The sequence below is a fragment of the Legionella sp. W10-070 genome, from assembly GCF_900640175.1.
In the GTDB taxonomy this organism is placed as follows: Bacteria; Pseudomonadota; Gammaproteobacteria; order Legionellales; family Legionellaceae; genus Tatlockia.
The window spans coordinates 57,672-115,342 of record NZ_CAAAJC010000008.1 but is presented as its reverse complement, the minus strand read 5'-3'; the positions used below and the strand labels follow the sequence as shown (position 1 = coordinate 115,342).

Sequence of the window (57,671 nt, the reverse complement as noted above, 5' to 3'; positions counted from 1 at the left end):
AAGCCTGGTTAACAAATCATCTTCTTTTATTCAAAAAATATTCGATTATAAATTAATATCCGTACAATTAAATAGAGTAGCCGATATCCTGTTACAGCACACAGAGAATGATGATAAACCCAAGCAATTAACAACAAATATTTCTGGGGATATTAAGGCTAGTCACTTGAGCTATCGTTATGATGAAAATCAAAATTGGATATTAAAAGATATTTCTTTTCACATTAAACAAGGTGAAAAAGTTGCCATTACAGGACCATCTGGCGTTGGCAAAACAACTCTTTTAAAAATTCTTTTGGGCCTATTGTCTCCTTCTTCAGGTGAAATATTTATTGATGATTTTGCTCTATCCAGCATTAGGCTTAGTCATTATCGAAATATCTGTGCGACAGTCATGCAGGACGATACACTAATCAGTGGGTCTATCATTGATAATATAACATTTATGGATACCAACATTGATATGAGTAGAGTTTATGAAGTTTCAAAAATGGCTCAGATTCATCAGGATATCTTGAAAATGCCAATGAAGTACGAGACGCTGATTGGAGATTTAGGTAGCACCTTATCTGGCGGACAAAAACAACGAGTTTTAATCGCAAGAGCACTTTATAAGAATCCAAAGATTTTATTTTTGGATGAGGCAACCAGTCACCTTGATATTGAAACTGAGATTAAAATTAATGATGTTTTAAAAAGTCTGGATGTTACCCAGGTTATTATTGCCCATCGAGAAGAGTCAATAAAAATGGCTGACAGGATAATTCAAATTTCCTCTTAAAATCATATGTAGTAGTTCAAACTTGATCTGACAGTTGCCAGTTTTTCAGAAGTGTCTGTCAGGTCAAATTCAGCCTACAAATTTTTCCTTCCAGGCTTAAATCAGCAACCAGCTGTTTCAGGCGCTTGTTTTCATCTTCCAATTGACGCAGTTTCCTAAGCTCCGAGGCACCAAGCCCCCCATATTTCTTCTTCCATATATAAAATGTCGCTTCGCTGATGCCAAGCTTCCGACACACCTCCGATACGCTTGTGCCTAGCTCGACCTGCTTTAAACCAAATAATATTTGTTCTTCTGTAAATTTACTGCGTTTCATGGTAAATACCCCGTTTTTCATTAATTCATATTTTGCCAGATTCTCTAGTTTAAAGTGGATCTATTTATAGGGAGGAGATCAACTGTTTAAAATTAGGTAACGTTATCTGGTAAAAGTCCCTTCTCCCTTGAACATTCTATTAGCCACGGTACATCATCCATCACCAAAGGGACATTATTTAATTCTGAGATGTGATTGAGGTAATACGTCTCAGCTTCATAACAGTCGCTAATTGTGTCGCCTTTATCATGCCAGAAAAATCCATGTACGATTTCTTTAAAATTGGTCACCGATTCAGAATAACAGCTCAATGGAGTAACGTCTGTTTCAACAGCATTCGCTCCAAGCTCTTCTTGCAATTCTCTGCATATCGCCTGTAACGGATGTTCACCCTCCTCGACATGACCACCAAAACAGCAGACATATCCAGGGTAGGTTCGCCAATTATCAGGTCGTTTTTGCAACAGAATTCTTTTATCAAACGTCAGAATAATGCAACTGGTTAACTGTGGCCTGTCTCCGGCATTCTCAGGTTTGACAACTCGAATATTCCTGGTACCTTTTCTCCCCATCCTTTTGTATCCTATTTATAACCAGTATCTAAAGAGAAATTGAACATGGGTTTTTTTCCTTTTGAAATTATAGACCTAACCCATACGCTAAGTACTGAGACCCCAGGCTGGGACTTAGGATGTGGGTTTGAAATAAAAAATACGCTAAATTATGAAGATTGTGATACCGATATCAAATTTAAGGTTCAACATGTGTCATTACCTGCAGGCATAGGGACCCACATTGATGCGCCAGCACACTGTAACCCAGATAGGGATACCATTGAGCAGCTCAGTATCAATAACCATCACTTGATCGCGCAAGGCATTGTCATTGATGTCAGTACAAAATCACATGAGCAATACTTCATTTCCGCCGAAGATATTTTATCATTTGAAAAACAACATGAAAAAATACCTCAAAATAGCGTTGTACTTTTCTTTACCGGTTGGGAGCAATATTGGAATAACCCTCAGCAGTATCGTAATAACCTTCAGTTTCCATCGGTCAGCTCTGATGCTGCAGAGTTATTACTTGAACGTAGTATAGCGGCTCTAGGAATAGATACCCTTTCTCCTGATACGCCCAGCTCAGGATTTCCTGTTCATCACCTGTTTTTATCAAACGGTAAGTATCTTATCGAAAATGTCGCCAATGCGCATAAACTTCCCGCAACTGGAAGTTGGATTCTTACCTTACCCATTAAAATAAGCCAAGCCACTGAAGCCCCTGCTCGTATCATTGGAATGATACCCATTTAACATCTAAGAGATATCTCACATCATATTGAGCGAATCCGCTCTTTCAAAGGCATCTCATTTTGCTATCATGAAGTAACGAGGAGAAATTGAGACCCCACCAGGGATGGTGATAAACCGAAAGGATAGTGGATCTCAATTCTACCTCGACCAATTACCTACCCACAAATTCCTCCGATGCTATAATCTAATGAACCAACTTTTGCCCCAGAAAGGATAGATGATGAAAGATGAAACCAGAAATTAAAACTCAGCGAACTATTTTACGTTTAATAACCGAAGATGACTTAGGGCATGTTTTTAAAGTTTCAGCCACAATATAATACTTACTAAAGTTAGTGCTCCCAGAAACATGGCAGCAGTTTTATCATAACGTGTAGCAATTCTCCTAAAGCTTTTGACGCGATTAAAAAAACGCTCAACATAATTACGCTCTTTGTATATATGCGTATCATGCTCTATAAGTATGATGCGATTTTTTTTGGATGGGATGACAGGGGTGGTTCCTCTGTTTTTCAACGCCTCACGAAATTCATTGCTATCATAAGCCTTATCGGCTAATAAATACTCTGATAGCTCATCTCCCAGCAATTTCTTCGCTGTTTTAATCTCACTGTCTTGTCCAGGTGTTAAAACAAAACACAAAGGCAGTCCAAAAGAATCAACCTTTACATGGAAATAGTACTGGCGGCTCTTGTCATGAGATTATCTGGCTACAAGAGGAAATAGCATTAGAGCAAGGTATGCAATTGACATAGAAGTCAGGTTAGCAAATTATAGACGATTCATATAAATTTCATCGTATTAGAAGGTAATCTGATGTTAGATCTTGTACAACTGTGGGAAAACTCGGTAAATAGCCAAAACCCAACGTCAGAACTTCGCCCTCATTCAAATGATACTAAACAGGAAGCAATTAATTTCGATACCTACACCATCCAATCAAGTTTTGAGTTTAGCAAGTCTCCGCACATTATCTTTATAAAGCAGGTTTCCTCTTTGGAGCCTGCTGATTTTTATGATGATCTGCCTGAAGTAAACCTGACCAGGGAAGAGGAAAAGTCGCGTTTAAAAGTTGTTGAAGAACAACAGAATGAAAATCCACATTTTTATGACGGTAAACAAATGATTATTACCGGCGTAATGTACGATGAAAGTTCTAATATTCTTTATTTGGAAGCCAAGCGGGTTCCCTATTCTTTCATTGTAGCCTTATGTAATAAACAATTCCCTGAAAATAGCAGTCTTTATCAACTTAACGCCTTTAAAACAGGCGTTCTTGCGCCACTAGTAACCCGCAATGGAATGTCCATGCTATTACAAAGGACCTCGCTCGGACTCTATTCTGTTCCGGGTGGTTTTCTGGAAGCTCATAATACAGAAGAAAGACTTAATTTTTATGAGGATGAGGGTAAAAACCTGGTTACTGAAACAGCACTGACTGAATTAAAAGAAGAAATAGCCGGCATTAAGGGCAGCAATACCTTGCGTTTTGAATTTTCCAAGACAAAAATTACCTCTGTTTCATTTAGAAAAACAGAGGCCAATCCAGTTGGAACAGTTGAGTTTATTGCACCCTTCTACGCAGATTGCCACAGCAGCTATCTACAACATGTTTTCCTTACAAACCAGGCTGAGGATGCTCATGAACACACCACTCAATATGAATTACTCCCTTTAGATTCCCGTGACAGGGAGGTGCTTATTAAAAAATTATTGACCGACCCAGTTGCACTTCCCGGCAGAAGTCTGTATCTCCCGGTAGCAATAAGCTTAACCCGTTTTGAGAATGAAAGCACTAGCATGATAAGTTTGCCAAGGAGCATTCCCAATAGCCCCTCCATTGCCTGGCCTTTGAGCAGTTTTAAGATAACTCCCCAAAAACCATTGCCCAAACTTGAGGTAGAATCAAATGATGAGGTACAGGAAACAGGATTCAACCTAATCTCTTAATATTGTAAAAACCCCCGATTTACAATTGCTTGCTGAAATTTTGAAATGCCCGTTAGCGACAGATTCCATAAGTTGTTTCTGGTGATTGCTCCATATTACCGTATTTATCTGAAATCCGCGTAATGAAATTATTGTAGCTAATCAAAGTGAGAAACATAATGGGGGATTAAAAGTCTAGATAGTACTCTTGTCTCAGTTCTATGTTACAAAGTGGACGCCTCTTGAGATGCTTCAGGCTTCTTAACTTAATAAGCTTGCTCACCACACCTGCAGTCCGGCTTCCTGGAATATGCTGTTAGCTGGACAAGAAATACTACCTATGTTTACAAAATATGCTATTTTACTGCTAACCACAAGTGAACAAATGTTAAATTATAGAAAAGAGAATCCTGTTAATCAGAACATATCAGCCATTACCACCCCACTGACTACTGGCCAAAGACTTGCTCAAGCTTGGCAAGCACCGCATTGACCTGGAGAAGTTTCATTGCTTCTTCACCGTGAACATGGGTTCCCCAAGGATTGTTCTCTACTCTTTTTTTAAGGATAGTCTCAACAGCCTGGGGGTAACAATCAACTGCCAAATGCTTAAAGGTATAGGGGCCTGAAACCTCGGAACTGGTTACTGCATGCAACGCAATTACCGGTGTGTTAACCGCGGCAGCCATGTGCGAAGGACCTGTATCGGGGCATAATAAGGCTTGAGCCTGGCTTATTAGCGCCAGTAACTGCTTGGGCTTGGTTTTCCCCACCAAATCAAGACAGGGAACCTGCTTTAGAATAGCATCAGCCAGCTGCCTGTCATAAACACCAGGGCCACCAGTCAAAACCACCTGCACTTGCCAGCGTTTTTTCGCTTCGTTAATGACTTCCACATAACGTTCAATCAGCCAACTTCTTTCTGGTTTACTTGCTGCAGGGTTTACCAACAAAACAGGGCCTAGGGGCAAATGGGTACGTGCCCATTGATAGTCGGCGTCGCTAATTGGCAAATCCCAACGTAAATCCCTTTTTGGCAGATCCAGGGCCTGGGCAAATTTTAAAAACCCTTCCAGCGTGTGATCCTGCCCCGGTGTAATTGTCTCGTTAATAAACCAACCATGGCCATCCTTCGCCCGAAGTGGATCATAACCAATCTTACGTACTGCTCGAATAAAAGGGTACAGTAAATTAGCGCGAAAGCTTGCCTGAGATGCCAACAAGATATCAAAACAGCGTCCCTTCATACGCTGTCTAAATCGCCAATAGTCAACCAGGCTATTGGGCTTATTAATGACAACAAACTCAACACCTTCCATGCCCTCAACAAGTTCATAGGCGGGACGCGAGATAACCCAAGTCAGCGATGCATCAGGCAGATTGCTCTGTAGCGTACGGATAAGCGGCACAAGCATTAAAACATCACCTAATGCCGACAACCGTACAATGCAAATCGATTTAATCATCTTCTAAAACAAAACAGGAACTGCAGTAAGGACAAACCTCTGTTCCGGTTTTTTCAATAGGCAAGTAAACTTTTGGATGAGCATTCCACAGGATCATCTCATCAGTAGGGCAACTTAAGGGCAGATCACGGTGATGAACCACATAACTTCTTTGGGTACTGGCTGGTATTTTCTTACTTTCAGTATTTTCAGACATCGCTTTCCTCTAAAAATCTCAAGAATTTTTACATAAATAAAACTTAGCCTAGGTTCTGTGAACCAATTTTTTCGCAAAGCCTAAAGGGTTTATGGCAGCCGCTTTATCAATTTTTACCTGCATTATCCAATATTTCCTTAACAAGCGCCACGATTTCATTTTTGATTGTCTCTGATTGACAATCAAAGAAGAGTGCTTCCTGCCAGTTCCGAAGCCAGGTTAACTGCCTTTTAGCAAGTTGTCGAGTAGCAGCAATACCTTTAAGGGACAAGGTATCATAATCATAATCCCCCGCAAGGTAATTTATGACCTGGCGATAACCAACGCTGCGCATCGAGGGAGAGGTAGGCGGTAATTGCCACTTCTGCAGTAACTGAGCCACCTCGCCAACCAAATCATTCGCCAACATTTGCTTAAAGCGTATGGCGATTCGCTGATGCAACCAGGCTCTATCCTTGGGAAACAAAATTAAATTAATAAAATGATACCTGGCAGCTCCCTTTTGCTCCGACCAGAAGAATGATAAAGGTTTCCCGGTCAAATGAAACACCTCTAAAGCACGTTGAATACGCTGGGTATCATTCGGATGAATCCGTTGGGCAGACAGCGGGTCGATTTGTTTTAGCTGCTGGTGCAAATAAGACCATCCATGACGTGCTGCCTGCTGTAATAATTCAGCACGAATAGCATCATTAGCCTGGGGTAAGGGAGATAAGCCTTGTTGCAAGGCATTAAAATACATCATGGTTCCCCCTACCAACAAGGGGAATTTTCCGCGCTTGTAAATGGCCTCAACAAGCTCTACTGCATCCTCGCAAAATTGTGCCGCAGAGTAGCTTTCATTGGGGTCGAGAATATCAATTAAATGATGAGGTGCTTCTTTCAGTTCCTCAGGACTTGGTTTTGCTGTCCCGATATTCATCTCCCTATAAACCATTGCCGAATCTACACTAACCAGTTCAAAAGGGAATAATTTCAGCAATTCGCAAGCCATGGCTGTTTTACCTGAGGCTGTTGGTCCCATTAAACAGAAAATCGTTTTAGCCATTGAACAGATCCCGACAGAATTCGCTTGACAGGCATTTGCACCATTGAACGTCCTTGTTATGATAATCCAGAGTATAGATATAAGCCACTAATACTTCTTTTTCTTCCTGGAGCATATTTTTTAGATCAACTGTTTGATGCATGCTTAATAATTCCAGTATTTTCAAATTTGAATGGAAGGATTCCTGGAATACAGCCGCCAGGAAACGCCTCAGGTCCAAATGAGGAACCGCCACAGGTAAGGAGCGGATTAAAATTGCATTTTCAGCAACCCAACTATATTGAATACCCACCTGATTTAATACCTCTTTATGTCTGTCAACCATCTCAGGCGATTTTACTGAATAACTGATTGGGACCAGTAACGGGCGGCTGGCCAGTGGCATCGGTTGTTTGGCTAACATCGATTTTAGCCAGTGACATTGAACGTATGCCACATCTACTAAATAAGGCTTGCCTTTTAAAAATAATAAGGCAAAAGCATCATTCAAAGTTAGCCAGTGCTCGATGGTTTCAGGCAAGCTATCCTGCTGTGGTGATATAGTTGCAGAAGCAGGCTCGCAAAGTTGTAATGGAACCTTGTTTGAAATCGGAGAAGGCAAATATTCTTTTACCGTGGGAGCCTGTAGGATCTGTTGAATTTGAGAAGTGATGAAATCATGAACCAGACGAGGCTGCTGAAAACGGATTTCGTGTTTAGTAGGATGCACGTTCACATCAATCTCTTCGGGAGCAATTGTCAGGTACAATAAGCAAGCAGGGTATCGCCCTGGATAAAGAATGCTTTCATAGGCTTGTTTAACGGCATGACTCAACAACTTGTCTTTAACCATGCGATTGTTAACATAAATCCATTGTTTATCGTTCTGACTACGTTGATAATTGGCATTTGCCAGCCAACCCGTTAATTTTAATCCTGAATACGCTATATCAACCTCACTCGCCTGCTCGATAAAGGCTTTTCCCAGTACTTTGCGAATACGTGCGATTCTTGTTTCATGGCAAGAAGTCGCCGGTAATTTTAATAACTGTTTCCCATTGTGGCTGAGATTAATCGCGACTTGTAAGGCACTTAATGCAAAACGCCTGACCACTGCCTCTATTGCCTGAAACTCGACCCGTTCGCTTTTTAAAAATTTTTTCCTGATCGGCGCGTTAAAAAAAATATCGCGCACATCAACGGTTGTTCCCTGCGTTCTGGCACAGGGTTGCAAATGAATACCTTGCCCATCGGTAAACAATTGCATCGCATGATCCTGTCCGGCAGGCTTAGAGCTAATCGCTAAGCGTGAAACGGAAGCAATGCTTGCCAATGCCTCCCCCCGAAACCCCATACTGGAAATTGAGTATAAATCCTTAAGCTGACTGATCTTGCTCGTAGCATGTGCAGCAACCGCCAGAGGAAGATCATCTGCCACAATGCCAATACCATTATCACTAATCCTGATCTGGTTTAATCCGCCATAATTAATATCAATATTGATTGAATCTGCCCCGGCATCCAGCGCATTTTCCAATAGCTCTTTGACGATTGAAGCCGGTCGCTCAATGACTTCCCCTGCAGCAATCTGATTGGCTATGGCTGGCGGTAATTGTCGTATTCTCATGCCAGTGATGCGGGAATAACCAGTTTTTGTCCGACTGTTAATCGGCTATCCGGTAAATGATTAGCTGCTTGCAAGGCAGTAATGCTCACATTGTATTTAGCAGCAATTTGCGGCAAGGACTCGCCTTTGCGCACCAAATGAAGATTGCTACTTCCAGTCAAGGCTTCAATCTGAGTCCCATGGGGCGGGTAATCCCAAAAGTAACGCTTCAATCCATCAAAAATAGCCTGAGTTAGCTTTCCCTGATAAGCAGCACTGCTGAGGTTGCTTTCTTCTCGGGGATTGGAAATAAAGCCTGTTTCGATCAAAATAGAGGGAATATCCGGCGATTTTAATACCATAAAACGAGCTTGCTCAACCTTGCTGTTATGCAAATTGGTAATTTTATCCAAATGACGCAACACCCTTTCCCCCATATGTAAACTGGCTCCGATTGTAGCAGTTTGCGACAGATCAATTAACACAGTCCGTACCAGGCCATTCTGATCATCCAGCTCCGATAAATTAACCCCGCCAAGCTCAGAGTAGTTTTCTTTTTCAGCAAGCCAACGTGCCGCCTCACTGGTAGCGCCTGATTGTGATAAGGCAAAAACGGAGGCACCACTGGAGTGTCTATTGATGAATGCATCAGCATGAATCGAAATAAAAATATCGGCATTATTTTTTCTTGCCATTTTTAATCGCTCACGCAGTCCGATATAATAATCGCCATGGCGGGTCAAAACTGCCCTCATTCCGGGTTGCCTGTCAATGATAGCCTTTAATTTTTGAGCTATGGCCAGGGTGATATTTTTTTCCTGGTTGCGTCTTGGGCCTATGGCCCCTGGATCCTTACCGCCATGCCCTGGATCAAGGACCACAATAACATCTCGTAACGATTTTTTCGGGAGGTGCCGGACTGCGACAGGAGTTGTCATTGCTTTCTTCGCTACAGCTTTAGTCGTTGCAGCGGATTGTTGGGATGAAGCAGGCAAGTCCTCATTTACAGACAGGCCCAGTAAAAGCCGATGCTTTTTGGCAGAGTGCATGGGTTTTGTTTGTGTCATAACCGCCTGATCAACTTCAAATACTAACCGTAACGTGCCAGGACTCGGATAGCCACTACGAATGGATTTAATCAATTCTCGGCCTGGATTGACTTGACTTAAATTAACGGTTAAATCCGTTCCCTCAAAATCAATCACAACCCGATTGGGATTGGTAAGCGTAAACACCCGATGAGTTACGGCCTTATCGAGGGTAAACAGCACTGACGGCGTACCTGCTTGCTGTTTCACTTCGACTGATAGTAACTTTGCCGCCATTACTATGGAACATCCTGCCATTAACAAACAAAATGCAAACGCTTTTATATTCATTGGTTACCTGCAAGGCATGACAAAATTTCTTCACCCGCCGGACTTGATGCTTGCACAGTCAACAACCGTCCGTCCCCATTGAGAGTGAGCTCAAAATGGATATCCACTTGCTCCAGGCTCTGGCCAGCTTTTTCTGGCCATTCAATACAGCAAACAGCGTCTTCATTAAAATAGTCTCTAAAGCCAATATACTCCAGCTCAGCTTCATCGTGAATACGGTAAAGATCAAAATGATGAATTTGCAGATGATTACATTGATAACTTTCGATAAGGGAAAATGTGGGACTTTTAATGGCTGTTGTTACTCCCAGCGCTCTTAACATTGCCCTGATAAGGGTGGTTTTCCCTGAACCAATTTCACCACTGAAGGCCAGAATCAATGGCGAAAACAAACAGCCAGCCAAGCGGTAAGCAAGTGATTCACTGCTGGCTTCATCTGCTAATCCGATCTGAATCATCATTAGTTCACCTGAAAATTGACCTGGTGACGCAACTGCGGCATTAGGTCACTGGCTAATAAGCCACGCTCTCCTGCCGCAGCCGCAGCATCACCCGCCTTGGCATGGAGCCATACTCCCAGTTTAGTGGCATCAGGAAGTGACAACCCCTGGGCCAAAAGGCCAGCAATGACCCCGCTTAAAACATCTCCCATCCCCGCACTTGCCATGCCAGGATTACCTGCATCACATAGATAAACCTTGGTTTCCTCAGTACAGACCAGTGTCCCCACACCCTTAAGAACAATATTTCCTCCATAATGATTCTGCAATGAAATAGCAGTCTGATACCTGTCCTTCTGGATATCTGTAGTTGAACAATTCAGCAGGCAAGCTGCTTCACCAGGATGCGGTGTCAAGATCCAGTTATCATCCTGTTGTGGGTTTTTTGCTAAAATACGTAAGGCAGAGGCATCAATTACAATCGGCAGCTGGGAAGCAATTGCTTTACTGAATAAGGCAGTTGCCCATTCATCATCCCCAAGACCAGGCCCAAGAACACAAACACTTGCTTTCGCAATCAACGGTGCGAGCTGGTCAACTTCTTCAATACCATAAATAATCGCTTCTGGCAGTGCAGGCAAAACATGCCCGGCATGTTCCGGCCTTGTAGCAATAGTTACCAGGCCAGCTCCAACCCTTAACGCAGCCTGGGCAGCCAAATAAACCGCACCAGGCATCCCATGACCACCACCGATAACCAGAACATGGCCAAACTGCCCCTTATGAGAATTTTTTAATCGCCGGGGCAGTAACATTCGACGTAGATTTTCATCCAATAGATAAGCTGCGGGGGAAATCGATGCTACACAGCCATCAAGTTGCAAACTACAACAAACCACATTGCCAGAATAATCAGGACCATCCAATGTCATAAGCCCTAACTTGTGAGCGATGAAGGTTACTGTTGCAGCGGCATGAACACAGCATCCCATTACCTGCCCTGTGTCAGCATTTAAACCGGAAGGCACATCAAGCGCCAGAACAGGCAGGCCACTGTCATTCATCTGGCTAATTGCTGATACCAATGGTCCACGAACCGCTCCAAGCATACCGATTCCCAACAGGGCATCTACAATCAATTCTGCTTCGGAATCAATGGGCTCATCCAAGTCCTGGCAGTCAACTCCTGCTGCAATAGCCGCTAAAGCTGCATGACGAGCCGCTGGTGGCAGATCGTCAGCAGCTTTATATTGATTAACGACGACAGTATAACCCTTCTCATGGGCAAGCCGGGCAAGAACATAACCATCGCCAGCATTATTCCCCCCGCCACAGAAGATAACGATGTTTCGTATAGCAGGGTATAATTTAATGAGGCTGGAAAATGCCTCCGAGCCAGCACGTTCCATTAACTCTTCTTCAGATAATCCTAAATCATTGAGGGCCAACTGTTCACAGAGACGAATCTGTCTGGCTTGATAAAGAGGAATCTTTTCAATCGTCATCGCCTCACTTCTCCATTCCAGTAAACCGGATTTTTATTCTTTATCCTTTTTCACCAGAGTTAATGCCGGTTTGCGTCCTTTTGTTTCTTTTTCTGATTTAGATGGGAGCGGCGGTTCGGCATGGCCATCTTCTCCAAATTCCATTCCCTGCCCATTTTCCTTCGCGTAAATAGCCAGAACTGCTTGCGGCGCAATAAAGATCTGATGGCTTTGTCCAGAAAAACGAGCGGTAAATACTATTCTGTCATTCTCAAGATGCAAGCCACGACATGCCTTCGGCGAAATATTTAATATTATTCGTCCAGCAGCAATATGTTGCTGGGGAACCTGTACACCTGGATAATCAGCATTCACCAGAACATAAGGTGTTAAATCATTATCAACAATCCAATCGTAGATAGCTCTGATAAGGTAAGGCTTGTTAGAAGTCATATTCATCATTAGGCTGCTCTTAATTGTCTCTCTATATCACTTAAACTCGTCTGAAAGGAATCTCGCTTAAACAGGCGCTGCATATAGGCATGCAAGCTTTTAGCCTTCGCGGGAATTTCTATGCCCAGCTGGGGAAGACGCCATAGCAAGGGAGCAAGAGCACAATCAAGCAAAGAGAATTCATCACATAGAAAATAGGGCTTGTCAGCAAATACAGGCTCAAGACTTACCAGACTTTCCAGTAAGTACTGACGAGACTGCTCGACTTCATTGCCGGCGTTGATATTTTGTAATAAACAATACCAGTCTCTTTCAATACGGTACATCATTTTACGTGCTTCGGCTCGAGCAACTGGGTATACAGGCAACAATGGTGGGTGGGGGAAGCGCTCATCCAAATATTCCATAATGATGCGCGCTTCATAAAGAACCAGTTCTCTGTCTAGAAGTGTAGGCACTGTCCCATAGGGATTGATTGCAAATAAATCGCTGGGGACGTCTTCTTGTTTGGCATGCAGTATTTCTACATTGACCCCTTTTTCGGCCAAAACTATCCGTACCTGATGACTATAAACGTCATCATTATCAGAATACAAAGACATTATCGTGCGTTTTGCAACAATAGCCATCAGCAACTCCTCGTCAATTGTTAACTCACATACAAGTATGCAAAAGGCACCATTTTAGCATAAATTTATCCTTGTGATGCCAATAACCAGACATTTTTCTCTTGAGTCAGATTAACAGAAATCCAACAGTACCCAGGATTATAATCGGCCGGGTTAATGAATATTTTTCCAGTAAGTCCTTTTAAGTAAATAAGCGAGCAGCCAGAAGACGCTTAAAAATAAGATTACTATAATTCCGATGCGATAACGCACCAACTGAACAGGCTCTGCCACATAGCTAAGAAAAGTTACCAAATCTTCCACGGTACTATTGAATTCCCGTTGGTTCATTTCTCCTGGCGCCACCAGAACCAAATGAGAAATTGCTGACTCTGTATCACCTTTTACTGCCGCCACACGACCAATAAGCGGTTCCAGGACATTGGGCATCGCCACATCAGGAACCAGCAGATTATTGGTGCCAAAGGGTTTACTATCATCCGCGTAGAAGCTCTTCAGATAAGTGTAAATCCAGGAAGCTCCACGTTCTCGGGCTGTCAAAGACAAATCCGGCGGCATGATGCCAAACCATTGCCTGGCATCAATAGCGGGCATGCTAATTTCAATTGGATCATGAATTTTTGCAGTGGTAAAAATCAGATTATTAAACAGCAAGTCTGTATCTATTTCACCAGTAAAGGTTGTCAAGCCCAAATCTTTTGCCATTGTGTTATAACGCATATATTTCAAGGAATGACAGCCTGAGCAATAATTCATAAATATTTTCGCACCCCGCTGTAATTTGCTCTGGTCACTGACATCAATATTGACAGGCAGCAATTTGGCAACCGATGCAGCATGGATCAATGAACTAATGACCAAACTGATAAGGCAGGCAATAACCTGTTTTTTATTCATTTTGCTATCCTCTCAGGCGCTTCTTTATGCTGTTCATAACGTGTATAGACAGGCATCAGCAGAAAGTAGGCAAAGTAAATTGCTGTAAAAATCCGCGCTAAATATTGCTTGAAAGGAGTCATGATAACTGTGCCCAGGTACCCGAGGAGAAAAAAGCTGATAACAAAAGCAGCCAGTGCATATTTTGAGTAATATCCCTTATAACGCATTGAGCGTACTGGACTCTTGTCTAACCAGGGAATAAAGAACAGGATTGCGATCGAGGCTCCCATGACAATCACGCCAAATAATTTATCAGGTATCGCTCTTAGCATGGCGTAAAACGGAGTCAGGTACCATACAGGAGCAATGTGCTCAGGTGTTACCATTGGATTTGCAGGAACAAAATTGGCATGTTCTAAAAAATACCCCCCCATCTCAGGCATAAAAAAGACCACAGCAAAAAAAAGAATTAAAAAAACGATAATTCCTACAAAATCTTTTACCGTAAAATAAGGGTGAAAGGGAATACCATCCAGAGGTTTCCCATGGGCATCAAGGTGTTTCTTAATTTCCACTCCCTGAGGATTGTTAGAACCCACCCTGTGCAATGCAACAATATGCAGGAAAACCAGCAACAACAGGAGCAGAGGCACCCCTATCACATGCAATGCAAAAAAACGCTGTAATGTAGCATTCGCAACATTATAGTCACCGCGCAGCCAGGTAGCTACATCCTCTCCTACATAGGGTATTGCTCCAAAAAGTGAAGTGATAACCTGCGCCCCCCAATAAGACATTTGTCCCCAAGGAAGCAGATAACCGAAAAAAGCTTCAGCCATTAAAAGGAGGAAGAGAACCATTCCCAAAATCCAGATAAGCTCTCTGGGCTTTTGGTAAGAGCCATACAATAACCCTCTGAACATATGCAGATAAATTACAATAAAAAATGCAGAAGCTCCGGTAGAGTGCATATAGCGCAATAACCAACCATAGTTGACATCACGCATAATGTATTCTACCGAGTTAAACGCCTCCCCTGCAGTTGGGGTATAAAACATAGTCAGCCATAAACCCGTTACTAACTGGTTTATCAATACCACCATTGCCAGAGAGCCAAAATAATAATAGAAATTAAGATTCTTGGGCGCATAATACTCGCCGATATGCTCTTTCCAGGTGCTAATCAGGGGAAAACGCGAATCCAGCCAATTAATTAATCCCTTCATTGCCAATTATCCTTGCTTTTTATCTTCGCCAATTACAATTACTTGCTCGCTAAGGAAATAATGAGGTGGAACTTCCAGATTAATAGGAGCAGGAACACCTTTAAAGACCCGACCCGCCAGATCGAAAGTGGAACCATGACAGGGGCAATAAAAACCGCCTGGCCAGTCGGGACCAAGTTCGTTCTCTTCTGGAGTATATTTGGGTGAACACCCCAAATGAGTACAAATTCCTACCAATACCAGATACTCAGGATTTATCGACCGATATTTATTTTGGGCATAGACAGGTTGCTGCTCTACCAAAGATTGAGGATCACGCAACTGATCATCATAATCGCTTAAATGCTGCAGCATTTCCTGGGTGCGTCTAATTATCCAAACGGGCTTTCCTCGCCACTCCACTGTAACCTGTTGTCCTGGCTCCATCTTACTCAAGTCAACCTGCACTGGTGCCCCGGCTGCCTGAGCTTTGGCACTGGGCAGCCACGAAGAAATAAAAGGAGTCAACGCACAGGCAACGCCTACACCTCCCAGAACACCTGTAGTCGCCAATAAAAATTTGCGCCTTTGCTCGTCAATTGCTTCTTCTGCAGGGTTATCATTTTGAGTAGGTTCACTATCATCAATCACGTTTATGCATCCTGTTTTTTATTCCCTAATTCTGTTTTACTTAACCATAAGAAAAGAAAACGTTAAATGCAGTTATAACAAAGAATTACACATTTGAAAATGACAGATTACCACCTGCATCGAGCAAAATCATTATTTAGATCATATAACCTCTGGATATGAGTCATATAACACCTATTTTATTAGGTTTCTTTAATATGAATCAGAAGGAGAAAATATAATCCGGAAAAATTGCTTATATAGCGGGGAAATAAAAATCCCCGCTGAATGCGGGGATTGGAAACAGGAATTAACGTTTGGAGTACTGAGTAGCACGACGTGCTTTGTGTAAACCAACTTTCTTTCTTTCTACACGTCTTGAATCGCGGGTCAATAAACCGCGAGAACGTAATTTTCTACGATAAGAGTTAGGATTAGGTTCAGCATTTTCCGCTAAATCCACTTCATCATAAGCAACCAACGCACGAGAAATACCTAAACGCACAGCGCCTGCCTGACCAGAAATTCCGCCACCGACTACAGTGGCATAGATATCAAATTTCCCCATCACATCGACAGTTTCTAAAGGCTGACGAACTATCATGCATGAAGTTTCACGGCCGAAATATTCTTCAAGCGAACGATTATTAACTTTAATTTCACCTTTTCCTGGGCGCAAGAAAACTCTAGCTGTTGAACTTTTTCTGCGGCCAGTACCATAGTACTGCTGTCTCTCAGCCATAATACTTATTCCTCAATCTCTAATTGCTTGGGTTGCTGTGCTGTATGCGGATGCTCATTACCAGCATATACCTTCAGCTTACGATACATTTCCCTACCTAAAGGATTCTTGGGAAGCATTCCTTTTACTGCCAACTCAATAATCCGTATCGGATTTTTTTTCTGCAGCTTGTCAAAAGAAGTTTCCTTAATCCCACCAGGAAATCCAGAATGGTGGTAATACATCTTCTCTTTAAATTTACGGCCAGTTACAGTTACCTTTTCCGCATTGGTTACAATGATATAATCACCTGTATCGACATGGGGGGTATATTCAGCCTTATGTTTACCACGTAAGCGACGGGCTATCTCGGTAGCAAGACGCCCTAAAACCTTATCACTAGCATCGATCACATACCAGTCACGCTTGACTTCATGTGCCTTGGCGCTAAATGTTTTCATTAAATTAACTCCGTACCGCCTTATTGGCAATCTTTCAATCATGGAGGGCGATTTTAACTAAAACTCTGATAACCTACAAGTATAAATGCAATAAATTCTTGCAAGTTTTGTCAAATTTTACTTGTCAATTTGATTTACCAACAAATAAGATGTCAATTTCGACACAATAACGGCTGCAATTAAAACTACGGTTGGTGGGTAATTACTAGTTTTAATCGCACCCCACTCTTGACGGAAGCAGGCGACAAATGCTTAATCCGGAATAAGTAAGCGTTCAACCCGGCCACCAGTCATTAAATGGCACTCGATAATTTCATCAATATCATCCTGGGTTGCATAGCTATACCAAACGCCTTCAGGATAAATAACCATACATGGCCCCACGCTGCACCGCCCAAGGCAGCCGGATTTACTGACTCTTATTTTGCCAGGACCGTGTAAGTCAAGTTCCAGTAATTTCATCTTCATATAGGAAAAAAACGGTTCGCCACCGGTTAAAGCACAACATTGCTTGCCCGCAACCTTCTGATTAGTGCATAGGAACACATGCTTGGCATAATGATTCAACGAATTAATTTCCCCGCTGTTCAATCTTTGTTTTTAGCTTAAGACCCGGCTTGAAAGTAACCACACGACGAGCTACAACCGGAATTTCTTCGCCTGTTTTAGGGTTTCTTCCCGGGCGTTGAGGCTTGTCACGCAAAGTAAAATTGCCAAAACCCGATAACTTGACATTCTGGCCATTTTCCAAAGCGTCCTTTAATGTTTCATAAAACTGCTCAACCATTTCCTTGGCATCCGACTTAGCCAAATTTAGTTCGTTACATAAAGTTTCTGCAATCATTGCTTTACTTAGCGCGTTCACGGTTAGTCCCTCAATATAATGGCAAATTCTTCATTAAGTTTTTTGATTATAGCATTGATTATCGAATTAATCTCTGTATCAACCATAGTGCGTTTATCATCTTGTAAAGTCAATGCAATCGCCAGACTCTTTTTTCCCTCAGGAATCGTTTCCCCGGTATAAACATCAAATATATCAAATGATTTCAAATAGTTGCTCTCGACAACCTGCTGTACTATCGCTTCAATTTCTGTTGCATTTACTTCGTTATCGACCAAAAATGACAAATCCCGACGGATTTGAGGAAACTTTGAAATTTGCTGATACCGTGGAGGGATGTCATTAACAAGAGGTTGTAACCGAAGCTCGAAAAGCATTACTTCATCATGGATTTCCAGGGCATCTGCCATTCTGGGGTGCAACACACCACACCAACCTGCTGTTTGGCCTGCGATGGTAATACAGGCTGATTTTCCCGGATGCAGGGCAGGGTGCTCAGCGGCAGCAAAACGAACCTCAGACAGCTTCAATAAGGCAAAAAGTGCCTGCAAATCACCTTTTAAATCATAAAAATCAAACTTGCCTTGTCTTTCACTCCAATTAAGCGTGCCATAATCTCCTGTTAATAGCCCTGCTACGCAAGGATGCTCCGTTAATTCACCTTTATCCAATTCAAATATCACCCCATGCTCAAAAATTTTGATCGCTGTTTGTTGACGATGACTATTGTAAATCATCGAGGCGAGCAAGCCTGGCCACATGCCTACCCGCATTTGCGATAACTCTGAAGAAATGGGATTAAGTAGCTGTATGGCCTGAGCATTGGGATATAGGGCCTGTTGTAATTCAGGGTCTACAAAGCTATAACTGATTGTTTCATGATAGCCTCGGGAAGCAAATAATTGTGAAATACAGGTTGCCAGGGACTCTAGCGGGTTGATGGTTCCCGCCTGAATTTCAGATGCCACCTTGTCGCCGGGAAGTTTATCATAACCATACAGGCGTGCTATTTCCTCAATTAAATCCACATCGAGATGAATATCAAAACGATGTGAAGGAACACCAACCTTCCAGATCCCATCATTTCGGCCAACTTGCATGCCTAGCCCTTCCAACATGGCAAGCATCCTTTCCTCGGTAATTGCTAACCCAGTTAACTGCCTTACCTTGGCAGGATTGAAAAGAACCGATTTCTTCGCGGGTAATTTCTCTGGTTTGCTGCTCAAGGAAACAGGGCCTGCTGCACCGCCGACAATTTCAAGTAATAATGTTGTGGCCCGTTCCAACGCCAAGACCTGTAAATCCGGGTCAACACCTCGCTCGAAACGTTGTGAAGATTCAGTAAAAAGCCCATAGCTCCTTGCTATTCCAGCTATCATCGTTGGATTAAAAAAGGCGCTTTCAAGGAATATATCCACGGTATTATCCTGAACAGCACTCAACTCCCCCCCCATAACTCCAGCCATGGCCAGTGGCTTCCTGTCATCGGCAATAACTAACACCTTATTGTTTAAGCTCACTTGCTGGCCATCAAGCAATTCAAGCGTCTCGTTCGCATTAGCGAAGCGAACCCTGATGTCCCCTTCAAGAGCCGCCAAGTCAAAGGCATGCATAGGCTGACCCAGTTCAAGCATCACATAGTTAGTGATATCAACTACCGGATGTATAGGGCGAACACCAGCACGCCGCAGGCGTTCAGCCATCCACACCGGGGTTGATGCTTCAGGATTAATATTACGAATAATTCGCCCAGCGTACTGCGGGCAGGCATCCGGCACTTGCAATTCAACACGGATTTTTTCATCGGTGGCTGGCTGAACAGCCTCTTTAGGCTTCTCTTTAAGAGGGACTTGCGTAAGAGCAGCAACTTCCCTGGCAATGCCAAGCATACTAAAGCAATCTGCACGGTTGGGGGTCAGGTCAATGTCAAATACCCGATCATTTAAGGTGAGGTAAGTTTTTAACGCCGCTCCGAGAGGGGCATCTGCTTCCAGCTCCATAATGCCATCAGAAGTTTCAACCAAACCCAGTTCAGACGCTGAACATAACATTCCCTGAGACATTTCTCCGCGCAGCATTGTTTCCTTTATTACCAGACCACCAGGCAGCGTTGCTCCGATCGGAGCAAGGGCTACCTTAAGACCGGCACGCACATTCCTTGCACCACAAACAACCTGGATAAATTTCCCGGCACCTGTATTCACTTCACATAACGTCAACTTATCAGCTTGAGGATGTGGCGAGGTACTCATGACTTGAGCCACGATGACGCCATTGAATTCACCAGCGACAGGATTTATCGCATCCACTTCCAACCCCGCCATGGTTAAAAGAGCCGCCAACTGCTCACTGTCCAAAGAAGGATTCGCCCACTCACGCAACCATAATTCACTAACTTTCATGTAATACCCGTCAATATCAGGAAACCACTGCCAACTTAACTATCCTGCTTACCAATCACCTTCAAGCCTTGCCAGCAATAACAAACTATCCGCGCTTCGGTAGCCGCTTCAAAACTGTTTCAAAAAGGTCAAATCGTTTTCAAACATCATGCGTAAATCATCAATACCAAAATAAAGCATGGCAAGCCGGTCTATCCCCATGCCGAAAGCCCAGCCCTGGTATTCTTCAGGGGAAATATTCACTGCCGCAAGCACATTGGGATGAACCATTCCACAACCTAATACTTCCAGCCATCCCGTAAATTTGCAAGAACGGCAACCCTTACCAAAACACTGGGTACATTCTATATCCACTTCCGCTGAAGGTTCTGTAAATGGAAAATAAGAAGGTCTGAAGCGGAGTGCCAATTCTCGCCCGAAGAAATGGGCAAAGAAATCTTGCAATAGCCCCTTAAGACCGGTCAGTGTTGCCTGCTTATCGATTAGCAAGCCTTCTACCTGATGAAACATGGGAGTATGGGTAACATCTGAATCACAACGGTATACACGCCCTGGAGCAATTAACCTTAAAGGCGGCGTCCGCCTCTCCATAGTACGGATTTGTACAGGGGAGGTATGGGTACGTAGTAAACGTCCGTCACCGAAATAAAAGGTGTCATGCATTGCCCTTGCTGGATGATGACTTGGAATGTTCAGTGCTTCAAAATTATAAAATTCTGTTTCAACCTCCGGACCTTCAACAATATCAAAGCCCAGTCTGCTGAAATAATTATTGATTTGCTGCTTGACCTGGGTGACAGGATGCAGCGATCCTTGCTTGCCCGCGCGGCCAGGCAAAGTAACATCAATGCGTTCAGCATTCAGTTTTTCCTGCAGATGAGCCTCTTTAAGCTGCAGCAATTTCTCTTCGATTAACGTGCTGATATCCCGTTTGGCCTTATTAACCAACTGCCCCACTTTGGGCTTTTCTTCAGGCGACAAGCCCGCCAGTCCTTTAAGAATCTCAGTCAACTGTCCCTTTTTTCCCAAATAATCCACGCGAATCGCTTCCAGGGCAGCCATATCTTGTGCCTGTGCAATTGCAGCAGCAGCTTGTTGCTGTAACAGGATAATATCTTGCATAATCCTTACCTACATGTAAAAAAGGAGGCTAATGCCTCCTCGTTAGAGCTTATTGTATTAAACCAGCCGTATCCATCTGAATAAACAAGCGGTCAATCTGCTATCAATAGCCCTTAATTATCACGAATAACATCTTTAAGCAAGTGCTGCGCTTGCTTTTTCTGCTATTGCGGCAAAAGCGGGCTTATCGTATACAGCCATATCAGCCAGCACCTTACGGTCTAACTCTATTTCAGCTTTTTTCAAGCCGGCAATCAATCGACTATAAGACAAACCGCACTCTCTTGCCTGTGCATTAATACGAGTGATCCACAATGCCCGAAACTGACGCTTCTTTTGTCGGCGATCGCGGTATGCATACTGGCCAGCCTTAATAACCGCCTGCTTGGCAACACGATAAGTCCGGCTGCGGGCACCATAATAACCCTTGGCCTGATCTAAAATTTTCTTATGACGCGCTTTTGCGGTCACACCACGTTTAACTCTTGGCATTTTTTATCCTCCTCTTAACTACCGTGCAACATACGCTCAGCAAGACGCGCATCACATTGCTTTAAAGTACCTGAAGCAACCCGCAGATGACGTTTCTGTTTGGTTGATTTCTTGGTGAGGATATGGTTTCTATAAGCACGGCGGCGCTTGATAGCACCACTGGCTGTCTTACGGAAGCGTTTTTGCGCTCCACGATGTGACTTTAACTTAGGCATAACATATTACTCCGCATTTGCTCTGCTACTGATAAAGATATAGCTAACAACCGGCTAAATTCCAGTCTTACAGCAAGGTTTTCCCTTACTGATTTAGCTACTTATTTTTCTTTGGTGCCAAAACCATCAATAGTTGGCGGCCCTCACGTTTTGCATGCTGCTCTACAACCGCATACTCTGCTGTATCCTGCTGCAGACGCTCCATGAGTTTCATACCAATTTCCTGATGCGCCATTTCACGACCACGAAAACGTAACGTTACTTTGACCTTATCACCATGATTTAGGAAACGAATCAGGTTGCGTAGCTTGACCTGATAATCCCCAGTTTCCGTCGTTGGACGGAATTTTATCTCTTTAACTTGAATTTGCTTTTGCTTTTTCTTCGCTTCAGCTTGTTTTTTACTCAATTCAAAGAGGTATTTGCCATAATCCATAATGCGACAAACAGGGGGCTTCGCAGTGGATGAAATTTCAACCAAATCATAGCCACCTTCTTCAGCCGCACGTAGGGCTTCCCTTGTTGATACAATTCCCACCTGATTGCCATCGACATCAATTAAGCGTACCTCAGGTACATTGATATGTTCATTAACTCGTGCGCGATCGCTATCACGCTTATTTGATGCACTAATAGTTTGATCCTCCAAATGGTTAGTAATTGCGGCCTTTTGCAGCAATTTCCCGCTGCAGAATATCGCAAACTGTATCAATGCTTACCACGCCCAAATCCTCTCCTTCTCGTGTACGCACAGCGACAGAGTTACTTTCGACCTCTTTATCGCCAATCACCAGTAGGTAAGGAATTTTTTGTAAAGTATGCTCGCGGATTTTAAAGCCTATTTTCTCATTTCTCAAGTCAAAATTTGCCCGAATCCCCTGTTTTTGTAAAATTTCGCTTACTTTGCAAGCAAAATCATGCTGCTTATCACTAATAGTAAGAACCATAGCCTGTACAGGAGCCAGCCATAATGGAAAACGACCAGCATAATGCTCAATTAAAATACCCATAAATCGTTCAAAGGAGCCTAAAATAGCACGATGCAACATCACTGGTGTTTTTCGGCTGCCATCTTCGGCTACATATTGAGCATCCAGCCGTTCTGGCATGGAAAAATCAACCTGGATAGTCCCACACTGCCAAATTCGACCCAGGCTATCGGATAATGAACACTCAATTTTAGGTCCGTAGAAAGCACCTTCACCCGGCGCATCCAGCCACTCGATTCCTCTTTCCAGCATGGCATGCTTCAGCGCATCCTCCGCTTTATTCCAAACTGCATCGCTGCCAACGCGTTTCTCAGGACGCAAAGCCAAACGGTACTTTATCTCCGTGAAGCCAAAATCAGCATAGACAGACTGCACCAGCTTAATCATCATTGAGACTTCAGACTGAATTTGTTCCTCAGTACAGAAAATATGCGCATCATCCTGCACCATATTTCGCACGCGCATTAAACCATGTAAAGAACCGGAGGGTTCGCAACGATGGCAATTACCAAATTCAGATAATCGCATGGGTAAATCACGATAACTGCGAAGTCCCTGATTATATATCTGGATATGACATGGACAATTCATTGGCTTAATTGCATATTCGCGGTTTTCTGTTTCGGTAATGAACATTTCATCGCGAAAATTAGCCCAGTGGCCTGATTTCTCCCATAAGACCTTGTCCACCAATTGCGGTGTCTTAATTTCCTGGTAACCAAAATCGGCCAACCGCTCACGCATATATTTTTCCAGCAGTTGATATACTGTCCAACCCTTGGGATGCCAAAAAACCATACCAGGAGCAATTTCCTGAAAATGAAACAAATCCAGGGCCTTACCTAATTTTCGATGGTCACGCTTCTCAGCCTCTTCCAAACGATGCAAATAAGTGGCCAATGATTTTTTATCGCTCCAGGCGGTCCCATAAATGCGCTGCAACATTTCATTCTTTGAATCGCCCCGCCAATAAGCACCTGCCAATTTGGTTAATTTAAATGCCTTGAGATAACCCGTGGAAGGAACATGGGGGCCCCGGCAAAGATCCTCAAAATCACCCTGCTTATATAAGGAAAGCACTTCTCCTTCGGGAATATCAGCTATGATTTTTGCTTTATACTCTTCCCCCAGGCTGCGAAAATAGGCGATTGCTTCATCACGGGGCATCTCCCTGCGGCTAACGGGATGATCAGCCTTAGCCAACTCATGCATCTTCGCCTCGATAAGCTCCAGATCATCAGGGGTAAATGAGCGGCCAAAAGCAAAGTCGTAATAGAATCCATCTTCAATGACAGGTCCTATTGTTACTTGAGCACTGGGAAATAACGCCTTTACTGCCTGTGCCAATAAATGAGCGGTAGAATGACGGATGACTTCAAGACTGGCCTCTTCCTGTTTCTCTGTGATAATCAGCAAATCACAGTCTCGCTGAACCAGGAAACTGGTATCAACCAATTTACCATCGACCTTGCCAGCAAGTGCGGCTTTGGCCAACCCCGGACTAATAGCTTGGGCAACCTCATACACTGTGACAGGGTGCTCGAAATGTTTTAAAGTTCCATCAGATAATTTAACGTTTGGCATCTTGTTTTTTCTCCGTCCCTTAGACAGATAAATTTTATCAATCATAATTGCAATGGCAGTTAATCGCCAGAGGCATCATCCACAAAGGAAATAATCGCATCGATCCCGATAAAAAAAAACCCTGGCAGGCAGGGTTAAGTTTGGTAGGCACGAGTGGGATCGAACCACCGACCACCACCATGTCAAGGTGGTGCTCTACCACTGAGCTACGTGCCTATAATTCGCTCTTTAAATTAAAGATAGTGAGCGATTATATAGAAGCAACTCCAATAAAGCAATGTTCTAAAATGATTATTTCGCAAAAGAGAGGCTTGAACCTGCTAGCAGGTTCAAGCCACAGTTACCGCGAGGTTAACTGCTATAGTTATACCACCTTCCTTCCGGTAGGACTCTCTTGGCTGAGTTAATTAACCAAGCCTACGACCTATTGTTCCATCTTAGACCGTGAGATTTTCCTTCTGGACTTTGAAACTTTCCTTCGTTTCATGGTCATTATCGCAGTTTAATTTCTAAAGTCAACATTTAATTTCCAAACGAAACAAAAAGTTTCTTAAATTCCGCCTGTTTGCTCTGTAGAAAACTCTTTGTTACAATTAATGACTCATTTATACAGGCATTTTAAGCTCCGATGGATAAAGTTGATTTAACAAAACAGTTCGCCTATCGATTGCGAGATGCCATGGTTGCAGCCGGATTCAACTCTCAACGCTCCATTTCCGGGGTTTGTATCCATAAATTAGCCGAGATTACCGGTTATTCCTTACAAATCTGCAGAAAATATTTGCGGGGGGAGGCAATTCCTGAACCAATGAAAATTGTAGAAATCGCATCGAAACTTCAGGTTTCGCCTGGCTGGCTTTTGTTTGGCGACAGTTATAATGACAGCGTTCTTGAAAAGGACAAGATCACTATTTCCAAAAAATTGCTGCATTACGTTTTATCTCAGGCAACTAACCTATATAATACCGCCCGCCTGGATAACGTTCCTGATTTTCTTCTGGATCTAATCAATGACATCAGTCAGATTAATGCCAACGAAGAACAATCGAAAAAAATTATCGACCTGGCATTATCATCTGTTAAGTATTTCAATCATTAGCATGGAGCTTATTAAGTATTATTTATGGAAACTCGTCGTACAGAAGTCATACCACACCCACAGCTCCTGGATATGCTTTTTGCCTTTAAAGGCCGAGTATCTGGCGTATTCAAAGATGTTCTTGGTCTTCATGAAATTAACCATATCGCTGTTAGCCGAATTAATGCAAACCATGAAATTCTCACCTTCTCATCGACACCGGCTATGGAGTTTAATCTTTTTAGCGGCAATCTCTGGCGCTTTGACAAGACTTACCAGCCCGATTGGTTCGAGCGCTGTACCCAGGCTGAATGGCCGTCCCTGTATACTCAGGAACGATATGATGAGCTCTACTACATTAAGCAGATAAAACACCATTATCCAATTGGATATTCATTAGCGGCCAAAACAGACAACGCTTTTTTTATTTACTCTCTGGCAAGCTCACGCGCCTGTCTAAAGACAGGGGAACTTTTTATCACCCATTATGAAGATTTTTATAAAATAGGGCAGTATTGCAGCAATATGCTAAATTCACTTTTTCTTACCTGCGATCATTCCTCCAGCGACCTCCAGCCAATGGAGGCAGCAGTATGAAGCATCAAACCAAAATCATTTTAGGTGGATTGCTGGGAAATATGGTTGAGGCTTATGATGTATCGATATGCTACTTCCTTTCGAGTGAGCTCTCGCGGGTCTTAATCGGTGATAACAAGGGGCATCCCACTGTCGTTCTGGCACTGATTTTTCTTGCCTATCTTGCCAAACCAATTGGTGCCTTTATTTTAGGTTTGCTCTCCGACCGCTATGGCCGAAAAAATGTATTAACCCTTTCGATTCTTATCATGGGCTGCTCAACGACCTTAATTGGCCTTATCCCAAGCTTTCAGCAAATAGGCCTTCTGGCTGCCGGATTATTGTTAATTCTGCGCATGGTTCAAAGTATGGCATTGGGATCTGAGTTTCTGAACTCCGCTTCATTTCTGGTCGAAAGCGGGAATGAAAAACAACGTGGCTTTCGCGGCTGCTGGTCATCTGTTGGCGTAAAAGCCGGTTATCTGTTTGCCTGTATAGTAGTTGAAATTATCCATAGTCTGAATACTTCTTATCCGGCTTATGACTGGTTATGGCGTATCCCCTTTATTTTAGCCTTAACCACAACCTTATTAGGCGTTTATATACGTTATTCCATGCCAGAAAGTCTGGCCTATGTGATCTATTATGCAGATCATGCCAAACCTACTACTGGCTTGATTTATCGTAGATCATTATGGTTTATTAAAAAATACCCTTTCTTGTTCAATTATGCCTTTTTTGCAAGTTTTCTGTCCGTTGCAACCGGGTTTTTCTTTTATTTATACATCCCCTTACACGCTGTGCAATATTCTCAGTTGCCTCGCGCCTTTATTATCAACTCCACTACGATATCTTTGGTTTTAGTCACTATCCTTATCCCTGTCTTTGGCTGGATTTCAGATAGACAGGATCGATTAAAAATGCTCTCTGCAGCAACCTGCGGCTTATTATTTCTTTCCTATCCATTTATGAGTGCTGTCAACTTTGGCAGCGCGCCTTATTTTTTGCTGATGCAGATGATGATCTCTATCCCCTGTGCCTGCTACTATAGCGTTTCCTCTGTGATATTGACTGAACTTTTCCCCCTGCCAATTCGCTGTACCGCCTTGTCTATTATTTTTTCCATAGCAGCCAGCCTGGCAGCGGGACTTCCCCCCCTGCTTTCCGATTACCTCGCACGGACAACCCATTTACCCAACTCTCCAAGTCTTATAATGATTTTACTTAGCTGTATTGTATTGATAAATATAAAAAAATTAGCCAGCGACTATCGGGTAAGCGCGAATCAATACAACGTTGTTTCATTTGAAGAGGATGAGGTTCCTTTTACCATCCAGTATCAAAGGCCGGTGATGAGTTAACATACAAACTCGGATGGGAATGACAAGCACTCAATCGCCAAGTAAGAGACAAGCTCAGATTAATAAGCTGCGGAAATATCTGTAATGGTAAGTGCTCCAGTCAAATCACCAACTAAAAAGCGGAATGCATTAAAGGACACGGGTACAGGACCGAAGCCAAGCGTAAATGGTGCCGTTACAATCGTGCTTGTACGAAGCAATGTCCATCCGCCATTAAAGGCATAAGTCCGGATATAAAATTGCTCGCCATCATCTATTTCAAATAACTTTCCTTCGGAATTTGCACTCCCTGTCTTATCCTGAAATCCAATAACCTGATACCCATTGCCAGGGTTTCTCAATACATACAAATAACCATTCCTTCCTCCATTAACCATCATTACGGGGATTAGGAAAGTGTCATCCTCAGGCGTATCAGGCGTCTCATCATCAGAAATTAATAAAACCGGCTCGCCATTTAGCATTGGCCAATTATTAAGATTATCATTTCTGTTAAAACTGACTGTCCCCGCTTCCCCGGAGCTGTCCGGGTTTTGTAAACCAGTATAACAAGGGAGGGCAGGCAGGTTATTATTTCCGTCATCGAAAACATTAGTACAAGAATCGCTGCCGACCACCGCATATAATTCATCATAATCATTTGTGATATCTACCGTATAACTAGTACCATCAAAATTCAGGTTATTGGGTACAGCCCGCAAGCCAGCTGTATTGGCAGTGTAAAAAGCATGATATTCACTTACCAGGTCAATATAACTCTGAGGAAAAAAAGCAACGCCTTTAATCCTGAGATGAGCAGGGTAATCTGTGACATACTGTGCAAGGATAGAAGGAAAATATACAGTTAAGCCGTGAGAAGCGTCTCTGTTAGGGCTATTTTTAAAATATTTTACTGCTGTTTGAACCGCCTCCTTTACTCTGTTTGTTGCCTGCACTACCAGTGGATCATGCGGAAACCGTTGTGTTATTGAAGCGGCAAACTCCCATAAATCAACCACATCGGTGCTACTGTTATCCCACACTGAAGTGTTATAATCCGGCGCCCTGAACCTGCTTCTCGCTATATTTTTCCAAGAAGCTACATCTAAATTGGCATAAGGATGCAACGCATTCGCAAAAGTAGAAATTGCAGATAGCAGAGCCGGCATTTTTGAGGAGTCGATAAGCGACAGAGTGGTGGAGTCTTCCTGATTCTGTGCTGTAAAACCGTTAATAATTTGCACACCAATAGACAAGCCAGTCGCCGCAGGATGGTTTTCAATGTAATGCAGGAAAGTATTATATTGCCAGCCATTACCTGGCTCCAAATCCTCCGAGCCGATTAAATAACTGGTATAGGGATACAAACCTGCAAAGGTTTCCACATTGCCCAATAAGCAAGCATCAAAGCCAATAATCTCAAACTTTTTGCCAGTTCTGGAGAACGCGCCTTTTGTCGCAACAGCAAGTTGGCTAATTGAGGTGGCAGGCGGAGGTGTCACTTCATCTCCACCGAAACCACCATTCGGTCCTCCGCCATGATCCCAAAAAATCAGGATATATTTTTCGGCCGGATAGGTATTAATCCCCCACTCCATAAAATTTTGTATTGTTTGGGTTGCTCCCATACTAACAGAGCCTAAATCCTGAATCAGTGAGACAGAACCTGGGAAAACAATTTTGCGCTGTACAGTCCTCCAACCCGGTTTATTTGCACCTCCGGTTTCCAGAATAATATTCATATTTGCGCTTGAACCAACAGTCATCATTTGCCGGATATTCGCTGTTGCATAATTTCCCTGTGACTCCAGATCAGAGCCAACCATATAAACCAAAACAGTATACTTTGCAGGAGCGGCGGTAAATTCGATAGAACTGATTAATGATGTTCTGCCGTTATAATCGATACTCAAGTGACGCCGGAAAACACCGCCTGTCGGTTTAATAGTCAGTGTAATTCCACAGGAAGCATTAGGGGCCAAAAATGCGCCACAGGTTGTATTGATGCTGAGGACAGCATTAGGTTGATTATCGCCATCATTAACTACAGTAATCGCCCTTATTGGTAAATTTTGAGTCTGCACATTATTACGGATGCTATAATTCAGCGTTTGAACCTGGCCAACCGCCATATTGCTGACTAACGGCACTGAAATAAATTCCAATGGTAGCCTGACTGTTGATGCATTTGCTGCAAAACAAAAAGAGCTTAATAAATTAACCCAATATTTACGCATATTTTAAGCCTGTCTTAAAAGTTAAGGGGTCAAATATAATCCGAATAGAATGGTGTTTGAGCGTAAAGAAAAACGCGCAGGATTAATTGAGGCAGAAGCCCCATCGAGTATTCCTTCACTTCCAGTCTTAATCGTCCCAAAATTACTATGCAGGAAATTAACGGAAAGCTTAAGTTTATTAGAACAGTGGTAAAATAAACCAACGCCAATTTCGGAAACCAATCCTTTTTTGGTTTTATCGAATAAAAATAAGTTACCCCCCACTACACCCAGGTTAGGTTCATCAGAATAACTTACTTGTGTCCATCCAGGACCTACCCCTCCATTAACAAAAAGGGACATTTGCTTATGCGTTACAAGCGTTAAAATAACATCAGCCATTAAACGCGTGCTGTCGATAGATAACCGATAATGGTAATTACTCATGCGGGGATCTTGGTATTGTTCAATCTGCCCCTGAGCAGTTCGATTAAAAAAATCATGACTTGAATACCGCAGGTACAAGGCCGTTCTTAAAGCAGGAAACCAGGTCAATCGGTGGGAAGCAGAGAGTTCTTTGAATGGTATCACATACGTCATTCCGAAAGCCACCTCACCAATTAACGGATTATCCGTTTGGTGCAGGTTATCTACTTCTGTCTCAGTAATGCCAAAGGTTGAATTTCCCAATGTTAACTTGGAGAAACCTAAATTAGCAGACAACTCAATTTGATTGGATCCCAGTCTATCTGCAGAGCAGGCCGGAGCAGTGATAAGAATTAAAACAAAACCAATAAACCGCCACAGAGGACTCATTATCCTTGTCATTTAAAGCAAATCCTTTCAGCAAATTAAGAATACTAGCAGCCGCTAAGCCAAGTCAGGATCTGCGATCCATGCTTTAGCAGCTGTCAGGATTTTTTGTTCGAGTCTATACAATCACTGTATCTTCTTTTTTAAGGCCACTTATATTGGCCTGTGAGTGATTTCTTTGATCAAGAATATGACAATAATTTTGGCGTTTCAGTGGATCTTTCTCTTTAGCGCATAACTCTTGAAAAGTGTTTAAGGTCCTATCGCTTTCTGAAGTGGAAGCAAACGATAATAAAGGAATTAAACAACCTGCTATTATTGCCAATTTTCTCATGCAAGGATCCTTTATATAAGTTTTAAGTCAGGATTAATCATAAAGAACATTCCATAGACTCTGCAAGATGCAGTCTGAAAAAATTTATAGGCATTCTTGATGATTGATATCCCTCTCTTGCCGCATGACACTGCATTCACATCAATTAATTGCCCTTGATAGTACAGTCTCCTGCCGACTTGGCGGATTATAACACAATAACATTTTTTTTCTCAAATATTCCTGAGCGGCAGACAAAATCATGGTTTGTCCATATTGTGCAATGCTCCTGTCATTATTATCCAGAATGGGCCTGTCGTTTGAAAAATAAATTTCCAGCTGCGCGGAATGACAATTTTAATTTCTCCTGACCCAAGGGATTATCAGGGCGAATTTGCACTGTTCTTTTAGCAAATATTGGGTATACTTCCTTGTCACTAATAAATAGTCTTTCTATGATAAAAACAAAACCCTTTTTAAAATGGGCCGGCAACAAATATCGTTGTATAGAAACTATTTTATCTTCCTTGTCGCCTGCAAATCGACTGATTGAACCATTTACTGGCTCTGGTGCTATCTTTGTCAATTCTGATTATCCAGGTTACTTATTAGCTGAACAAAACGCTGACCTGATTAACCTGTTTAAGTTTCTTCAGCTCGAGGGCGAGGGATTCATCGACTACTGCGAAGCATTTTTTTCCTATGAAAACAACTGCGAAGCAAAATATTATCAATTTCGTGAACAATTTAACCAAAGCACTGATTTAAAGTATAAGGCAGCCCTTTTTCTTTATTTAAACAGACATGGTTACAATGGCTTATGCCGTTATAACCAGCGAGGCTTATATAATGTTCCCTTTGGGCGCTATAGAAAACCTTATTTTCCACGACAAGAGATGACCCATTTTTATCAAAAGAGCCACAAGGCACAGTTTGTTGTAAGTGATTTTCGCCATACTTTCTCCCAAGCCAAAACAGGCGATTTAATCTACTGCGATCCTCCTTATGTTCCCCTGTCATCCAGCGCAAATTTTGCATCGTATACACATAAAAAATTCAAGGAACAGGATCAACTTGAGCTGGCCCAATTAGCCATGGAAAGTGCGTCACGCGGTATTACTGTCATCATTTCAAATCATGATACAGCGCTAACCCGGCATTATTACCGCCATAGCAAAATTATTTCTTTTCCTGTCAGCCGATTAATTAGCTGTAATCCGCAAAAGCGCCAGGCAGCCCAAGAGATCGTTGCCATATTTGGCTGCTAAGATTGTGGCGCTTGTTTCTATGACGAGATTCAGTTAAGAATGTATGGTCAATCCACAGCTGTTGAAGGAGCATCTTTCATAAAAAAAGCAAGGATCATTACCAACAGTAAAGAAATAGGCAAAATGGAAAGAGCAATCTGGTAATCCGCAACCGTATAAATATGCTCTCCATCAATAACCCCGCTATCGCCAAAAGTATCTAATAACTTCCCAACTAAAGGCTGAAAGATTACTCCCCCCAGGGTGACTATCATATTCACAGCAGCAAACACCGTTCCTGATAATTTAGCGCCACTATTTTCCTTGCCCATGATAAAAACAATAATTTCCGTAGCACTAAAAACCCCATAGAAAAACAATAACAGGTTTAACCAGCCATAAGATATTCCAGGGTAATAGAGAACAAAACTAATGCAAATAAACGCCATTAAAGCCCCTACTGTCAATGGCAAAACACGTCGGCCACTTTTATCCGATAAATAACCAGCAATCGGGGCGCCAACAGCCCAACCAAGAAACATCGCCGAGATAGTTCTTGCCGCTTCTATTTTCGTTAAGTGATGAGCTTGCTCTAAATAATTTTTTCCCCATAACTCGCCGAAAACAGATAATGAGGTATACAAGCAGGCACCAACAAAACCAATCAGCCAGACCTGGGGGGAGCTTAAAACCTGCCACACATTAGCAAAAAATTCAGGCAAGGGGTAACTGTGGGCCTGATGACCTTCCGGCCCATCGCGGACAACAAAGAATGTGACAACAGTGAGTATTGCGCCAATAATCACCATCCAGGTTAATACATGATGCCAGCCTAATGTAACAGCAACGTTAGTGATTTTCACTTCCCCGTAAACAAGCCCTAACATGCCCAATGTAGTGATTAAACCTGCGACCAAAGAAAAATAACGGCGTGGAAGCCAATGCATTGCAAGCGATAAGACCCCTACAAAAGCAAAAGAAGAGCCAAAGCCCACTAAAAACCGTCCGCTTGCTGCTATTACTATTGAAGAGGTATCAGTAAACATCCATGAACCAAGGGCACAGCAAAAACAGGCAAACGTCAACAGACGTCGAGGTCCATAGCGATCCATCAACATTCCCACGGGTAATTGCATAGGTGAATAGGCAAAATAATAAAACGCCGATAACTGACCAAAGGTAGTGGCTGATATATGGCCAAAGGCTTCGCTTAATTCACTTTGTAATGCCCCAGGAATAATCCTTAAAACAAACTCATAACAATAGAAAAAAGCACCTACAGCACAAACCAGGCTGCCATAAAGCACTTGCTTCCTGCTTATTGAATGATTAGTTATCTGCATTAGCATGCGTTTCTTTTAAAAAGAAGGTTAATATTGCCGCGATAATGATTCCTATCGGAACTACCGATAAAGCGAATTGGTAGTCTTCTGCCGTATACAGCTGCTGCAATTTATCAATAGGCAGCATGGATAAGTCCGACACATGGAGAGACAAACTTAAATCCAGTAACCGTCCTACCAACGGCTGAAAAAACATGGCTCCAAGCATCACGATCATGTTAGTCATTGCCATGGCAGTACCGGCAGCTTCTTTAGGGCTAAGTTCTCGACCAACAGCAAAAATAATACATTGAGCACTATATAACAATCCCAAAGAAAACATCAGTACCTGAATATGAAACTCATTCAAACCCGGGAAATACAAAACAATCATCATCACGATTCCAGCCCCGGTTGCCCCAAACAGCATAGGTAATTTACGCCGCTTAAGTCTATCGGAAATATAACCCATCAAAGGGGCACCAATGGTAAAACCAAGAAACAACAGCGAATTGGCAAAGTCAGCATTTGCCTGAGAAAGGCCATGGGCGTGTTTCAAATAAGGAATTCCCCAAAGCTCTGCAAACACAGTCGTTGGCAAATAAACCAGGCAGCCAAACAAGCCATTAATCCATATTTGCTTATTCCTGGTAATAATACCTAAATCAACCATACTTTTTTTGAAGTTATCCACTGTACCGCTTTTACGCTGACGGCTCTTCTTATCCCTTAAACCAAACCACAGTACAAAAACCAGCCCGATTCCAAAATAGGCTGTCAAATTTACAGTCTGCCGCCAACCGACCGTCATCACCAGGTTGCCGAGCAGGTTATCGCCCACCATGGCACCTATCGTCCCCAAAGCGGCAGCCATACCAGAAACCATAGCGAGCTTATCTTCAGGCAGCCAGATGGTTGCCAGCTTTAACACCCCTACAAATGCAAAAGCAGAACCCACCCCGACTAAAAAGCGCCCTGCTGCTGCGACCCAAAATACATTGGTTCCAGCAAAAATAAACGTTCCTACGACGCAAACAAGGCAGGCCAGGGTTATCAATAATCGGGGGCCGTAACGGTCGAGAAGCACGCCAACTGGCAATTGCAGCGGCACATAAGCATAGTAATAAAAGGCAGAAAGCAAGCCGAAACCAGTAGCTGATAAATTAAAGTGGTCACGTAATGCATGCTCCATCACGCTTGGGGAAATACGCAAAAAATACTCATAGCTATAATAAACCGCACCAAGCGCACAAATCAGCCAAGCGGCAATCATGTATTTTTTTTGATTCTCAATATGCAAAATGAGCTCCTTACTTAATGGTTAAGGCCGAGCGCAAGGAGTTAACCTTTTTTATCGAAAACAACTCGGCTGACACCACTTGCTATAGCTGCTTTCGCAACAGCAAGCGTTACCCGCTCCTTTAGGCGGGGGTCGATGGGTTTAGGTATGATATAGTCCGGACCAAAATCCCAATGAGTAACTCCCGGATAATTATCCTTAACAATTTGAGGTGCTGGCTCCTGCGCCAGCTGGCGGATAGCTTCAACGGCTGCTATTTGCATGGCTTGATTGATACACGTCGCACGAACATCCAATGCTCCGCGAAAGATATAAGGAAAACAAAGAACATTGTTCACTTGATTGGGAAAATCACTTCGTCCTGTTGCAATGATTAAATCATTACGAGCCTGACGGGCGACTTCCGGTCGGATTTCCGGGTTAGGATTTGAAAGAGCAAAAATTACCGGCTTTGGAGCCATCAACTTTAAAAGATCCGCATTCAGCAAATCCGGTTTTGCAACGCCAATAAATACATCGGCATCGACCAAAGCATCTGCCAGCGTACGGCGTTTTGTCTTTCTTGCAAAAGCAAACTTGTAGGCGTTTAAGTCTTCGCGTCCGGAATGGATAACACCCTTGCTATCCATAAGAAGCATTTTGTTTTTATCAGCACCTAAAGCTACCAGCAATCGCATGGAAGCGATTCCTGCCGCACCTGCACCAATACAAACAATACGCACTTCAGAAAGTTTTTTCTTTTGTAAATCAAGTGCATTTAATAAACCGGCAGCGACAACAATTGCGGTTCCATGTTGATCATCATGAAAAACAGGAATAGTTAATTGATCAACTAAAGCCTGTTCGATTTCAAAACACTCCGGCGCTTTAATGTCTTCCAGGTTAATTCCACCAAAGGTAGGCGCTATACGTTTTGCAGTGGCTATGAACGCTTGGGAATCTTCAGCGTCAACCTCGATATCAAACACATCAATATCAGCAAAGCGTTTAAATAATACCGCCTTTCCTTCCATTACCGGTTTGCTGGCCAACGGGCCTACATTGCCTAAACCCAGTACAGCGGTGCCGTTTGTCATCACAGCAATCAGATTACCTTTAGCTGTATAACGAAATGCATCTTCCGGGTTTTCAGCAATGGCAAGAACTGGTTCTGCCACGCCAGGAGTATAGGCTAATGACAAATCATCCTGCGAATTTGTCGATTTTGTAACATGCACGGCCAACTTCCCGGGTGTTGGGAATTCATGGTAATCAAGGGCTCGTGCTTTTAATACATCTTTATCCAAAATGCTTACTCTCTTTTCAGACAACCCGGCAAAAAATCATATAGAAAAAAGCCGAGGATTTACAGTCATCTTGCAAAAAAAAGGCGCATATCGATTGCGCCTAAGAGGTAGTCCTCTACAAACTAAATAATTATTTATCTTTACGCTGATAACGAGCGCGGAATCGTTGAACACGTCCGCCGGTATCAACCAGTTTTTGCTTGCCCGTATAAAAAGGGTGGCAATTGGCACAAACTTCAATACTTAAATCCTGAGCCAACGTTGATCGGGTTCCAAATGTGTGGCCACAACTGCAGGTCACATTAATATTGTTATAAACTGGATGAATAGACGCTTTCATAATACCACTCTCTCTAATTATAAAACGAGTATCGCCACCCGAACTCTGGCCAGGCACCATACTCCAGACTTTAAGATGCGCACATTAGCAGAATTTCCACCCCAGATCAATTTTTCTGCTCAGGGATAAGACGCTCCTCTTCAAAAAAGAGAACCCTGCCTGTTTTAAGATCATGCATGCCAGCCACAATGCCTACTTGCCCCTTTGCTATCAAGTCGCTGATAATAGGGCTTTGCGCCTGGATTTGCCGTGCAACACTCAACGCATTATTCCTTGCTATTGTATTAATTAACTCCAGATTAGAGCAATCCTTAATAGCAGTTGCTTTTTCAGCAGGATTTACACTTGGTTTAATTTTATCAAGGACATGATTAAGATGCCCCAGCTCCACCCCCTCACAAGCGCCCGCCACTGCACCACAGGAAGTATGGCCTAAAACAACAATCAAACGCGATCCGGCTGCTTTAGTAGCAAATTCCATACTCCCCAGTATATCCTCATTAAGGATATTGCCGGCGACACGAAGAATAAAGAGATCAGCAAGCCCCTGATCAAAGATTAACTCAGGAACCGAACGCGAATCCATACAGTTGAGAATAACAGCCCAGGGGAATTGGCCAAAGGATGAACGCTTGGCTTGCCCAAGGTAGTCACGCTGCTGCCTGCTATCTGTTAAAAAACGCTGGTTACCTTCTTTTAAGCGCTGCAATGCCTGCTTGGGGGTCATGGCCTGCTGGGTCATTACCGAAGACGTTTTGCTCATGAGTAAAACATCTTCCACCTTATCAGCATATATTGCAGCACTGGCTAAAAAAGTCAGTATGAGTAACATGCTTTTAATACTATATTTTTGCATTGTATCCATCCCTTGAAAATTAACATCCAATTTATGCCATAGGCAATATTAGCCTGTAAAAGATAGAATATCTATTCCATTACTGATGTCCAGACATTTCCTCTAGCTCAACCCAAACAGGCGCATGATCAGAGGGACGCTCCCATTTACGGGGCACCTTGTCAATTTGAGAAGAATTACAGATACAATTTAATGATTCACTTAATAAAATGTGATCAATGCGCAAACCTCGATTGCGCCTAAAACCTCCCGCCCGATAATCCCACCAGCTGAATGATTGCTCTTCCTGAGGAAAATTACGAAAGCTGTCTGCCAAGCCTAGCGCTAATAAATCAGTAAATGCCTGACGCTCTGCCGGACTGACCAATACACAATCTTGCCATTCCAGCGGATCGTGCACATCTCTATCTTCCGGTGCAATATTAAAATCACCAACCACAGCAAGTTTGGGATAGAGCATCATCTGTTGCTTGATAAAGGCGGTTACTTTTTCCAGCCATGCTAACTTATATAGATATTTTTCTGAGCTCAATTCAGAGCCATTAGGAACATAAAGATTAATCAGGCGCAGATCAGCAACTGTTGCCGCCAGCACTCGGCGTTGCGGATCGGCATATCCCGGAACTTCGCCAATCACCTCTGTTAAAGGATGACGGCTGATAATCGCTACCCCGTTATACGTTTTTTGTCCAGTATAGGCAACGTGATAGCCCAGTTCGGCAAACACGTTTTTAGGGAAATGTTCATCAACCAGTTTTGTTTCCTGCACAGCCAAAATATCGGTGGCTGAAGATTCCAGCCAATTTAAAACCTGCTCAAGGCGCACCTTTAAAGAATTCACATTCCAGCTAGCCAGTTTAAGCATACCAGTCTCCCGCATATTCAATCATTAACGGCGCATGATCAGACCAACGCGCATCACGATACACAACCGCCTTTACCACACTCTCTTTTAAACCCGGGGTAATCACCTGATAATCTATCCGCCACCCCACATTATTATCCCAGGCACCAGGATTGCGATAAGACCACCAGGTATATTGATGTTCTTCCTCGTTAATCACCCGAAAGGCATCAACAAAACCCATCGAACCAAATAACCGATCCATCCATGCCCGCTCCTCAGGTAAAAATCCTGAGTTTTTCAAATTACCTCGCCAGTTTTTCAAATCAATTTTTTTATGGGCAATATTATAATCGCCACAGAGTATTAATTCACGGCCTTCGTTTTTTAGCATCATTAAATGGTTGGCGAAACGCTCTAAAAAATCAAATTTTACTGTCTGCCTTACCTCACCACTTGTACCTGAAGGCAGGTACAGTGAAACCACACTCAGCCGGGGATAATCAAATTGAAGGTACCGCCCTTCATTATCACAGTAATCAAAGCCAAGACCCTTTTTGATTTGAAGAGGTTTGTGACGAGCATAGATTGCAACCCCGCTATAGCCTTTCTTTTGCGCATCATAATATTCACAAAAATAACCGTGAGGATAATAAAGCGTTTCTGGCAATCTTTGTTCTGACTGGATTTTAGTTTCCTGGATACAGACAAAGTCAACGTCCTGAGCTGCCAACCAATCAAAAAATCCATTGCGTGCTGCAGCACGAAGACCATTGGCATTAAAAGTAATTATCTTCACGTGATCACCGATTAAAAACAAAAATATCTGATTAATATAAAGGCAAAAAACCCGCTCATTTTAGGAAGTGAATGCCCTTATTAAACCGATGGGGACAATAACATGGCAATACTGCCTAACCGCTTCCCTAATCGCTTCGCTAACGTCATTTCATCCTGACTTATCGGGTTATCATTGGCCATGCCAGCAACGTGGGTAACCCCATAAGGAGTACCTCCTGTCTGAGTCAGGTTAAGACTCGGTTCCGTATAAGGCAAACCAATAAGCACCATTCCATGATGCAGTAAAGGCAACATCATGCTTGTCAGGGTAGTTTCTTGGCCCCCATGCATCGAGGAAGAAGAGGAAAAAACACAAGCAGGCTTATCAACCAGATCGCCAGCAAGCCATAAGGTCGTCGTGCTATCGAGAAAATATTTAAGCGGTGATGCCATATTGCCAAAACGGGTAGGACTCCCCAGGGCAAGGCCGGAGCAATCCCGCAAATCATCCAGGGTCGCATAAGGGGCACCACTATCCGGGATGGCTCTGTCAACTGCTTCACAGGTTGCCGAGATCGGCGGTACGGTGCGCAATCTGGCTTCAATGCCCTCGACGCTTTCAATGCCTCTTGCGATATATTGCGCAAGTTGGGCCGTAGCCCCATAACGCGAATAGTAGAGTACCAGGATATAGGGTTTAGTCATTTTTTTCCCTTTCAAAAAAACCAGTATATCCTAACTGCTAACAAACTGCTGTACAACAGTTCTGTAAGCAGCAGCTCCCTCTCTGCGATTTATTTCTTGGTAATAGAACCATCTGTTGACTAGAATAAAGGGTAATCAACATCTTACTGCTGCAAAATAATTTAAACAATCAGGACTGCCAATTTCATGGACTGGAAAAAACTGCTAATCACTAAATTCGATGAAGCAAAGCGCTTTATTTTATTCGTAGCCGAGCATTTCATTAAAGATGATTGCACCTACAGGGCTTCAGCATTAGCATTTACCAGCCTGCTGGCGGTTGTTCCTCTGATGACAGTAGGTTTTGCAATTTTATCTTCCTTTCCGGTATTCCAGGAATTCTCCGGTCCTGTTCAGGACTTTATCTTTGAAAATTTCGTCCCTGCAACCGGGAGAATTGTTCAAGACTATCTGCAGGAATTCACGGCACAGGTTTCAAGGCTATCCATTTGGGGCGTTGCCATTCTGTTTTTCACTGCCCTGTTAGTGATGTTTACCATAGAAAAAGCAATGAACAGGATCTGGCGGGCTGAATCAACCAGAAGGGGCGTTTATGCCTTTTTATTATACTGGGCTATTTTATCCCTGGCACCCGTATTACTTGGCTTAAGTTTGGCAGCAAGTTCTTATGTGCTTTCGATTCCTTTTATTCAGGAACATCATACCCCTTTATTTTTACTGAACAGCATTCCTTTTTTCTTATCGTTGTTTGGTTTTACCTTCCTGTATGTGGTTGTTCCTAATTGCCAGGTTAAACTCAGTCATGGCTTATGGGGGGCATTGGTCGCCTCCCTGCTATTTGAATCGGCAAAACATGCCTTTGCCTATTATCTGGCGCAATATAACACCTATCAATTATTATATGGTGCTTTTGCAACTGTCCCTATATTTTTCGTCTGGGTATATTGGGTTTGGGTTATTACGCTGCTGGGTGCAGAAATCAGTTATGCACTTTCAGTCCATCATGAGAGGCGTCCTGGAAAACCTATGGATGGATTCTCCCATGCCGTATTCTGGCTCCACCGTCTTTGGCTGGCACAAAGAGAGGGAAAAGGGATAACCCGCGAGGAATTAGTCAGCGCCTGTTCCAAGCCGTTTGCGGTCAATGTCGACGACATGATTAACGAGCTGGTTGGCCTGGAACTAATACATCACGCGGAAAATGGTGAGCTAATGCTAAGTCGCAACTTAAACCAGATTAGTCTTTATTGGCTTACCCAACACTTGCCCTACCGACTTCCTTCTTCTTATGAATTGATAACAGAGAAAATGCTTCATGGCAAATGGCAACCCGTACTGAGTAAAATTGATACCCATTTGCAGGAAATCCTTGATATCGATCTCAATCAGCTGTTTAGCCAAAACCTTGTAAACGAGGCTTGGCCGAAACATCCGGAGAAGAAGGAATAGCAGGCAGGAAACTTTCAAGAGCCTGTGTTAAATCCTGAAATACATTTTCCCTGCCCAGGCGCTTTATAATGCCTGCTTTTTCAAGCTTGGCCTGCACTCGCTCATTAGCACCAGTCAACAGTACATGAACCTGACGTTTATGAAAATGCAAAATTACATCCTCCAGGGTACGAAGCCCTGTAACATCTATAAAAGGAACCCAACCTAACTTGATAATTAGCACCTTGGGCAAGGCATGTATATTTTCCAGTGTCCGTTCAAATTTCTCTACTGCCCCAAAGAAAAAAGGACCTTCGACAGCATAAATTAATATTTCTTGTGGTAAATTACCTGGACTTGGTTTGTCATATTGCTCATGTAATTCTTGAGCGTCAATCTGATGAACCTCTACACTGGAGGCCATGCGCCGTAAAAATTGCAGTATTGCTAAAACCACACCGACATAGACCGCAACAATTAAATCTACACCAATGGTTAACCCAAATGTAGCTAGCAAGATCATAACATCCGCTCGCGGAGCAGATTTAACTATCTTAATAAAATGATGGGCCTCACTCATATTCCAGGCAACAACAAATAAAATAGCAGCAAGAACGGCCAAAGGCACATGTGCTGCCAAAGGGGCTAGAAAAACAATAATTAGCAGCAGGGTTATTGCATGGATAACACCAGCAAGAGGACTGGTACCTCCATTGCGGATATTGGTTGCTGTACGAGCAATAGCGCCTGTTGCTGCAAACCCACCAAACAGCGGAGTCATGATATTGGCAATTCCCTGGCCAATTAATTCCTGATTAGAATCATGTCGCGTACCCACCATTCCATCAGCCACTACAGCAGAAAGCAACGATTCGATTGCGCCCAGCATAGCTATGGCGAATGCAGGTCCAAGCAACTCGCTTAGACGTGCTGAAGTAATCTCAGGCCAATGCAAATCAGGCAATCCTTGAGGAATACCGCCAAAAGTACTTCCAATAGTCGAAATGTCTTCAAAATGAAATAGCGCTTGTAGTCCTGTGGCCACAACCAAGGCAACTAAAGGGCCGGGAACCCTTTTCAAGCCTGGTAATCTGGGAGAAAACAGTACCAATAGTAAAGAAAATAATGCAAAGCCTGTAGTCGTCAGATTGAATTGGGGAAATACTTGCAGTAAATGTAAGAGTTTTTCATGAAAATGTTCTCCGGAAACAGCCGGCAAGCCAAAAAAATCTCGCCATTGTCCCACCCAGATTACAACCGCAATCCCTGAAGTAAAACCAACAATAACCGGATCAGGAATAAATTTTATAATTGTACCTAACCGCATAGTACCCAAAAGCAAGAGGATTAGCCCTGCCATTAAAGTAGCAATTTGCAGGCCTTCCACACCATACTTCGCGGTAATGCCAGCAAGGATAATAATAAAGGCACCTGTTGGTCCTGCAATTTGCAGCCGACTACCGCCAAATAGAGAAACAAGAAAACCTGCCACAATGGCAGTATATATTCCCTGCTCTGGCTTCACTCCAGATGCAATAGCGAAAGCCATCGCCAGTGGCAAGGCAACTACCCCGACGATAATCCCTGAAATAATATTAGACAACCAATGCTGACGTTTGAATAATCCTGCACGGTAGGCTTCCAGGAAAGCAATCATGATAATCTATCAGCCAGGTAACGGAACACAATGGCAGCAATTATATCACTTTTTCCAACTACTTTACGATAATCATTTACTTTATCGTTAGGAGGCATCTTCCGGGCATCCAAATCCGGAAGACGTTTAAATACAGCTATCTTTCAATTAAAGAATATAGCGTGTTAAATCATCATCATCGACTAATTTACCCAAATGTTTCTCAACGTATGCTGCATCAATATGAACGGCTTCGCCTGCCTTGTCCGTGGCCTCGAACGAAATAACTTCCAGCAATCGCTCCATCACCGTATACAGGCGACGTGCGCCAATATTTTCTGTTCTCTCGTTCACTTTCCAGGCAACTTCTGCAATACGGCGGATTCCAGTCGGATCAAAGGTCAATTGCAAGCCCTCAGTAGCCATCAGGGCAGTGTATTGCTCCGTTAAAGAAGCGCTTGGTTCAGTCAAGATTCGTACAAAATCACCGACGCTCAGCGCTGATAACTCCACCCGGATAGGCAAACGACCTTGTAATTCGGCAATCAGATCAGAAGGCTTTGCCACATGAAAAGCACCTGAGGCTATAAATAAGATATGATCTGACTTTATCATGCCATATTTCGTGGATACTGTTGAACCTTCCACTAAAGGTAACAAATCGCGTTGAACACCCTCGCGCGAGACGTCCCCGCCACCATGTTCCGCGCGTTTGGCTACCTTATCTAACTCGTCGATGAAAACAATGCCATTTTGCTCAACACTTTCAATAGCACGGGTTTTGATATCTTCCTCATTGATTAATTTTGCAGCTTCTTCCTCACGTAGAATTTTCATTGCCTTGGCTATGGTAAGTTTACGTGTTCGGGTACGGCCGCTGCCTATCTGCTGAAACATCGATTGTAACTGACTCGTCATTTCCTCCATGCCTGGAGGCGCCATGATCTCCACGCCTACCTGAGCGGCTGATAATTCTATTTCAATCTCATTATTGTCCAGCGTACCTTCCCGCAGCTGCTTACGGAACACCTGGCGTGTAGAAGAATCTTTCTCCCCCGCTGTCAGGCTACCTCTTGGGGGAGGAAGTAAAACGTCCAAAATCCGCTCTTCTGCAGCTTCTTCAGCCAAATGCTCTACTTTCTTCATTGCTGTTTCACGCTCTTGCTTAACAGCAGTATCCGCGAGATCACGGATAATTGAATCCACATCACGCCCTACATAACCGACTTCAGTAAATTTAGTCGCCTCAACCTTGATAAAGGGCGCTTGCGCCAATTTAGCCAGACGTCTGGCAATTTCTGTCTTACCGACTCCCGTTGGCCCAATCATTAAGATATTTTTGGGCATAATCTCATTACGTAAAACAGTATCTTCAATTTGCATACGCCGCCAACGATTGCGTAAAGCAATCGCCACCGCCCGCTTGGCTTCATCTTGTCCAATTATGTGCCTATCCAGTTCCTGTACAATCTCCCGAGGAGTCATCATCATTGTGTTATTCATCGCTATCCAATTCTTCAATAGTTAAATTGTGGTTCGTATAGATGCAAATATCACCAGCAATAGCCAAGCTTTTACGGACAATCTCCATTGCTGATAACTTGGTATTTTCCAGTAAGGCGCGAGCAGCTGACTGGGCAAATGGGCCCCCGGAACCAATAGCGATTAACCCACCCTCAGGCTCAATTACATCGCCATTTCCGGTAATAATTAAGGAGGCCTTGCTGTCTGCCACCGCTAACAGCGCTTCTAAACGCCGCAAGATTTTATCTGTCCGCCAATCTTTGGCAAGCTCTACAGCCGCACGTACCAAATGCCCCTGGTGCATCTCAAGCTTACGCTCAAAGCGCTCAAAAAGCGTAAATGCATCCGCGGTACCGCCAGCAAAACCTGCTATTACCTTTTCCTTGTACAAACGCCTAACCTTACGAGCGTTTCCCTTCATGACAGTATTGCCCATGGTAACCTGTCCGTCACCACCAATAACTACTTTCTTGCCTCGCCTGACCGATAATATGGTTGTGCCACGATATTGTTCCAAAATACATCCTCGTTTAAGGGTTAATTTTTCTTTAAAATGGGGGTGAGAGAAAAAAAATCAATGGAGTAAAGCTAATATTTGTCATCCACAGGATACGTCACATTTTTCACAAAGGCCTTTCAGCTCAATAATATCCTGTCCAATATGAAAATGATTCTCCTGTGATAACTGCTGTACCAGATTATACATGGTGCTATTGTATACTTCCTGCACCTGGTGGCAAATATTGCAAACCATAAGTATTTCAGAAGGCAAATGCTTTTCCGGCTCATGACACAGGGTATAAGACTGAATGGACTCAATCTTATGCGCTACTCCATAATTCACAAAATAATCAAGAACCCGATAGACAGAAGGCGGTGTGGAATTCTGCTTTAATTGCTGGAGCCTGTCCAGTATCTCGTATGCCTTAAGCGGTTTCTCACTCCCCCAAAGCACAAACAACACACGCCTGCGTAATGAGGTTAGCCTAAGATTAATCGAGTCACAATAAGTGAGAAACAAGGCTGGATATATCATATACTCTGCTATCTTTCCTTTTAACCTTTACGGTGGGGGTTAATGAAAGAAACGCCATGAAGTAAAGGCGCTATTTCCAATTGTTCCGCTATACTTTGTCCGATATCAGCAAAGGTCTCACGGCGACCGATAAACTGACTTGGGCATTGAGGACCAAAAGCCAGAACAGGAATATGCTCCCTGGTATGATCAGAACCTGGCCTGGTCGGATCACAACCATGATCGGCTGCAATGATTACAAGATCCTCAGGTTCCAGCAGTTGCTCCAGCTCAGGAAGCCGGGCATCAAATTGCTCAAGGGCATGCGCATAGCCTGTTACGTCACGACGATGTCCATAGGAGGAATCAAAATCGACAAAATTGGTAAATACCAGACTCCCCGCCGGCGCAGTTTTCATAGCAGCGATAGTGGCGTCAAACAAGGCCATATTGCCATCAGCCTTTATGGTCTTTGTTACTCCTTGATGGGCATAGATATCAGCAATCTTTCCTATGGCAATGACTTCTCTTCCCGCCTGCTTTAACTCATCCAGCAAGGTCGGGGCAGGGGGTAAGGTAGCATAGTCACGACGATTTCCTGTGCGTAAAAATGACCCCGGCATTCCAATAAAAGGCCTTGCAATCACACGACCTATCTGATAGTCATCAACCAGATCACGCGCTATTTCACAAACCTCATACAAACGCTGCAAGCCAAAATGTTCTTCATGGGCTGCAATCTGAAATACACTGTCTGCGGAGGTATAAACAATCGGCTTTCCGGTTTTAAGATGCTCTTCACCCAACTCATCAATAATGACCGTGCCTGAAGCATGTTTTTCCCCCAAAACACCAGGCAATTTTGCCTTGCTGATTAATTCATCAATCAACGGCTTGGGAAAGCAAGGTTCTTCATAAGGGAAATAACCCCACTCAAACCGAACCGGTACGCCTGCCAACTCCCAGTGGCCGCTTGGGGTATCTTTCCCCAGGCTTTGTTCGACGGCATAACCATAATAGCCCACAGGTGCAGCAAGTGCCGATAAGTCAAGCCATCTTACACCCGAGCTGGCAATTGCGGCATGGTACAAGCCCAGTCTGCTTAAATTTGGAATGGACAAAGGACCTTGGCGTACCCCCTTTTTATCAGCGCGCCCCTCCTCGCATGCCTGATGAATATGCCCGAAAGTATTGGCACCCTCATCACCATAACGGTGTGCATCAAGACTTGCCCCTATTCCCAGTGAATCCATGAGTAAGATACAAACGCGTCCTGGCATGTTCAGTCCTCTTTCCGTTGGCAGTGAGTTTCATTTAAGCCCAATAATGCCAATAACGCCAGAATCAAGCCTAATGGCAAAATCATCGCGGCATATTGATAATCACCCAGAGAATAAACGGGTATATCGTTTACCATCTGCATTTCGCCATGCTTCATTAGTAAGGCGCTAAACAGATTTTGATAAATAATATAACCACCTTGAGTCAGAATAGAAACCACACTGACAGCGGTTGCTGTGATAGCAGGAGAACTGCTTTCAGCAACCAGGGCATAGCTTATCACCTGAGAGGCTGTAAAAAAGCCAAGCAGGAAAAAGAGAATTTTCATCACCGGCAGGCTAATCGGTGCAAATAATACGGCAACAACCGTTGCCAAAGAAGCGAGCACGCCAACCTTCATCGGTAACACGCGTAAACCCAGTTTATCAGAACACCATCCAATAACCGGTCCGCCAATAATAGCTCCCAAGAACAGCATGGTATTAACCGCTGCAGCGTCTTCTTTGGCAATGCCAAGTCTCTGAACCAGATAAAGCGATCCCATCATGGCTCCGAAAACGGCAATAGCCATATTCATCAAGCTGGTATATAAGGCGGCTCTTAACGTCTGGGGATTAAGGTAAGCTTTTTTAGCCGTAAGAAGAATAGATTCTCTTTCTGTGGCTCTTTTGCTGCCGGCTCCTGTTTTATCAATAATTCCGAAGAACATGACAATCAACATAGCACTGCCAAGCCAACCTACCTGCATTAAAGCATCACGCCAACCGATTTGAGCGACCAGTTTGGTTAGCGGGTATTGGGCCAGCATTCCACCGGTCATCGCCATGGTGACAATAGCACCTGTTACCATAGCCATACGCTGCGGGGGAAACCAGCGTGAAGCAAGCCGAATAGGACCGAGAAAACAAAAAGCGCTGCCAATTCCGGTAACAAAACGGCACAATAGCGCCAGATAAAACGATTGCGCATGCGCAAGAACAAAGGTGCTTATCACACAAAGGAACATGGCTACCATAATAGTCTTTTTAGTGGAGAACCTGTCAAGAACCATGCCGGCAACGAAAAGAAAAATAACATTGGATAAATAATAAATGCTCGATAAATAAGCCATTTTATCGGCTTGCACATGAAAATCATGCATAATGTTATCAGCAATGGAAGCAAACATGTTGCCTTGAATAAATTCATAAAAGAAGAATAACGACGCGCTGAAACAAACCAACCAAGGCAAAAACAAAGACGTTGAACTGCCACTTCCTTTATATTCTTCTACCATCTGCATAAAAACTCCCAATGCTAACGTTTGCAGTAAGTTTCGCGGGCTAATAAAACAGCAACCAAGGCTGCTGCCGCTGTAAGAGGAAATATCCACATCGCATATTGAAAATCAGCCACTGTGTAGTGTTGCGTAGAAATACCAGCATGATGCTGCATCAACAGGCCAAATAATACCTGGCCAATCCCGGCACCTCCCATGATAAGTACAGAAGCAATACCCGTAGCTGAACCGGTATTTGCTGCGGCATTACTTTCAGCAATCAAGGGATAACTGATTACCTGGGTGCTGGTGAATAATCCCAAGGCAAAAAATAAAATACTCAATGCGGTTTGTGATAAAACAACATCCATAAATAAAGGAACAACAGTCAACAAAGTTGCTACAGCCCCTATAATCATTAAAGGTTTGCGCTTTCCCTGCAAATCTGAAAGCCACCCAACCAGCGGACAACCGATGATGCTGCCAATAAAGATTAAACTGACAACATTACTGGCTGCTATTTCCGATAAATGATGGACTACCTGAAGGTAGCTGGCACCCCACAAAGCACACAATACCATAATAGGTAAATTCAAGAACGAAGTATAAAGGCCAGCCAGCCAATTCTGGGGGTTTCTCAACGCATCCTGGAAACTGGGGGCAATCGCTGATTGGTCAGAGTTTTTCATCGAGGCCCCTGAATAAGGCTTATCCTGAACAATCAGGTAAATCCACAGTAATATCAGGCCGCCTGCAGCGCCATCAATTAACAGGGAGCCCCGCCAGCCATAATAGTCATTAAGGTAAGCAAAGGGCGTATGAGCCATCATCCCGCCTAGAAAAGCCATGGTAACCAATGTACCGATAACCAATGCCTGGCGACGGGGAGGAAACCAGCGTGAGACCAGTACCACACAGGATAAGAAACAAAATGCATTGCCAATTCCTGAAAGGAAATGGAAAAAACAGGCCAGCGCAAACGAGTTAGTCAGTGCAAATCCGATGGTTCCAATAACGCAGACCAGCATGGCAGTCAAAATTACCTTGCGGGTGGAAATGCGATCAAGAATTATACCGGCTGGCAGCAGAAAGAGGATATCGGCCCATAGGTAAGTGCTGGACATCCAGCTAAGCTGGGCAGCATCCAAATGAAAATCATCGCGTAAGGGTTGATTGATTACGTCAAAGATATTAAGTTGGAAAAACTCATAAAAGAAAAATAATCCTGCTGACAAGCAAACCAACCATGCCATCAAATGACTGCGTGGCTCAATTACCCCTGAATCCAAAGCGACAGAATCAGACAATGTTACTCCTCAGCAAAGGCTGCAAAATTTGCCGCGCATTATATCAAAAACAATGTTAAATTGGTATCTTTATTGATCAATTTATTTACAGAAAATGGCCACGATTCTTAAAGTTGAAAAAATATAAAACATATTGCGGCAATATAACGCCTCTTTAAAACCTATTCCCTTTTAAGTTAACTGGACTACAATAAGAAAACGTTTCAATTTTCCGCAAGATCAGACGTACAATTTTACCCATCGTACTTACCATGGAATTTTAAAATAAGGATGAGATATTATGATCCCCGTTAAAGGTTATGCTGCACCAACTGCCAAAGCGCCCTTAGAGCCTTTTTCTTTCCAGCGAAGGGAGGTCGGCGATAACGATGTATTGATTGACATCCACTACTGTGGCATTTGTCATTCGGACATTCATCAGGCCCGAGATGAGTGGGGCGGCTCCCTTTTTCCAATGGTTCCCGGTCACGAAATTGTCGGCATAGTAAGAAAAGCAGGCAAGCATGTTATAAAATTTAAAGCAGGCGACCGGGTTGGAGTAGGCTGCATGGTTGACTCATGCCGCCGATGCGGCAGCTGCCAGGAAGGCTTGGAGCAATATTGCGCCGAAGGCTTGACACCCACCTACAACGGCATGGAACGTGACGGCAGCGCGTTGACTCAGGGCGGTTATTCAAACCAAATTGTGGTTAATGAAGATTTTGTCCTGAGGCTTGCTGATAACTTGCCTCTTGAAACACAAGCACCACTCTTATGCGCAGGGATTACGCTCTACTCCCCACTAAAACACTGGCATGCAGGCCCTGGGAAAAAAGTAGCGATTGTAGGGCTGGGGGGACTGGGGCATGTAGGAGTCAAAATTGCCCATGCAATGGGGGCTGAAGTTACGGTTCTTAGTCATTCCAATAGAAAAAAAGAGGACAGCAAACGGCTGGGGGCTGATTATTTTTATGCGACCTCAGAGCCTGAAACATTTAAAAAATTAACCAGCCACTTTGATTTGATTATCTGTACAGTGTCAGCAGGCATTAACTGGAATGAGTATTTAACGTTGTTAAAACGCGACGGCACCATGGTGCTGCTTGGCGTTCCTGAAGAGAATGTCCCCCTGGGGGCGTTTTCATTGATTGGCGGTCGTCGAAGCCTTGCCGGCTCTTTAATCGGCGGCATCAAGGAAACCCAGGAGATGCTTGATTTTTGTGGCAAACACCAGATTAATGCAGATATTGAGCTGATTCCCATCCAACAAGTTAATGAAGCCTATGAACGCGTATTAAAGAGTGATGTACGTTATCGCTTCGTTATTGACATCGCCTCATTATCTGCTTGAACCGGAGTTGATGGGCAGAGGGGGTAAGAGTAAACCCCTTACCCTCTTGGCATCTTCTTTATACCCCTGCCTCATCGATGCCTGGCCGATAAATTTTGTCCGGATTTATAAATTCTTTACGCTTCTTTACAACCCCTTATCAGCATATAAAACAACCAATCTGCTATTATAAAGACATGTTGATTGCTGAGAGGCCATTCATCGTCAGATGATGAAATTAAATGAAAGACACTATAAATCGCATTATTGACCATATTGAAACCAAGCTGTTGCCTGTACACACCAAGAAGGAAGACGAGCCATTACTATTTCATTTAATCACCGTTAAATCTCTGCTTAAGCAAAGTATCCAAACCGATGAAAAGGTTAATATCGCCAAGATTCATGAAGTCTTGCATTGTATAGAAACCATAGGCATTAAACAGAAATCAGGTTTTTTTGGCCAAAGCACACCACTGACCATGGCTGAAATCCTGGAAAAACATGGCGAACGAATTCTCCCGCAAGAAGAGCGGCAACAACTGCCCCTTTTTCTGGCTTATGATACAAGACCCAAACTAGAAACAAAATGTCATGAATTATTTGGCCCCATTCATCACAGTTTATATGAAGCAGCCAAACCTTGGCTACAGTATGAGGAAAATGCCAATATCCATAAATCCCTAAATCCACCTAAAACAATCTGGACTTATACTTATCCAACAAACGACAATAAAGAAATATTGAATGACCCTATTGGAGTGTGGCAGGCAAGTCAGATGAACTTATCCAGCTCACTTACCAAGGCGTATACAGACTTCAAAAGGGATATCAGTATCCGGGGCATAAAAAGCAATACAGATGAGGATATTGATGCCTTGCTGGAATACCTGCTGGAAAGCTCAGATTATCCGCCTGGAGAAAAGCCTAAAATCAAGCAATGGCTCGAACGTAATGGAGGGCAAGATAATAATCGCTTTTTTGATCTCTTACTTGCCAATGGCGAATATAGCGGCGAACCTGGATCTGCCAATCTCAGCTCAAAATCACTGGAAGCAAACTGGACCATTGAAGACGGCAAGGTTGTTATGAATATTAGCATGGTCAGTTATGCCATGCTCATTGAAGGTCGATGTTTTGTTAACAGCCGTTCCGGTGATTTAATCGCAGTTGAACCCGACGCAACAAGTAAAGAAGGTCCGCCTTTGCTGCAACTCCAGGCTAAAATAAAATTGTCTGTTAATGACAATAACCGGGTAAAACCCAGTGTTGTTGCATTAGAGGTGACCAGCTTTAATAAAGAGCTGAATATACCTGGCACGTTAAAACTGGAGAAAGGCTATTCTAACGGCCTCCCATTCTAAGGTAATTTGTAATATATACCCAAGGTACTTTAAAATGCCAAGTTTAGAATCAATTTTTTTGACCATCAAACGTTTGATGGGAACGGAAAATGGATAGTATAAAAATATAGCATTTTAAAGTACCTTGGGTATAAAGGATAAGGCAGGGCCTACGCATGAAAAAATTCTTGACTCCTACGTTCCGCGGTTTCGTGGAATCCAGTAACATTCGAAGATTTATGGATCCCGTGAACAAGTCACAGGAAGTAGAAATTATAGATCCGTTCAATGTCATTAAATTCTATTTTAATTTTCATGCGTAGACCTTAAAGGCTAAGGGGGTGTATTTGTGAGCCATTCCTTGGAAATTTTAGCTGACGAGCTTTTATTAAATTGTCTTCAATACCTTGATGCCAAAGCATTAACCCATATCATGCAAACCTGCAAAAGACTTCATCGTATAGGTCAGGATAAGAGTTTGTGGCAAGCCTTTTATTCCCAAACCCCTTTTGCTACCGCGCTTGTCGAAGCAGCAGGGATAGACACGGCGTTAAAAGAGGGGATTATCGACTATAAAACCCTGATGATTAATATTCTATCGGATAATGTTGATGCCCTGACTGCCTTATTACTGGGTGGTGAACAAACCCGAACGTTTCGCCTATGGGTTGCTTCTTATGAAAAAAGCCCCCCCAAATTTTTCTTTACGGTTCCAAACCATCCTCGGTCTCTTTTTTTATCAAAGAACATCGCTCTTAATACAATACCTAATAAAGAAAGCATACAGTCTTGGTTTATTACCGAAGTTGCTGTCAATGCAGAAAAGCTGAAGCAGCTTATTACTAAAAAGGGCACACTTTCTTATGAAGGGGAGATCGCCCGTGCTTCTTCCCCTACCTTGCAAAATAAAATACTGACAAATTAATCCCTTTCATTATTTCTTTGAGGCTACTTCATTGCTATTATTTTCTTTTCGACATTTTGGTTTAAAAAAATGCAAGATAGAAGATTTAAAGCGATTTTTTTTGCAGTAGACAAAGAAGTCTGTGAAAAATTATTCCCCGTTTTGCAGAAGCTATTGGCTTACGTTCGAAAAATCGAGCCCGACACCCCCGGGTGTCGCCTGTATATTAACCAACACTGGAACGCCTACGTAGACCATACCGCTTTAATTATACAAGAAATCTGTCAATTGGTACCCAATGAGAAACTGAGCACGCAACAAAAAGACTACAAAACAAGCTATATTGGCAATTTAAGAACACAATTGGAAAATGCCGAAAACCAGCTTGAGGCAGCAGTTAAGGAAAGGAACCTGGAAATCACCCAAACGTCCAAAACGGTTCCTATGCCCTTGCCCTTCTGGAAGAAAGAATTAACTTATAAGCCTGAACCACCAGAATTCCTCTCATTGGAAGAAATGTATGAACATAAAGCATTTTGGTCTACGTAGGTTTGGGCCAGGCGCTGTGAACCCATTTTTTCACAGAACCCTAGAGCGCCGAATGATTTAAATTTAAGCAATAGTCTAATTGCCTCTACGTACCGCGCTTTATGCGCGGTACGTAGGCAGTAGGGACCAATTGTCGATAGAACCTGGTGTCTCGTCAAGATTGAATTTTCGGGTTGGCGTCTGGGTTACGTTCATCTTTATGTGATTTTTTCCGAAAAAAGCACAGGACTAGCAGGGCTAATTCGAGCATTTTTTCGGAAAAAATCACATAAAGATGAATGCAAGACAGGCGGCCATACCCGAAAATTCAATCTTGACGAGACACTAGCTTCCAGTGAAACCCCTAATCAGAATATGAATAAATAACACCGCCAAAACAACCAATATTATAATCGGGCCAAAACTTTGACTGCCGCCCTTTTCCCCCTTATTGATATTTACATTAAAGCTATTGCTTCTGGTTGATTCATAAAAGGTATCCTTGTCGACGATTATTGATTGTGGAATAAGCTGGGAGGATTCAGTCTTGATAGCTGAAAATTTTTTAACCGCCGTACCAATTGCCAAAAATTCGATTAACCCATTGCCCAGCTGATAAACATACGTTTTTACACCAACCACATCATCCGCACCAATCGATTTCGCCTCTTCATTAATAATCGACAAGGCATTCTCACGCGCATCATAGATAAGACGCGTTAACTCATTAATTTCGCCGCGAACAAAGGATTTCAACGTTGAAGTAATGCCGCCAACCAACCCTAAAGAATAAACAGAAGTTCCCAGCAGTAGACGTAAGGGCATATAGCCTTTGTTCGCCATATTCCACATTTCAATATTCGTCATATCACTGCTCACCGGATCATTGGATTTTTCCCCGGGAAGAGCGGGATTATGAGAGGCAGTACCAATCATCAACATCTCATTCACACCGCCAAAAGGCAGAATAGTCGTTTTAATTCCAACCACGGCGTTCGCATCATGCTGCCTGGCATTCTCGATAATACGGCTTAAAGCCAAATGGCGTGTCTGGTTAAAGATATTGGAATATTCTTTGATCTCCCCGCGAGCCATTGTCTTTAAGCTCCCAAGGATCCCCCGTCCCAACCCGATAGCATAGGCCACATTGCCAAATGCAAAACAGATGGGGCGATAACCTGCATCCAACTGGGCATACAGTTCCTGCCCATCCGCGGAGGTGCTAAATTTGCTTAACGAGGAGCTGGTTGCGTGGACGGCAGAACCAATTGATAAAAACTCAACATTCGCGCCATGAAAAATAAGTTGGCTTCCCACGCCTGTTACACCGGTTGCCTTCTGCTCGACGGCCTCCTGTAACATCCGCTGGTAAGCAGTTTTCCTACCCTCTTCAATCAACTGGGTGATTTGTTTCAACTCCCCCCCCAGCATGGCTTTCAATCCGGAGCCAACGCTTCTGACTATGCCGAGTGAATGAACGCTGTTACCCACGATGATATTCCCGGGAGCATATCCCTTTTCGGCCAAACAAAAAATCTCATTCCCTGACAATCCGGTTGTAACCGTCATGATATTTCCACTCCCACGATGATTGAGGATATTTTTATTAATAATAGATTACATTTGCTAAACTGGCGGCAAGAACCGTAGTACCTAAGCTATTCTTCAGTTTAAGAGGGGAGCAAACAGGTTAACTCATGCTTATCTGCGTTGGATAAGAATCTTCTTCAACGATATATATCTTCGCGCACTCTTTTTGACTCCTGAACCGAGCCTCTTTAGTTTCCGTTATTTTGTCGTCTAGTTTTCGCAAAATAAAATCTTCAAACTTATCAGTGCATTGCATGGATAAAAAGTCATGAACCGAGTCTATAATGACATCGCCCATATTGATCATATAGTATTTGTAAGCAACTATTCTTTTATTAAGCTCCTGATTAGATAAGATGAACTTTACTGGTGAGTTATTATTATCCAGGGCGGTTATAGCCATATATCCTTCTATTGAAGATTTCCTGAAAAGCACCCCTTGCAACCTCTTCTCCTCTTTCACCTTCTGCTCTGCTTTTTCAGAGCTGACATCACGGTAATGCGAATGCTGAAGAATAACCCAAGGTATCCCACTGTCAGTAGGCAAAGAACCCAATCCGGTTTTAACCGTTGCGGAAATTTCTTTCTGAGTAGGCGATTTTTTCACAATTAACTCCAAAAATTAATACAATTAAATCAGGTTCACGATTCTCCATTTGACCATAAGCCAGGAGCCCCGTCAGGATCACCAGGCTTTCCGTTTCGCGTAAAGACATCGAGCAGAATTCTCATTCCCAATTGTCCCGTATACTCCCAATGCCGCCCATGGTGAAACGGCTCATCAACACCTGGCTCAGCGCCAAAAGTAACATCAAACTGCAACGCAGTACTGTGATGATAACGAAATCCTGTTTGTATAGCATAATTTGGCGCATTGGGAACTAATGGATCCCCTGCGAAAGATTCTGCTACAAAATGCAGTTTGGGATAGGCTGTTGCCGCTTCCAGACCCACTCCCCAATAAGGGCGGGTGCGAAAATGATTCTGGCCATCCCCATCATGACGAATACCCAGGTTAACATGAATATTCAGCTTATCGTTTAACAGCCGCCAGCTGCTCATGCCTATGAAATTATACACCCTGCCTTCAGCGTACATGGAACCGCGCCCTTCATCCAAGGCCGAAGCCATACTGACCGCATACCCTGGCGCACCATCATCTAATGTTTTCTTTAATAAAAGCTTACCCGTGATAACCGGATTAGCTAATGTCACCGTTTCATTTGGGTCATGCCCTGCCCCCCATCCGAGCAGAATTTCTATTGCATCAGAGATTGAAACACCCGCCATTACATTAATGCCGGGTGCCGGGCCAAATTCACCTTGTGCACGGGTGACTTCAAGCCAGTTTTCCATTTCAAACTGCCCATAATCGACGATACGCGCATCATCAGTAACAAAGGGACGAACAGCCCCTGCAGTTGAAAAAATAGATAACAACATCATGAAAAAAAACAATTTTCCTATAACCATTGAATCGTTATCAATCCATTTAAGTTTCATATAGTATTTGCATTTACTTATTTCACCCCACCAATGCAATATTGATATTAGGGGGAAATGAATGATCCTTCGAAGAGGCAGGAAATCTGCCCGACTGGAAAGGAGTTCCTTAATCTTTTTGTTGAGACTGGCTCTTCCATTTCCCCTGACAGTCGGAAAAAAGAAAGTCTAAATAGTCTTTGCCTGCACAGTCAACAAATGGTTTGGCCTTTTCAAGATCGAGAGCAAAATAGCGATCCTGAGACCAAAATGGTACGGCTTCACGAACCTGGGCGACTAATTTTTCCAGACTGCTCGAGGTCTTAAGCGGCCTGCGCAAATCAATGCCCTGGCATGCTGCCAGAAGTTCGACTGTTAAAATACCGCGGACATTTTCTACAATGTCTTTTAATCGATAAGCGGCATGGGTTGCCATGCTGACATGATCCTCCTGGTTGGCCGAAGTGGGTATGCTATCGACACTTGCAGGATGTGCTAATGACTTATTGGCGCTAGCCAGTGCTGCTGCGGTTACATGTCCAATCATAAAACCGGAATTTAAACCCGGGTTTTGAGTTAAAAATGGCGGTAATCCGGCATTAAAATTAGGATCGATCAGAAGTGCTATCCTTCTTTCTGCAATGGCCCCCACCTCTGATAAAGCAATAGCAAGCAAATCCGCGCCTTGAGCAACGGGTTCAGCATGAAAATTACCACCCGAGTAGATGCTGTCAATCTCTGAAAAAATAAGCGGATTATCTGTGACAGCATTGGCTTCTTTGGTTAAGATTGCTTCTACATGACGAAAATTATCAAGACTTGCGCCAACAACCTGGGGTTGGCAACGTAAACAGTATGGATCCTGGACTCTGTTGCAGTCTGCATGTGATTGGCGGATTTCACTGCCCTGTAAACAGTGAAGGAGCAATTCGGCGACTTTAATTTGCCCCTCTTGCCCTCTGGCCATATGGATTTGGGGATAAAATGCAGTGTCACAGCCTAATGCAGCATCGACTGATAATGCGCCAATGACAACGCTCGCACTTAACAAATTTTGTGCTTGCAGTAAATAATAATAAGCGATTGCCGCCGACACCTGCGTGCCATTAATAAGTGCCAGGCCTTCTTTAGGGGCAAGTTCAAGCGGCTCTTGCGAAATTATTTTCAATGCGTCTATAGCTGAAATAATCTCCCCCTTATAGCGGGCTGTGCCCTCGCCGATAAGCGGTAAACATAAGTGAGCCAGTGGTGCGAGATCACCTGAAGCGCCAACTGATCCTTTGCCGGGAATACAAGGATAAATACCCTCATTATAAAATTTAACTAATGTTTCAATAAGGATAGGACGCACTCCGGAGAAGCCTCGACTTAGGCTATTAATTTTGAATAATAAAATAAGTTTTACAATATCATCCTGAAGCAACTCGCCAATACCCGCAGCATGGGATAGAAGAATGCGGCGTTGAAGTGTGGTCAAATCAGAATCA

57 protein-coding genes, 1 tRNA gene and 2 pseudogenes (2 of these 60 cut by a window edge) are annotated in these 57,671 nt (G+C 43.3%); 12 read left to right on the top strand and 48 right to left on the bottom strand.

The features are described from left to right. Positions 1-781, top strand: part of the annotated coding region (locus E1O65_RS05100; RefSeq protein ID WP_133132511.1) for a peptidase domain-containing ABC transporter (this coding region is incomplete at its 5' end). 1,012 nt of the annotated region lie to the left of the window's left edge; 781 of its 1,793 annotated nt are in view. A gap of 88 nt (positions 782-869) precedes the next feature. On the opposite strand, the pseudogene E1O65_RS05095 reads toward E1O65_RS05100, so the two are convergent. Continuing rightward, positions 870-1,097 (bottom strand): annotated as a pseudogene (locus tag E1O65_RS05095) (transposase); the annotation flags it as partial. Positions 1,098-1,189: 92 nt separating this feature from the next. Then, positions 1,190-1,669 carry an NUDIX hydrolase gene (locus tag E1O65_RS05090; protein WP_133132510.1) on the bottom strand — a complete coding sequence of 160 codons (480 nt, stop codon included), beginning with the start codon at positions 1,667-1,669 and terminating at the stop codon, positions 1,190-1,192. A 45-nt stretch (positions 1,670-1,714) separates the two neighbouring features. On the opposite strand from E1O65_RS05090, the gene E1O65_RS05085 reads away from it, so the two are divergent. Then, positions 1,715-2,410: a cyclase family protein gene (locus E1O65_RS05085; RefSeq protein ID WP_133132509.1), complete on the top strand. Its 696-nt coding sequence runs from the start codon at positions 1,715-1,717 to the stop codon at positions 2,408-2,410. A gap of 297 nt (positions 2,411-2,707) precedes the next feature. Here the strand turns inward: E1O65_RS05085 and E1O65_RS05080 are convergent. Next, positions 2,708-3,094 (bottom strand): annotated as a pseudogene (locus tag E1O65_RS05080) (IS5 family transposase); the annotation flags it as partial. 132 nt (positions 3,095-3,226) lie between these two features. On the opposite strand from E1O65_RS05080, the gene E1O65_RS05075 reads away from it, so the two are divergent. Next, positions 3,227-4,360 carry an NUDIX hydrolase gene (locus tag E1O65_RS05075; protein WP_133132507.1) on the top strand — a complete coding sequence of 378 codons (1,134 nt, stop codon included), beginning with the start codon at positions 3,227-3,229 and terminating at the stop codon, positions 4,358-4,360. A 428-nt stretch (positions 4,361-4,788) separates the two neighbouring features. On the opposite strand, the gene E1O65_RS05070 is transcribed toward E1O65_RS05075, so the two are convergent. From E1O65_RS05070 to E1O65_RS04960, 23 genes are all read right to left on the bottom strand, one after another. Continuing rightward, on the bottom strand, positions 4,789-5,805 hold the full coding sequence (locus E1O65_RS05070) for a glycosyltransferase family 9 protein (RefSeq protein WP_133132506.1): 1,017 nt from the start codon (positions 5,803-5,805) through the stop codon (positions 4,789-4,791). Then, the gene (locus tag E1O65_RS05065) at positions 5,798-6,001 is read right to left on the bottom strand and encodes a zinc-finger domain-containing protein (RefSeq protein WP_133132505.1); all 204 of its coding nucleotides are present in this window, start codon (positions 5,999-6,001) and stop codon (positions 5,798-5,800) included. The genes E1O65_RS05070 and E1O65_RS05065 overlap by 8 nt, the downstream gene beginning before the upstream one ends. Positions 6,002-6,107: 106 nt before the next feature. Beyond that, positions 6,108-7,049 (bottom strand): tRNA (adenosine(37)-N6)-dimethylallyltransferase MiaA, encoded by a 942-nt coding sequence (gene miaA / locus E1O65_RS05060; protein WP_133132504.1) that lies wholly within the window; start codon positions 7,047-7,049, stop codon positions 6,108-6,110. Continuing rightward, positions 7,042-8,655, bottom strand: a complete 1,614-nt coding sequence (gene mutL, locus E1O65_RS05055) for a DNA mismatch repair endonuclease MutL (RefSeq protein WP_133132503.1) — start codon at positions 8,653-8,655, stop codon at positions 7,042-7,044. The genes miaA and mutL overlap by 8 nt, the downstream gene beginning before the upstream one ends. Then, on the bottom strand, positions 8,652-10,013 hold the full coding sequence (locus E1O65_RS05050) for an N-acetylmuramoyl-L-alanine amidase (protein WP_165474906.1): 1,362 nt from the start codon (positions 10,011-10,013) through the stop codon (positions 8,652-8,654). The genes mutL and E1O65_RS05050 overlap by 4 nt, the downstream gene beginning before the upstream one ends. After that, the gene (gene tsaE / locus E1O65_RS05045) at positions 10,010-10,471 is read right to left on the bottom strand and encodes a tRNA (adenosine(37)-N6)-threonylcarbamoyltransferase complex ATPase subunit type 1 TsaE (protein ID WP_133132520.1); all 462 of its coding nucleotides are present in this window, start codon (positions 10,469-10,471) and stop codon (positions 10,010-10,012) included. The genes E1O65_RS05050 and tsaE overlap by 4 nt, the downstream gene beginning before the upstream one ends. A gap of 2 nt (positions 10,472-10,473) precedes the next feature. Continuing rightward, a complete protein-coding gene (locus tag E1O65_RS05040; RefSeq protein WP_133132502.1) occupies positions 10,474-11,958 on the bottom strand; it encodes an NAD(P)H-hydrate dehydratase in 1,485 nt (494 codons plus the stop codon). Between the two features lie 33 nt (positions 11,959-11,991). Continuing rightward, positions 11,992-12,396 carry a ClpXP protease specificity-enhancing factor gene (locus E1O65_RS05035; RefSeq protein ID WP_133132519.1) on the bottom strand — a complete coding sequence of 135 codons (405 nt, stop codon included), beginning with the start codon at positions 12,394-12,396 and terminating at the stop codon, positions 11,992-11,994. A gap of 2 nt (positions 12,397-12,398) precedes the next feature. Next, entirely contained in the window at positions 12,399-13,019 is a 621-nt protein-coding gene (gene sspA, locus E1O65_RS05030) for a stringent starvation protein SspA (protein WP_133132501.1), read from the bottom strand. 153 nt (positions 13,020-13,172) lie between these two features. Continuing rightward, a complete protein-coding gene (locus E1O65_RS05025) occupies positions 13,173-13,916 on the bottom strand; it encodes a cytochrome c1 (protein ID WP_133132500.1) in 744 nt (247 codons plus the stop codon). After that, a complete protein-coding gene (locus tag E1O65_RS05020; protein WP_133132499.1) occupies positions 13,913-15,124 on the bottom strand; it encodes a cytochrome b N-terminal domain-containing protein in 1,212 nt (403 codons plus the stop codon). Before E1O65_RS05020 ends, E1O65_RS05025 begins: the two co-directional genes overlap by 4 nt. 6 nt (positions 15,125-15,130) lie before the next feature. Then, positions 15,131-15,754, bottom strand: coding sequence for a ubiquinol-cytochrome c reductase iron-sulfur subunit (gene petA, locus E1O65_RS05015; RefSeq protein WP_133132498.1), 624 nt, complete (start codon positions 15,752-15,754; stop codon positions 15,131-15,133). A gap of 289 nt (positions 15,755-16,043) precedes the next feature. Further along, positions 16,044-16,475: a 30S ribosomal protein S9 gene (gene rpsI / locus E1O65_RS05010; RefSeq protein ID WP_133132497.1), complete on the bottom strand. Its 432-nt coding sequence runs from the start codon at positions 16,473-16,475 to the stop codon at positions 16,044-16,046. 5 nt (positions 16,476-16,480) lie between these two features. Then, positions 16,481-16,915, bottom strand: a complete 435-nt coding sequence (gene rplM, locus E1O65_RS05005; protein WP_133132496.1) for a 50S ribosomal protein L13 — start codon at positions 16,913-16,915, stop codon at positions 16,481-16,483. 252 nt (positions 16,916-17,167) lie between these two features. Next, on the bottom strand, positions 17,168-17,482 hold the full coding sequence (locus tag E1O65_RS05000) for a (2Fe-2S) ferredoxin domain-containing protein (RefSeq protein WP_133132495.1): 315 nt from the start codon (positions 17,480-17,482) through the stop codon (positions 17,168-17,170). 4 nt (positions 17,483-17,486) lie between these two features. Further along, positions 17,487-17,780, bottom strand: coding sequence for an integration host factor subunit alpha (locus E1O65_RS04995; RefSeq protein WP_133132494.1), 294 nt, complete (start codon positions 17,778-17,780; stop codon positions 17,487-17,489). A 2-nt stretch (positions 17,781-17,782) separates the two neighbouring features. Then, positions 17,783-20,161: a phenylalanine--tRNA ligase subunit beta gene (gene pheT, locus E1O65_RS04990; protein WP_133132493.1), complete on the bottom strand. Its 2,379-nt coding sequence runs from the start codon at positions 20,159-20,161 to the stop codon at positions 17,783-17,785. A 108-nt stretch (positions 20,162-20,269) separates the two neighbouring features. Continuing rightward, a complete protein-coding gene (gene pheS / locus E1O65_RS04985) occupies positions 20,270-21,283 on the bottom strand; it encodes a phenylalanine--tRNA ligase subunit alpha (protein ID WP_133132492.1) in 1,014 nt (337 codons plus the stop codon). Between the two features lie 135 nt (positions 21,284-21,418). Continuing rightward, entirely contained in the window at positions 21,419-21,775 is a 357-nt protein-coding gene (gene rplT, locus E1O65_RS04980; protein ID WP_133132491.1) for a 50S ribosomal protein L20, read from the bottom strand. A 14-nt stretch (positions 21,776-21,789) separates the two neighbouring features. After that, on the bottom strand, positions 21,790-21,990 hold the full coding sequence (gene rpmI / locus E1O65_RS04975) for a 50S ribosomal protein L35 (protein ID WP_133132490.1): 201 nt from the start codon (positions 21,988-21,990) through the stop codon (positions 21,790-21,792). Between the two features lie 97 nt (positions 21,991-22,087). Further along, positions 22,088-22,624, bottom strand: coding sequence for a translation initiation factor IF-3 (infC, locus tag E1O65_RS04970; protein ID WP_133132518.1), 537 nt, complete (start codon positions 22,622-22,624; stop codon positions 22,088-22,090). Between the two features lie 19 nt (positions 22,625-22,643). Then, positions 22,644-24,563, bottom strand: a complete 1,920-nt coding sequence (gene thrS, locus E1O65_RS04965) for a threonine--tRNA ligase (protein ID WP_133132489.1) — start codon at positions 24,561-24,563, stop codon at positions 22,644-22,646. A gap of 141 nt (positions 24,564-24,704) precedes the next feature. After that, positions 24,705-24,779: transfer RNA gene (locus tag E1O65_RS04960), tRNA-Val, on the bottom strand. Positions 24,780-25,191: 412 nt separating this feature from the next. Here E1O65_RS04960 and E1O65_RS04955 point away from each other — a divergent pair. Genes E1O65_RS04955 through E1O65_RS04945 form a run of 3 tightly spaced genes read left to right on the top strand, consistent with a single transcriptional unit; the run spans position 25,192 to position 27,578 of the window. Further along, complete coding sequence (locus tag E1O65_RS04955) at positions 25,192-25,662, top strand: helix-turn-helix transcriptional regulator (protein WP_133132488.1); 471 nt, start codon at positions 25,192-25,194, stop codon at positions 25,660-25,662. 24 nt (positions 25,663-25,686) lie between these two features. After that, on the top strand, positions 25,687-26,238 hold the full coding sequence (locus E1O65_RS04950; RefSeq protein ID WP_133132487.1) for a hypothetical protein: 552 nt from the start codon (positions 25,687-25,689) through the stop codon (positions 26,236-26,238). After that, positions 26,235-27,578, top strand: a complete 1,344-nt coding sequence (locus tag E1O65_RS04945; RefSeq protein WP_133132486.1) for an MFS transporter — start codon at positions 26,235-26,237, stop codon at positions 27,576-27,578. Before E1O65_RS04950 ends, E1O65_RS04945 begins: the two co-directional genes overlap by 4 nt. 59 nt (positions 27,579-27,637) lie before the next feature. Here the strand turns inward: E1O65_RS04945 and E1O65_RS04940 are convergent, their stop codons facing one another. The 3 genes from E1O65_RS04940 to E1O65_RS04930 all read right to left on the bottom strand — a co-directional run bounded on the left by E1O65_RS04940 (position 27,638) and on the right by E1O65_RS04930 (position 30,920). Then, positions 27,638-29,794: a clostripain-related cysteine peptidase gene (locus E1O65_RS04940; protein ID WP_133132485.1), complete on the bottom strand. Its 2,157-nt coding sequence runs from the start codon at positions 29,792-29,794 to the stop codon at positions 27,638-27,640. Between the two features lie 21 nt (positions 29,795-29,815). Continuing rightward, a complete protein-coding gene (locus tag E1O65_RS04935) occupies positions 29,816-30,601 on the bottom strand; it encodes a hypothetical protein (RefSeq protein WP_133132484.1) in 786 nt (261 codons plus the stop codon). A gap of 103 nt (positions 30,602-30,704) precedes the next feature. Continuing rightward, positions 30,705-30,920 (bottom strand): hypothetical protein, encoded by a 216-nt coding sequence (locus tag E1O65_RS04930; protein ID WP_133132483.1) that lies wholly within the window; start codon positions 30,918-30,920, stop codon positions 30,705-30,707. 434 nt (positions 30,921-31,354) lie between these two features. Here E1O65_RS04930 and E1O65_RS04925 point away from each other — a divergent pair, with 434 nt between their 5' ends. Further along, positions 31,355-32,167, top strand: coding sequence for a Dam family site-specific DNA-(adenine-N6)-methyltransferase (locus E1O65_RS04925; protein ID WP_133132482.1), 813 nt, complete (start codon positions 31,355-31,357; stop codon positions 32,165-32,167). Positions 32,168-32,214: 47 nt separating this feature from the next. Here E1O65_RS04925 and E1O65_RS04920 read toward each other — a convergent pair whose 3' ends face one another. The 8 genes from E1O65_RS04920 to wrbA form a co-directional block, all read right to left on the bottom strand. Then, complete coding sequence (locus E1O65_RS04920) at positions 32,215-33,489, bottom strand: MFS transporter (RefSeq protein ID WP_133132517.1); 1,275 nt, start codon at positions 33,487-33,489, stop codon at positions 32,215-32,217. Then, on the bottom strand, positions 33,476-34,768 hold the full coding sequence (locus tag E1O65_RS04915) for an MFS transporter (protein WP_133132481.1): 1,293 nt from the start codon (positions 34,766-34,768) through the stop codon (positions 33,476-33,478). Before E1O65_RS04915 ends, E1O65_RS04920 begins: the two co-directional genes overlap by 14 nt. 41 nt (positions 34,769-34,809) lie before the next feature. Beyond that, entirely contained in the window at positions 34,810-36,054 is a 1,245-nt protein-coding gene (locus tag E1O65_RS04910) for a malic enzyme-like NAD(P)-binding protein (protein ID WP_133132480.1), read from the bottom strand. A 130-nt stretch (positions 36,055-36,184) separates the two neighbouring features. Next, positions 36,185-36,394, bottom strand: a complete 210-nt coding sequence (rpmE, locus tag E1O65_RS04905) for a 50S ribosomal protein L31 (RefSeq protein ID WP_133132479.1) — start codon at positions 36,392-36,394, stop codon at positions 36,185-36,187. A gap of 106 nt (positions 36,395-36,500) precedes the next feature. Beyond that, positions 36,501-37,226: a carbonic anhydrase family protein gene (locus tag E1O65_RS04900; RefSeq protein ID WP_242601538.1), complete on the bottom strand. Its 726-nt coding sequence runs from the start codon at positions 37,224-37,226 to the stop codon at positions 36,501-36,503. 103 nt (positions 37,227-37,329) lie between these two features. Next, complete coding sequence (gene xth, locus E1O65_RS04895) at positions 37,330-38,115, bottom strand: exodeoxyribonuclease III (RefSeq protein WP_133132477.1); 786 nt, start codon at positions 38,113-38,115, stop codon at positions 37,330-37,332. Continuing rightward, positions 38,108-38,893, bottom strand: a complete 786-nt coding sequence (locus E1O65_RS04890) for an exodeoxyribonuclease III (RefSeq protein WP_133132476.1) — start codon at positions 38,891-38,893, stop codon at positions 38,108-38,110. The genes xth and E1O65_RS04890 overlap by 8 nt, the downstream gene beginning before the upstream one ends. 80 nt (positions 38,894-38,973) lie before the next feature. Continuing rightward, entirely contained in the window at positions 38,974-39,579 is a 606-nt protein-coding gene (gene wrbA, locus E1O65_RS04885; RefSeq protein ID WP_133132475.1) for an NAD(P)H:quinone oxidoreductase, read from the bottom strand. A gap of 186 nt (positions 39,580-39,765) precedes the next feature. Here wrbA and E1O65_RS04880 point away from each other — a divergent pair, with 186 nt between their 5' ends. Then, a complete protein-coding gene (locus E1O65_RS04880) occupies positions 39,766-41,028 on the top strand; it encodes a YihY family inner membrane protein (protein WP_133132474.1) in 1,263 nt (420 codons plus the stop codon). Here E1O65_RS04880 and E1O65_RS04875 read toward each other — a convergent pair. The 7 genes from E1O65_RS04875 to E1O65_RS04845 all read right to left on the bottom strand — a co-directional run bounded on the left by E1O65_RS04875 (position 40,973) and on the right by E1O65_RS04845 (position 49,028). Continuing rightward, entirely contained in the window at positions 40,973-42,664 is a 1,692-nt protein-coding gene (locus tag E1O65_RS04875) for a SulP family inorganic anion transporter (RefSeq protein ID WP_133132473.1), read from the bottom strand. The genes E1O65_RS04880 and E1O65_RS04875 overlap by 56 nt on opposite strands. A 147-nt stretch (positions 42,665-42,811) precedes the next feature. Next, positions 42,812-44,134, bottom strand: coding sequence for an ATP-dependent protease ATPase subunit HslU (gene hslU / locus E1O65_RS04870; protein WP_207384227.1), 1,323 nt, complete (start codon positions 44,132-44,134; stop codon positions 42,812-42,814). 4 nt (positions 44,135-44,138) lie between these two features. Then, positions 44,139-44,684: an ATP-dependent protease subunit HslV gene (gene hslV / locus E1O65_RS04865; RefSeq protein WP_133132472.1), complete on the bottom strand. Its 546-nt coding sequence runs from the start codon at positions 44,682-44,684 to the stop codon at positions 44,139-44,141. Between the two features lie 81 nt (positions 44,685-44,765). Further along, positions 44,766-45,203: a transcriptional repressor gene (locus tag E1O65_RS04860; protein WP_133132471.1), complete on the bottom strand. Its 438-nt coding sequence runs from the start codon at positions 45,201-45,203 to the stop codon at positions 44,766-44,768. 20 nt (positions 45,204-45,223) lie between these two features. Next, positions 45,224-46,462 (bottom strand): phosphopentomutase, encoded by a 1,239-nt coding sequence (locus E1O65_RS04855; RefSeq protein ID WP_133132470.1) that lies wholly within the window; start codon positions 46,460-46,462, stop codon positions 45,224-45,226. Between the two features lie 2 nt (positions 46,463-46,464). Further along, entirely contained in the window at positions 46,465-47,745 is a 1,281-nt protein-coding gene (locus E1O65_RS04850; RefSeq protein WP_133132469.1) for an MFS transporter, read from the bottom strand. 14 nt (positions 47,746-47,759) lie between these two features. Then, a complete protein-coding gene (locus E1O65_RS04845) occupies positions 47,760-49,028 on the bottom strand; it encodes an MFS transporter (protein ID WP_165474905.1) in 1,269 nt (422 codons plus the stop codon). A gap of 280 nt (positions 49,029-49,308) precedes the next feature. On the opposite strand from E1O65_RS04845, the gene E1O65_RS04840 reads away from it, so the two are divergent. The 4 genes from E1O65_RS04840 (at position 49,309) to E1O65_RS04825 (ending at position 53,133) form a co-directional block, all read left to right on the top strand. Beyond that, on the top strand, positions 49,309-50,358 hold the full coding sequence (locus E1O65_RS04840) for an NAD(P)-dependent alcohol dehydrogenase (protein ID WP_133132468.1): 1,050 nt from the start codon (positions 49,309-49,311) through the stop codon (positions 50,356-50,358). Between the two features lie 221 nt (positions 50,359-50,579). Further along, complete coding sequence (locus tag E1O65_RS04835; protein WP_133132467.1) at positions 50,580-51,701, top strand: hypothetical protein; 1,122 nt, start codon at positions 50,580-50,582, stop codon at positions 51,699-51,701. Positions 51,702-52,029: 328 nt separating this feature from the next. After that, positions 52,030-52,605, top strand: coding sequence for an F-box protein (locus tag E1O65_RS04830; protein ID WP_133132466.1), 576 nt, complete (start codon positions 52,030-52,032; stop codon positions 52,603-52,605). A gap of 69 nt (positions 52,606-52,674) precedes the next feature. Beyond that, complete coding sequence (locus tag E1O65_RS04825; RefSeq protein WP_133132465.1) at positions 52,675-53,133, top strand: hypothetical protein; 459 nt, start codon at positions 52,675-52,677, stop codon at positions 53,131-53,133. A 324-nt stretch (positions 53,134-53,457) separates the two neighbouring features. Here E1O65_RS04825 and E1O65_RS04820 read toward each other — a convergent pair whose 3' ends face one another. From E1O65_RS04820 to hutH, 4 genes are all read right to left on the bottom strand, one after another. Then, the gene (locus E1O65_RS04820) at positions 53,458-54,681 is read right to left on the bottom strand and encodes a heavy metal-binding domain-containing protein (RefSeq protein WP_133132464.1); all 1,224 of its coding nucleotides are present in this window, start codon (positions 54,679-54,681) and stop codon (positions 53,458-53,460) included. Positions 54,682-54,802: 121 nt separating this feature from the next. After that, positions 54,803-55,309, bottom strand: coding sequence for a hypothetical protein (locus E1O65_RS04815; protein WP_133132463.1), 507 nt, complete (start codon positions 55,307-55,309; stop codon positions 54,803-54,805). Positions 55,310-55,344: 35 nt separating this feature from the next. Then, positions 55,345-56,205, bottom strand: coding sequence for a hypothetical protein (locus E1O65_RS04810; RefSeq protein ID WP_133132462.1), 861 nt, complete (start codon positions 56,203-56,205; stop codon positions 55,345-55,347). 109 nt (positions 56,206-56,314) lie between these two features. Beyond that, positions 56,315-57,671: the 3' portion of a histidine ammonia-lyase gene (gene hutH / locus E1O65_RS04805; RefSeq protein ID WP_133132461.1), read on the bottom strand. Its footprint extends 206 nt past the window's final position; 1,357 of the gene's 1,563 nt are visible here — the last part of the coding sequence; its start codon lies off the right edge, out of view; its stop codon occupies positions 56,315-56,317.

What these genes read in the sequence shown, in the direction of transcription:
- E1O65_RS04930 (WP_133132483.1), bottom strand. Translation starts at nt 30,920, where the DNA reads ATGAGAAAATTGGCAATAATAGCAGGTTGTTTAATTCCTTTATTATCG.
- E1O65_RS04955 (WP_133132488.1), top strand. Translation starts at nt 25,192, where the DNA reads ATGGATAAAGTTGATTTAACAAAACAGTTCGCCTATCGATTGCGAGAT.
- xth (WP_133132477.1), bottom strand. Translation starts at nt 38,115, where the DNA reads ATGCTTAAACTGGCTAGCTGGAATGTGAATTCTTTAAAGGTGCGCCTT.
- wrbA (WP_133132475.1), bottom strand. Translation starts at nt 39,579, where the DNA reads ATGACTAAACCCTATATCCTGGTACTCTACTATTCGCGTTATGGGGCT.
- E1O65_RS04880 (WP_133132474.1), top strand. Translation starts at nt 39,766, where the DNA reads ATGGACTGGAAAAAACTGCTAATCACTAAATTCGATGAAGCAAAGCGC.
- E1O65_RS04810 (WP_133132462.1), bottom strand. Translation starts at nt 56,205, where the DNA reads ATGAAACTTAAATGGATTGATAACGATTCAATGGTTATAGGAAAATTG.
- E1O65_RS04925 (WP_133132482.1), top strand. Translation starts at nt 31,355, where the DNA reads ATGATAAAAACAAAACCCTTTTTAAAATGGGCCGGCAACAAATATCGT.
- E1O65_RS04935 (WP_133132484.1), bottom strand. Translation starts at nt 30,601, where the DNA reads ATGACAAGGATAATGAGTCCTCTGTGGCGGTTTATTGGTTTTGTTTTA.
- rpmE (WP_133132479.1), bottom strand. Translation starts at nt 36,394, where the DNA reads ATGAAAGCGTCTATTCATCCAGTTTATAACAATATTAATGTGACCTGC.
- rpmI (WP_133132490.1), bottom strand. Translation starts at nt 21,990, where the DNA reads ATGCCTAAGTTAAAGTCACATCGTGGAGCGCAAAAACGCTTCCGTAAG.
- rplM (WP_133132496.1), bottom strand. Translation starts at nt 16,915, where the DNA reads ATGAAAACATTTAGCGCCAAGGCACATGAAGTCAAGCGTGACTGGTAT.
- E1O65_RS04835 (WP_133132467.1), top strand. Translation starts at nt 50,580, where the DNA reads ATGAAAGACACTATAAATCGCATTATTGACCATATTGAAACCAAGCTG.
- E1O65_RS05065 (WP_133132505.1), bottom strand. Translation starts at nt 6,001, where the DNA reads ATGTCTGAAAATACTGAAAGTAAGAAAATACCAGCCAGTACCCAAAGA.
- E1O65_RS04875 (WP_133132473.1), bottom strand. Translation starts at nt 42,664, where the DNA reads ATGATTGCTTTCCTGGAAGCCTACCGTGCAGGATTATTCAAACGTCAG.
- mutL (WP_133132503.1), bottom strand. Translation starts at nt 8,655, where the DNA reads ATGAGAATACGACAATTACCGCCAGCCATAGCCAATCAGATTGCTGCA.
- E1O65_RS05070 (WP_133132506.1), bottom strand. Translation starts at nt 5,805, where the DNA reads ATGATTAAATCGATTTGCATTGTACGGTTGTCGGCATTAGGTGATGTT.
- E1O65_RS04850 (WP_133132469.1), bottom strand. Translation starts at nt 47,745, where the DNA reads ATGCAGATGGTAGAAGAATATAAAGGAAGTGGCAGTTCAACGTCTTTG.
- sspA (WP_133132501.1), bottom strand. Translation starts at nt 13,019, where the DNA reads ATGGCTATTGTTGCAAAACGCACGATAATGTCTTTGTATTCTGATAAT.
- pheT (WP_133132493.1), bottom strand. Translation starts at nt 20,161, where the DNA reads ATGAAAGTTAGTGAATTATGGTTGCGTGAGTGGGCGAATCCTTCTTTG.
- tsaE (WP_133132520.1), bottom strand. Translation starts at nt 10,471, where the DNA reads ATGATTCAGATCGGATTAGCAGATGAAGCCAGCAGTGAATCACTTGCT.
- E1O65_RS05025 (WP_133132500.1), bottom strand. Translation starts at nt 13,916, where the DNA reads ATGAATAAAAAACAGGTTATTGCCTGCCTTATCAGTTTGGTCATTAGT.
- E1O65_RS05090 (WP_133132510.1), bottom strand. Translation starts at nt 1,669, where the DNA reads ATGGGGAGAAAAGGTACCAGGAATATTCGAGTTGTCAAACCTGAGAAT.
- E1O65_RS05050 (WP_165474906.1), bottom strand. Translation starts at nt 10,013, where the DNA reads ATGAATATAAAAGCGTTTGCATTTTGTTTGTTAATGGCAGGATGTTCC.
- E1O65_RS04860 (WP_133132471.1), bottom strand. Translation starts at nt 45,203, where the DNA reads ATGATATATCCAGCCTTGTTTCTCACTTATTGTGACTCGATTAATCTT.
- E1O65_RS05040 (WP_133132502.1), bottom strand. Translation starts at nt 11,958, where the DNA reads ATGACGATTGAAAAGATTCCTCTTTATCAAGCCAGACAGATTCGTCTC.
- E1O65_RS05075 (WP_133132507.1), top strand. Translation starts at nt 3,227, where the DNA reads ATGTTAGATCTTGTACAACTGTGGGAAAACTCGGTAAATAGCCAAAAC.
- E1O65_RS05020 (WP_133132499.1), bottom strand. Translation starts at nt 15,124, where the DNA reads ATGAAGGGATTAATTAATTGGCTGGATTCGCGTTTTCCCCTGATTAGC.
- E1O65_RS04825 (WP_133132465.1), top strand. Translation starts at nt 52,675, where the DNA reads ATGCAAGATAGAAGATTTAAAGCGATTTTTTTTGCAGTAGACAAAGAA.
- E1O65_RS05085 (WP_133132509.1), top strand. Translation starts at nt 1,715, where the DNA reads ATGGGTTTTTTTCCTTTTGAAATTATAGACCTAACCCATACGCTAAGT.
- E1O65_RS04950 (WP_133132487.1), top strand. Translation starts at nt 25,687, where the DNA reads ATGGAAACTCGTCGTACAGAAGTCATACCACACCCACAGCTCCTGGAT.
- E1O65_RS04920 (WP_133132517.1), bottom strand. Translation starts at nt 33,489, where the DNA reads ATGCAGATAACTAATCATTCAATAAGCAGGAAGCAAGTGCTTTATGGC.
- E1O65_RS04900 (WP_242601538.1), bottom strand. Translation starts at nt 37,226, where the DNA reads ATGTTACTCATACTGACTTTTTTAGCCAGTGCTGCAATATATGCTGAT.
- E1O65_RS04820 (WP_133132464.1), bottom strand. Translation starts at nt 54,681, where the DNA reads ATGACGGTTACAACCGGATTGTCAGGGAATGAGATTTTTTGTTTGGCC.
- E1O65_RS04855 (WP_133132470.1), bottom strand. Translation starts at nt 46,462, where the DNA reads ATGCCAGGACGCGTTTGTATCTTACTCATGGATTCACTGGGAATAGGG.
- E1O65_RS04940 (WP_133132485.1), bottom strand. Translation starts at nt 29,794, where the DNA reads ATGCGTAAATATTGGGTTAATTTATTAAGCTCTTTTTGTTTTGCAGCA.
- rplT (WP_133132491.1), bottom strand. Translation starts at nt 21,775, where the DNA reads ATGCCAAGAGTTAAACGTGGTGTGACCGCAAAAGCGCGTCATAAGAAA.
- rpsI (WP_133132497.1), bottom strand. Translation starts at nt 16,475, where the DNA reads ATGGCTGAGAGACAGCAGTACTATGGTACTGGCCGCAGAAAAAGTTCA.
- E1O65_RS05035 (WP_133132519.1), bottom strand. Translation starts at nt 12,396, where the DNA reads ATGAATATGACTTCTAACAAGCCTTACCTTATCAGAGCTATCTACGAT.
- E1O65_RS04945 (WP_133132486.1), top strand. Translation starts at nt 26,235, where the DNA reads ATGAAGCATCAAACCAAAATCATTTTAGGTGGATTGCTGGGAAATATG.
- E1O65_RS04840 (WP_133132468.1), top strand. Translation starts at nt 49,309, where the DNA reads ATGATCCCCGTTAAAGGTTATGCTGCACCAACTGCCAAAGCGCCCTTA.
- hslU (WP_207384227.1), bottom strand. Translation starts at nt 44,134, where the DNA reads ATGATGATGACTCCTCGGGAGATTGTACAGGAACTGGATAGGCACATA.
- thrS (WP_133132489.1), bottom strand. Translation starts at nt 24,563, where the DNA reads ATGCCAAACGTTAAATTATCTGATGGAACTTTAAAACATTTCGAGCAC.
- pheS (WP_133132492.1), bottom strand. Translation starts at nt 21,283, where the DNA reads ATGCAAGATATTATCCTGTTACAGCAACAAGCTGCTGCTGCAATTGCA.
- miaA (WP_133132504.1), bottom strand. Translation starts at nt 7,049, where the DNA reads ATGGCTAAAACGATTTTCTGTTTAATGGGACCAACAGCCTCAGGTAAA.